This is a genomic window from Vibrio sp. B1ASS3 (assembly GCF_905175355.1).
GTDB classification, from domain to species: Bacteria; Pseudomonadota; Gammaproteobacteria; order Enterobacterales; family Vibrionaceae; genus Vibrio; species Vibrio owensii.
Genome location: NZ_HG992742.1, coordinates 230,686 through 288,356 on the forward strand (window position 1 = coordinate 230,686; position 57,671 = coordinate 288,356).

The window sequence follows — 57,671 nt, forward strand, 5'->3', positions numbered from 1 at the left end:
TCACGACCACCTGAACCAATGATAAGAATATTCATAATATTTCCCTTGATTTCGCTCCTCCCCTTATTAAGGGGAGGTTGGGAGGGGTAAGTCGTGTACGTACAACAGACCCCCTCTAACTCCCCCTTGGTAAGGGGGAGGACCAAAACTAATTAGTGGCGGAAGTGACGCATACCTGTGAAGATCATCGCCATGCCGTGTTCGTCTGCTGCTGCAATAACTTCGTCATCACGCATCGAACCACCTGGTTGGATAACACACTTGATGCCCGCTTCTGCAGCCGCGTCGATACCGTCACGGAATGGGAAGAATGCATCTGATGCCATTACACAACCTTCAACCTGTAGACCTTCGTCTGCAGCTTTGATGCCTGCGATTTTCGCAGAGTAAACGCGGCTCATTTGGCCAGCGCCTACACCGATAGTCATGTCGCCTTTCGAGTAAACGATCGCGTTAGATTTCACGTATTTCGCTACTTTCCAGCAGAATAGGGCATCTTTCAGCTCTTCTTCTGTTGGCTGGCGCTTAGAAACCACTTTTAGATCGTCTAGGCTTACCATGCCTTGGTCACGGTCTTGAACTAGTAGACCGCCATTCACGCGTTTCACGTCAAAGCCAGTTGTCTTAGTTGTCCATTCGCCACACTCAAGTAGACGTACGTTCTTCTTCGCTGCAACCACTTCAATCGCTTCAGTAGAAACAGAAGGTGCGATGATCACTTCAACGAATTGACGCTCAACAATAGCGGCTGCTGTTTCAGCATCCAGCTCTTGGTTGAATGCAATGATACCGCCGAATGCAGATGTTGGGTCAGTTTGGTAAGCGCGGTTGTACGCTTCTAGGATGTCTTTACCTAGAGCTACACCACATGGGTTTGCGTGCTTTACGATCACACATGCTGGCTCGTTGAACTCTTTCACACACTCAAGTGCAGCGTCAGTGTCTGCGATGTTGTTGTAAGAAAGGGCTTTACCTTGGATTTGGCGAGCAGTAGAAACAGATGCTTCTTGTGGGTTTGCTTCTACGTAGAAAGCTGCGGCTTGGTGGCTGTTCTCACCGTAGCGCATGTCCTGCTTCTTCTCGAATTGCTGGTTGAACGTACGAGGGAATTTAGACTCTTCATCAGCCTTCTTTCCTTCTTCATCAAGTAGAGAGGCACCGTAAGATGGAACCATAGTGCCGAAGTAGTTAGCGATCATGCCGTCGTAAGAAGCCGTGTGTTCGAATGCTGCGATAGCAAGGTCGAAACGAGTCTCTAGTGTTAGAGACTTCTCGTTCGCGTCCATTTCAGCGATAACACGGTCGTAGTCGTGAGCGTTCACCACGATAGTTACGTCTTTGTGGTTTTTCGCTGCAGAGCGAACCATTGTTGGACCACCGATGTCGATGTTCTCAACCGCATCAGCAAGCGTACAGCCTTCTTTAGCAACGGTTTCTGCGAATGGGTATAGGTTAACGACAACCATATCGATAGGGTTGATGCCGTGCTTTTCCATCACGTCATCGTCTTGGCCACGACGACCCAGCACACCACCGTGAACTTTTGGGTGAAGCGTTTTAACGCGACCATCCATCATTTCTGGGAAACCAGTGTAGTCAGAGACTTCAGTTACTGCGATACCTTGCTCTGCAAGTAGACGAGCAGTACCACCAGTAGATAGGATATCGACACCGCGCTCAACAAGAGCTTGTGCAAACTCAACAATACCTGTTTTGTCTGATACGCTGATAAGCGCACGGCGAATAGGACGAGCGTTATTCATGCTTCCATTTTCCTCAAATTCACGGAGTTAAAGATGTTTGCCAAAAATGAACTTGTTTTCACCTCTTGGGGTAAAATATTGGCCAGTTTTGGTAAAGACCTTTGCGGGCGTTTTCATGCTTAGAAAACAGTCTCCACTATTTGATGGCGCGTATTCTAACCAATTTATTACAAAAAAGCTCGCGCAATCGTTTGGCATCTCAAAAATAATTGCAAAAAAGTCGATTTTTAGCTTTAAAGGTAACGAGATAGTTAATAAGGAAAGTTATGTTTCAGATTGGTGAACTGGCAAAACGTTGTGGTGTGACCGCCGATACACTCCGTTTCTATGAGAAAAATGCGTTAATAACACCCGCAGGGCGAAGTGAATCGGGCTATCGCTTATATAACGAAGAGAACCAGAAGCAGGTGCGCTTTATTCTAAAAGCGAAAGAGCTTGGCTTAAGTCTAGAAGAAATAAAAGAGCTGCTAGGGATCAAATTAGAGGCGACAGAACACAGTTGTGCAGAGGTAAAAGCCATCACTTCTGCAAAGTTAACTTTAATTGATGAGAAGATTACTGAACTGAGCAAAATCCGTACTGCTTTAAAGAAGATAAACGACGCGTGTTGTGGGCATAACAACGACGATGCCAGTCATTGTTCTATCCTAGCTGCCCTTGAATAGTCTCATTTTTGCGTCATTTAATTTAAGTTTGCATTTTTGGCGGCTTGCTTTTCTAGGTTCAAGCCGTTTTCCCCCCTATAATCTCGGCTTTAGTCGACTGTAAGAATGTGTAGTCCCCTCTATTCCTAAAGCGACGCTGTCTATCAGATACGAGAGTTTTCATACATGGTTGGAGTCTATTTTCAAATCAATGACTGGGTTTTGAGCGTTGATGAAAATAAGCTGTATCGACAAGACAGGGAAGTTACCGTTGAGCCACGCTTAATAAACCTACTGCATTTTCTTGCTGAGCACGCCAGTGAAGTGTTCAATCGCGAAGAGCTGATCCAATATGTTTGGGCTGGTGCGATTGTGACGGATCAAGTCGTAACACAGTCGATCTTCGAACTGCGCAAACTTCTGCGAGATGGTCGAGAAGAAAACATCAGCTACGTGATCACTGTGCCTAAGCGTGGTTACAAGCTGGTGGCGAATGTGACCCCAATGACACACGAGGAATTCCTTGCAAGCCGTCATTGCGATGCCGAAATTCTTCCTCCTGTTGTTGAAGAAACAGAAGAAGAATTGCCAGAAGCGCCAGCACCAACTATCGCATTCCCTGCAGGGCCTTTAACTCGCGCCGTTTGCGAGATGTCGAAAGAGAAAAAAGCGCCACGTAAACCAAACAAAATCAGCCCTTGGCGATTGGGCTTTATGAACTTCATTTGGATCAGTGTGTTGGTTGTGGTGATGGGGGTGTTTACCTATAAGCAGTCAGAAGTGCGCATCACGCAAGCCATTGATACCCACCTTATTGAGTTCAAGTTTCAAGATAACTTCAGCAAAGAAGGTCGAAGTTATGACTTAGCAGATGGCTTTGCGCAGAAGTTGATGGCTGATGTGGCTCAAGTGAGTGACTATCGTGTCATGCTCAAGAAAGCTTCCTTTACCACGGGTATCGTTCCGGGGAAATCTGTGGTCGTGCGCGTCAAAGAAAATGATGGTGGCAGCTTCCTTGAAGTGGAATACCGCAACAACTCTTCAGAGAAAGTGCTGTTTAGCCGTCAGTACGCATTAACTAACAGCCACTTAAAGTCCGTGATGCAACAAGCGTCTTTGGATTTGATGCGAGTATTGAAAGTACCAGATGCAAAACTGAAGTCCAAAGTGCTGGTGGCGGGTATGCCAATGAACCCAGACGCATTGGAGTTGTTTGTTGAAGCAAACCACTACTTGAACGTATCGGATGCGAATCAATTCCAGCATGGTATCGACTTGATGGAGAAAATCCTCGAGATTGAACCAGATAATGCTTATGTTCAATCGGAGCTGCTCATTGCTTACCATGTGCAAAAAGCACTCGCTCCTGCATTGGAACTAAGAAAGAGTAGGGTTCAACAGTTAAGTGATAAGCTGGAAGCCAACGCTAAGATGATGGTTGGGCCTATTCAGCCACGTATTTATGAAGCACTAGCCTTGCATGAGACGATCACCGGTGACATTGATTTAGCCAAGCGACATTTGAATCAAGCATTGGACGTTCGTGATTCGGTATTGTCTTACGTGATTCGAGGTAAGCACGCCGAGCTGGATGGTGATTTGGATTGGGCAAGTGAGTCCTACAGCGAAGCCTTCTATATTGATACATCCGTAGAGACTTACTTATTGTGCGAGAACTTGGTTTTTCCAAGTAACATGAAGGCGATTGATTACGCCATGTATCGCGCAGTACACCCTTCCGTGGTTCGTATGCTGTAAGCAGTCACAATCTAACAAGTAAAGATATCTTTAGCCCTTCATTTCGGTGAGGGGCTTTTTTGTATCTGCCTCTTGTGTGTGCTTCTTACCTCTATTTCTACTAATAATGCTTGCTATAGAAGAGGAGTGATATGACCCCAATAAAGTAGACACTCAATATTGGAATTTGAGTGCGATGAAAGTAAAAACTGTCCGAAAACATTCAGAAGGTTTCAAGAAACAAGCCGTACAGCAATCTTTAGTTTCTCCTGATACCGTAAAATCAGTGGCGAAATCGTTAGGTATTTCCCCGAGTTTACTGTCCAAATGGAGGGCTGAAATGACCTCTCAAAAACATACAACTCCGACTCTTCCCAACGTGGGACCAGAAAAATCAGTTGTTCAACTAGAAAAAGAAATTCGAAGGTTGAAAAAGCGTCTGGAAATGGCTGAGATGGAGAACGAATTCTTAAAGGAAGCGAAAGCTTACTTCGACAGCCTAAAAGAATAAGATTTGAATACATTTTAAAATATACGAATGTCCAGCGACCAGTAGTAAGGCTGTGCCAATGGCTAGGTGTTTCTCCTGCTGGCTACTATAAGTGGCTCCATCGAAAGCCAAGTGAACGCGAACTAAGAAACGAAAGTTTGCTCGACTTTTTGAAAAAGGAAAGTGATAGGCAGCATTGTATCCCCGGCTATCGAAAGTTGTGGGAAGCCGCGGTTGCTTTCGGTTTTATTTGCAATAAGAAGCGAGTTCAACGGCTATTACAGTTAGTAGGTTATCGTTCTAAAGCCAGTAAAAAGCGCCATGGTCGAGCTCCTAGACAGAAAACACTGATGCCTGCGTACAACCTTCTTAATCGCCAATTTGACGTGAGTAAACCAAATCAAGTTTGGGCTTCTGATATAACTCAAGTTCGATGTAAGGAAGGTTGGAACTACCTTTGTGTCATATTGGATTTGTATTCGAGGAAGGTGGTGGGATGGTCTACAAGTCGCATAAACAATGCTTATTTAGTGCTAAAAACCTTGAGTAAAGCATGGAAGAGTCGTCTACCGGATGGAAGGAAGTTAATGTTTCATTCGGATCAAGGTGTTCAATATCGAGCGATAGAAACCTTACGATGGCTCAGGAAAAAGGCGATTACCGTGAGCATGTCGCGTAAAGGAAACTGTTGGGATAACGCTTGTTCAGAAAGTTTCTTTGCTCAATACAAAAAAGAGTGGATTAGCAATTTAGGAGAGGTATCTCGTCAGGAAATGACAATGCAAAGTCGACTTTATATCGATACATATTACAATCCGGTAAGAAGACATGGGGCTCTAGGTGGAGTGAGCCCCATAGACTTTGAGCTAATGAATTAACCCCCGTGTCTACTTTTAAGGGGTCATTCCAATTCTCTATTCTCTATTCTCTATTCTCTATTCTCACCACGTTGGCATCCTACTTCTTACTTCCTGTCTTAGTGCCGCTTCATATCGAACTTTTGGGTTTCGGCCTTAGCCTTGCGTATTTAAAACCGGTCACGACAACGCAGTTGTTTATGCGTAATAACGCTTGTACTTATGCATCACTGAGTAAAAGAGGAGGGGAAGTTTGATGTAAGTCAATTGGTCAATAAGGGTAGGAAAAGTCTGCATCAACAGTTTGGGTAATCAGGATAGGGTTAGCTTGATGTTGATAGCGGTTGATAAGGTTGATGGAAAATTTGTTGAGGTTGATGTTTTTAGCTTTTCGACATGAGTGCTTTAGTTTTTCATCTTAAGTTGCTGTATATGCTGGCTTTATGTTTTTTAGTTTATCAGGTTTATCTCAACTTTATACCGATGGGCTAATTGTTTTATTGATAACCCCAAGTTTATTTTTTTCCCAGTTTTTGGGCGTAGTCTTCACTTCGAAATTTAGCGAGGTCGAGCAGGTTCTTCCTCATAGCATCTCGCTAATAACCATTCAGTTTGAGTCATGTTGACTCGAGTAGAATAGATTTGGAGATGTTATGTCATCGAATGCGAAAAAAATCGGCCTTATTGCCTGTACGGGTGTCGTAGCCGGTAACATGATGGGTAGTGGTATTGCACTATTACCTTCTAGTCTTGCCTCTGTAGGCTCTGTTTCAATCTTCAGTTGGCTGATCTGTTTGGTCGGTGCACTGAGTCTGGCGTTCGTTTACGCTCGTCTGGCAACCAAAAACCCACAAGAAGGTGGTCCTATCGCTTATGCTGGCGAAGTGTCTCCGGTATTTGGTTTCCAAACGGGCGTTCTTTATTACCACGCGAACTGGATCGGTAACCTGGCTATTGCCATTACAGGTGTTTCTTACCTTTCAGTATTCTTCCCTGTGCTTAATAACCCAATCCCAGCAGGTATTGCGACGATTGCATCGGTATGGATCTTCACTTTCGTCAACCTACTTGGTGGTAGCTGGGTAAGCCGTCTATGTACGCTTGGTCTAGTTCTTATCCTTATCCCAGTTGTTGGTACAGCCGCATTTGGTTGGACGCACTTCGATACTGCGCTTTACAGCCAAAACTGGAACGTATCAGCAGGCACTGACAGCCACGCGGTAGTAACAGCGGTTCTTATCTGTCTATGGTCATTCGTAGGTGTGGAATCAGCAGCGGTATCGACTGGTATGGTAGAAAACCCTAAACGTACCGTACCACTAGCAACTATGTTGGGTACTGGTATCGCAGGTGTGATTTACATCCTATCAACTCAAATGATCAGCGGCATGTTCCCTGCGTCAGAAGTTGCGGCATCAGGTGCGCCATTTGCACTAGCAACCACTGAGCTATTCGGTAGCTGGACAGCACCATTCGTATCAGCATTTACAGCACTAGCATGTTTCACTTCGCTAGGTTCATGGATGATGCTAGTAGGTGAAGCGGGTAAACGCGCAGCAAACGACGGCAACTTCCCTAAAATCTACGGTGAAACTGATAAAAACGGTGTGCCTAAGAAAGGTCTAATCCTTGCGTCAATCAAGATGACTGCGCTAATGGTTGTACTGATGTTCTTCAGCTCTAAAACAGCGCACGCATCAGACCTGTTCAACCAACTAACGACTGACGCAGTTCTACTAACGATGCTGCCTTACTTCTACTCAAGCATTAACTTGATTCGCTTCGAAGGTATGACAACACGCAACGGCTTCGTAATGCTGTTCTCTGGTGTGGCTTGTCTGTTCTGCTTCATCGCACTAGCAGGTGCAGAGGGCGGTACGCTAACAGCAACCTTCATCGTTTCTCTAGTTATCTTGATGTTCTACAGCAAAAAAGCAGGTCTTGCTCAGTACGTGAAAATGCACGCTGACGACATGCCTGCCCAAGCAAGCAACTAATCCCCAAAACGCTGGCACTACGGTGCCAGCCCATAAAACCCAAATTCACGCGGCGCTCACCTTACTCATTGCCTGTAAATGGCAAAGAGCGCCCTCATTCGCCTTGGAGATGTCCAAATGAATATATTCGCTATCTTGAACCACATGGGTGTGTTCTTTAAAGAAGAGCCAGTTCGTCAACTTCACGCTGCTCTTGAGAAAGCGGGCTACGAAGTGGTTTACCCAGTAGATGATAAAGACTTGATCAAAATGATTGAGATGAACCCACGCATTTGCGGTGTGCTGTTCGACTGGGATAAATACTCACTAGAGCTATGTGAACGTATCAGCCAAATCAACGAAAAACTGCCTGTTCACGCATTTGCTAACGAACAGTCTACTCTAGACATTTCACTAACAGACCTACGTCTAAACGTGAGCTTCTTCGAGTACGCTTTAGGTATGGCTGACGACATCGCTATCAAAATCAACCAAGCGACTGAGGCATATAAAGATGCCATCATGCCTCCATTCACTAAAGCGCTATTCAAATACGTAGAAGAAGGTAAATACACCTTCTGTACTCCAGGTCACATGGGTGGTACTGCATTCCAGAAAAGCCCTGCTGGTAGCATCTTCTACGATTTTTATGGTCCAAACACATTTAAAGCGGACGTATCAATCTCAATGCCTGAGCTAGGTTCTCTACTAGACCACTCAGGTCCACATAAAGATGCAGAAGAATACATCGCACGTACATTCAATGCAGACAGCTCGTACATCGTAACTAACGGTACGTCTACATCGAACAAAATCGTTGGTATGTACTCAGCACCTGCGGGCAGCACAGTACTGATTGACCGTAACTGTCACAAATCTCTGACTCACCTAATGATGATGAGCGACGTGACACCAATCTACTTCCGCCCAACTCGTAACGCATACGGCATCCTTGGTGGTATTCCACAAAGCGAATTCAGCCGCGATGTCATTGCAGAGAAAGTGGCGAAAACACCAGGTGCAACAGCACCAACTTACGCAGTAGTGACTAACTCAACTTACGATGGCTTGCTGTACAACACACAATTCATCAAAGAGTCGCTAGATTGTAAACACATTCACTTCGACAGTGCTTGGGTGCCTTACACTAACTTCAACCCAATTTACGAAGGTAAATGTGGTATGAGTGGTGAAGCGATGCCAGGCAAAGTGTTCTACGAAACACAATCAACACACAAACTGTTGGCAGCGTTCTCACAAGCTTCAATGATTCACGTGAAAGGTGACTTTGATAAAGAATCTTTCAACGAAGCATTCATGATGCACACTTCAACTTCACCTCAGTACGGCATTGTTGCTTCTACTGAAACTGCAGCGGCAATGATGCGCGGCAACACTGGTAAGAAGTTAATGCAAGACTCTATCGATCGCGCAATCCGCTTCCGTAAAGAGATCAAACGCCTAGAAGCAGAAAGTGACAGCTGGTTCTTCGATGTGTGGCAACCAGAAAACATCGATACCACAGAATGTTGGAAACTAGACCCTAGCGACACATGGCACGGCTTCAAGAACATGGATGACAACCACATGTATCTTGATCCAATCAAAGTAACGCTATTGACTCCTGGGATGAATAAAGAAGGCGAACTAGAAGAATCAGGTATTCCTGCTTCGCTGGTGGCTAAATTCCTAGACGAGCGCGGCATCGTGGTAGAGAAAACAGGTCCATACAACTTGTTGTTCCTATTCTCTATCGGTATCGACAAATCAAAAGCAATGCAATTGCTACGTGGTCTAACTGAATTTAAACGTGGCTACGACTTGAACCTAACCATCAAGAGCTTCCTACCTTCGCTATACAACGAAGACCCAAGCTTCTATGAAGGCATGCGCGTTCAAGAACTAGCACAAGCAATTCATGACCTAACTAAGAAATACAACCTACCAGAGCTAATGTACAAAGCGTTCGATGTACTTCCAGAAATGAAAGTAACACCACACGCAGCATGGCAAGAAGAGCTTCGTGGCAACATCGAAGAAATCAAACTGGAAGAAATGGTTGGCCGCGTAAGTGCGAACATGATCCTTCCTTACCCTCCAGGTGTGCCACTAGTACTTCCTGGTGAAATGGTGACTCAAGAGTCTCGCCCTGTGTTGGACTTCCTAGAGATGCTTTGTGAGATCGGTGCGCATTACCCAGGTTTCGAAACCGACATCCACGGTCTATACCAACAAAAAGATGGTAGCTACACCGTAAAAGTATTGAAGAACTAAGTTCCTCTCGAAGATGACGCCATTGGGAATGCAAGCATGCTCCACTCTTACGAGCTCAATGCGTCATCGAACAATAACGACATTTAGATATACCCCTAACTAATCTGTCGTAAAGAGAAGGGCAAGGATGCTCTGATCTTTTCTTCTATATAGAAGAAACACTTTTCCAAGACTTCACCTGAAGTACCCCAAATAAAAAGCAAAGACCAAAAGAGCAGTTCGTCATCGTTCTGCTCTTTTTTTCATCTTTATATCGATAGAAAGAGAAAAAAGAACCAAGAGAGATAAGATCAGCAACCGAAATTACAAAGAAATAGGCGATCTCTTAATGCGGAAGTCAGGTATTTCTTCATGAAAAGATCCTCTACAACCCGAAATATTAGCCAAGATCGTTGAGTATCTATGCAGAATGCTCGTTATTTGTGCGGTTGAAAGTTTTTTTGAAAAAAACGCTTGTGCTAATTTCTCAACCCCCTATACTGCGCATCCACCGACACGGAGTGAGACGAAAGTCACACAGCGAGTCGGGAAGAGAGAAAAAAGAATTTGAAAAAAATGCTTGACTCTCTCACGGTGTGAAGTAAGATACGCACCCCTAACGACGAGCAACTAAGTTGCTGAAAATGTTAGAAAAGCTCTTTAAAAATAAGAACCTATCAATCTGTGTGGGCACTCGTTGATGATAATCCAATTAGATACCTCGGTATCAAATTAGGTTTCAATGAAACGAAGTGACCATTGAGTCGAAAGACTCAGCACAGTCAATTCAAACATTACTTATGTAATGTTCAGTATTCATTGAGCCGACAAAATCTTAAATTGAAGAGTTTGATCATGGCTCAGATTGAACGCTGGCGGCAGGCCTAACACATGCAAGTCGAGCGGAAACGAGTTATCTGAACCTTCGGGGAACGATAACGGCGTCGAGCGGCGGACGGGTGAGTAATGCCTAGGAAATTGCCCTGATGTGGGGGATAACCATTGGAAACGATGGCTAATACCGCATAATGCCTACGGGCCAAAGAGGGGGACCTTCGGGCCTCTCGCGTCAGGATATGCCTAGGTGGGATTAGCTAGTTGGTGAGGTAATGGCTCACCAAGGCGACGATCCCTAGCTGGTCTGAGAGGATGATCAGCCACACTGGAACTGAGACACGGTCCAGACTCCTACGGGAGGCAGCAGTGGGGAATATTGCACAATGGGCGCAAGCCTGATGCAGCCATGCCGCGTGTGTGAAGAAGGCCTTCGGGTTGTAAAGCACTTTCAGTCGTGAGGAAGGTAGTGTAGTTAATAGCTGCATTATTTGACGTTAGCGACAGAAGAAGCACCGGCTAACTCCGTGCCAGCAGCCGCGGTAATACGGAGGGTGCGAGCGTTAATCGGAATTACTGGGCGTAAAGCGCATGCAGGTGGTTTGTTAAGTCAGATGTGAAAGCCCGGGGCTCAACCTCGGAATAGCATTTGAAACTGGCAGACTAGAGTACTGTAGAGGGGGGTAGAATTTCAGGTGTAGCGGTGAAATGCGTAGAGATCTGAAGGAATACCGGTGGCGAAGGCGGCCCCCTGGACAGATACTGACACTCAGATGCGAAAGCGTGGGGAGCAAACAGGATTAGATACCCTGGTAGTCCACGCCGTAAACGATGTCTACTTGGAGGTTGTGGCCTTGAGCCGTGGCTTTCGGAGCTAACGCGTTAAGTAGACCGCCTGGGGAGTACGGTCGCAAGATTAAAACTCAAATGAATTGACGGGGGCCCGCACAAGCGGTGGAGCATGTGGTTTAATTCGATGCAACGCGAAGAACCTTACCTACTCTTGACATCCAGAGAACTTTCCAGAGATGGATTGGTGCCTTCGGGAACTCTGAGACAGGTGCTGCATGGCTGTCGTCAGCTCGTGTTGTGAAATGTTGGGTTAAGTCCCGCAACGAGCGCAACCCTTATCCTTGTTTGCCAGCGAGTAATGTCGGGAACTCCAGGGAGACTGCCGGTGATAAACCGGAGGAAGGTGGGGACGACGTCAAGTCATCATGGCCCTTACGAGTAGGGCTACACACGTGCTACAATGGCGCATACAGAGGGCAGCAAGCTAGCGATAGTGAGCGAATCCCAAAAAGTGCGTCGTAGTCCGGATTGGAGTCTGCAACTCGACTCCATGAAGTCGGAATCGCTAGTAATCGTGGATCAGAATGCCACGGTGAATACGTTCCCGGGCCTTGTACACACCGCCCGTCACACCATGGGAGTGGGCTGCAAAAGAAGTAGGTAGTTTAACCTTCGGGAGGACGCTTACCACTTTGTGGTTCATGACTGGGGTGAAGTCGTAACAAGGTAGCGCTAGGGGAACCTGGCGCTGGATCACCTCCTTAAACGATGATTACTCACGATGAGTGTCCACACAGATTGATACGGTTTATAAGTAAAAGAGACGATACTGGGTCTGTAGCTCAGGTGGTTAGAGCGTTCGCCTGATAAGCGAGAGGTCGGTGGTTCGAGTCCACTCAGACCCACCAATTTCTTTTGAGATTGGTATGCAGTATCGACACCTTGATGGGGCTATAGCTCAGCTGGGAGAGCGCCTGCCTTGCACGCAGGAGGTCTGCGGTTCGATCCCGCATAGCTCCACCATCTTTAAGCATTCTTACGAGTGTGTTTAAAAATGGTTTCATCAGAAAATCTAGCTCTTTAACAATTTGGAAAGCTGACAAAACAATCTTTAAGATTGTTTGTAAAGTTCTCAATGTTTGTCTTTATGACAAACACCAAAAAACACATTCAAGTGTTCTTGGGAATATCACTTTTAAGTGATTATTCGAAATTGAGTCCGGCAAAATCGAAATGTCTCTCGCTCATTCAAATAATGAGAGACAACTTTGGTGATTTGAACATCAACTCGAAACTCCTTCGGGTTGTATGGTTAAGTGACTAAGCGTACACGGTGGATGCCTTGGCAGTCAGAGGCGATGAAGGACGTATTAACTTGCGATAAGCCCAGATTAGGTAGTAAAAACCATTTGAGTCTGGGATTTCCGAATGGGGAAACCCACTTACATAAGTAAGTATCGCTGCGTGAATACATAGCGCAGCGAGGCGAACCGGGGGAACTGAAACATCTAAGTACCCCGAGGAAAAGAAATCAACCGAGATTCCGAAAGTAGCGGCGAGCGAAATTGGACTAGCCCTTAAGCTTTTTATGCGTCAGGTGAAACTTCTGGAAAGTTGTGCGATACAGGGTGATAGCCCCGTAACCGGCAACGCATATAAAGTGAAATCGAGTAGGGCGGGACACGTGATATCCTGTCTGAATATGGGGGGACCATCCTCCAAGGCTAAATACTACTGACTGACCGATAGTGAACCAGTACCGTGAGGGAAAGGCGAAAAGAACCCCTGTGAGGGGAGTGAAATAGAACCTGAAACCGTGTACGTACAAGCAGTAGGAGCACCTTCGTGGTGTGACTGCGTACCTTTTGTATAATGGGTCAGCGACTTATATTCAGTGGCAAGGTTAACCATCTAGGGGAGCCGTAGCGAAAGCGAGTGTTAACTGCGCGACTCAGTCGCTGGATATAGACCCGAAACCAGGTGATCTAGCCATGGGCAGGTTGAAGATTGAGTAACATCAATTGGAGGACCGAACCGACTAATGTTGAAAAATTAGCGGATGACTTGTGGCTAGGGGTGAAAGGCCAATCAAACCTGGAGATAGCTGGTTCTCCCCGAAAGCTATTTAGGTAGCGCCTCGGACGAATACTACTGGGGGTAGAGCACTGTTAAGGCTAGGGGGTCATCCCGACTTACCAACCCTTTGCAAACTCCGAATACCAGTAAGTACTATCCGGGAGACACACGGCGGGTGCTAACGTCCGTCGTGGAGAGGGAAACAACCCAGACCGCCAGCTAAGGTCCCAAATTACTACTAAGTGGGAAACGATGTGGGAAGGCTCAGACAGCCAGGATGTTGGCTTAGAAGCAGCCATCATTTAAAGAAAGCGTAATAGCTCACTGGTCGAGTCGGCCTGCGCGGAAGATGTAACGGGGCTAAGTAGTAAACCGAAGCTGCGGCAATGCACTTTAGTGCATTGGGTAGGGGAGCGTTCTGTAAGCGGTTGAAGGTGTGTGGTAACGCATGCTGGACGTATCAGAAGTGCGAATGCTGACATGAGTAACGATAAAGGGGGTGAAAAACCTCCTCGCCGGAAGACCAAGGGTTCCTGTCCAACGTTAATCGGGGCAGGGTAAGTCGACCCCTAAGGCGAGGCCGAAAGGCGTAGTCGATGGGAAACGGGTTAATATTCCCGTACTTCTTACAATTGCGATGGGGGGACGGAGAAGGCTAGGTGGGCCTGGCGACGGTTGTCCAGGTTCAAGTGCGTAGGCTGAGAAATTAGGTAAATCCGGTTTCTCTTAAGGCTGAGACACGACGTCGAGCTACTACGGTAGTGAAGTCATTGATGCCATGCTTCCAGGAAAAGCCTCTAAGCTTCAGATTGTAAGGAATCGTACCCCAAACCGACACAGGTGGTCGGGTAGAGAATACCAAGGCGCTTGAGAGAACTCGGGTGAAGGAACTAGGCAAAATGGTACCGTAACTTCGGGAGAAGGTACGCTCTTGATGGTGAAGTCCCTTGCGGATGGAGCTGACGAGAGTCGCAGATACCAGGTGGCTGCAACTGTTTATTAAAAACACAGCACTGTGCAAAATCGTAAGATGACGTATACGGTGTGACGCCTGCCCGGTGCCGGAAGGTTAATTGATGGGGTTAGACTTCGGTCGAAGCTCTTGATCGAAGCCCCGGTAAACGGCGGCCGTAACTATAACGGTCCTAAGGTAGCGAAATTCCTTGTCGGGTAAGTTCCGACCTGCACGAATGGCGTAATGATGGCCACGCTGTCTCCACCCGAGACTCAGTGAAATTGAAATCGCTGTGAAGATGCAGTGTACCCGCGGCTAGACGGAAAGACCCCGTGAACCTTTACTACAGCTTGGCACTGAACATTGACCCTACATGTGTAGGATAGGTGGGAGGCTTTGAAGCAAGTACGCCAGTATTTGTGGAGCCGTCCTTGAAATACCACCCTTGTAGTGTTGATGTTCTAACGTCGACCCCTTATCGGGGTTGCGGACAGTGCCTGGTGGGTAGTTTGACTGGGGCGGTCTCCTCCCAAAGAGTAACGGAGGAGCACGAAGGTGGGCTAATCACGGTTGGACATCGTGAGGTTAGTGCAATGGCATAAGCCCGCTTGACTGCGAGAATGACAATTCGAGCAGGTGCGAAAGCAGGTCATAGTGATCCGGTGGTTCTGAATGGAAGGGCCATCGCTCAACGGATAAAAGGTACTCCGGGGATAACAGGCTGATACCGCCCAAGAGTTCATATCGACGGCGGTGTTTGGCACCTCGATGTCGGCTCATCACATCCTGGGGCTGAAGTCGGTCCCAAGGGTATGGCTGTTCGCCATTTAAAGTGGTACGCGAGCTGGGTTTAGAACGTCGTGAGACAGTTCGGTCCCTATCTGCCGTGGGCGTTGGAAGATTGAAGGGGGCTGCTCCTAGTACGAGAGGACCGGAGTGGACGAACCTCTGGTGTTCGGGTTGTGTCGCCAGACGCATTGCCCGGTAGCTAAGTTCGGAATCGATAACCGCTGAAAGCATCTAAGCGGGAAGCGAGCCCTGAGATGAGTCTTCCCTGATACTTTAAGTATCCTAAAGGGTTGTTCGAGACTAGAACGTTGATAGGCAGGGTGTGTAAGCGTTGTGAGGCGTTGAGCTAACCTGTACTAATTGCCCGTGAGGCTTAACCATACAACACCCAAGGGGTTTTGATGGACTCAATGTAAGAACATTGAATGTGTATAAATAGAACTTAACATCAGTTTTCCGAATTAAAGAATTTGCTTGGCGACCATAGCGATTTGGACCCACCTGACTTCCATTCCGAACTCAGAAGTGAAACGAATTAGCGTCGATGGTAGTGTGGGGCTTCCCCATGTGAGAGTAGAACATCGCCAGGCTTTATTTCGCACTTGCTTAAGATTTAAGCAAGTCACCATAAAGTTCTAAATTATTTTAGAGTTTTATGTTGACTTTCAAAGTGGAAAGCGTATTATACGCACCTCGCTTAAGTGCTAAGGCACTGAAAGCCAAGCTCTTTAACAATATAGACCTATCAATCTGTGTGGGCACTCGTTGATGATAATCCAATTAGATACCTCGGTATCAAATTAGGTTTCAATGAAACGAAGTGACCATTGAATCGAAAGATTCAGCACAGTCAATTCAAACATTACTTATGTAATGTTCAGTATTCATTGAGCCGAACAAAATCTTAAATTGAAGAGTTTGATCATGGCTCAGATTGAACGCTGGCGGCAGGCCTAACACATGCAAGTCGAGCGGAAACGAGTTATCTGAACCTTCGGGGAACGATAACGGCGTCGAGCGGCGGACGGGTGAGTAATGCCTAGGAAATTGCCCTGATGTGGGGGATAACCATTGGAAACGATGGCTAATACCGCATAATGCCTACGGGCCAAAGAGGGGGACCTTCGGGCCTCTCGCGTCAGGATATGCCTAGGTGGGATTAGCTAGTTGGTGAGGTAATGGCTCACCAAGGCGACGATCCCTAGCTGGTCTGAGAGGATGATCAGCCACACTGGAACTGAGACACGGTCCAGACTCCTACGGGAGGCAGCAGTGGGGAATATTGCACAATGGGCGCAAGCCTGATGCAGCCATGCCGCGTGTGTGAAGAAGGCCTTCGGGTTGTAAAGCACTTTCAGTCGTGAGGAAGGTAGTGTAGTTAATAGCTGCATTATTTGACGTTAGCGACAGAAGAAGCACCGGCTAACTCCGTGCCAGCAGCCGCGGTAATACGGAGGGTGCGAGCGTTAATCGGAATTACTGGGCGTAAAGCGCATGCAGGTGGTTTGTTAAGTCAGATGTGAAAGCCCGGGGCTCAACCTCGGAATAGCATTTGAAACTGGCAGACTAGAGTACTGTAGAGGGGGGTAGAATTTCAGGTGTAGCGGTGAAATGCGTAGAGATCTGAAGGAATACCGGTGGCGAAGGCGGCCCCCTGGACAGATACTGACACTCAGATGCGAAAGCGTGGGGAGCAAACAGGATTAGATACCCTGGTAGTCCACGCCGTAAACGATGTCTACTTGGAGGTTGTGGCCTTGAGCCGTGGCTTTCGGAGCTAACGCGTTAAGTAGACCGCCTGGGGAGTACGGTCGCAAGATTAAAACTCAAATGAATTGACGGGGGCCCGCACAAGCGGTGGAGCATGTGGTTTAATTCGATGCAACGCGAAGAACCTTACCTACTCTTGACATCCAGAGAACTTTCCAGAGATGGATTGGTGCCTTCGGGAACTCTGAGACAGGTGCTGCATGGCTGTCGTCAGCTCGTGTTGTGAAATGTTGGGTTAAGTCCCGCAACGAGCGCAACCCTTATCCTTGTTTGCCAGCGAGTAATGTCGGGAACTCCAGGGAGACTGCCGGTGATAAACCGGAGGAAGGTGGGGACGACGTCAAGTCATCATGGCCCTTACGAGTAGGGCTACACACGTGCTACAATGGCGCATACAGAGGGCAGCAAGCTAGCGATAGTGAGCGAATCCCAAAAAGTGCGTCGTAGTCCGGATTGGAGTCTGCAACTCGACTCCATGAAGTCGGAATCGCTAGTAATCGTGGATCAGAATGCCACGGTGAATACGTTCCCGGGCCTTGTACACACCGCCCGTCACACCATGGGAGTGGGCTGCAAAAGAAGTAGGTAGTTTAACCTTCGGGAGGACGCTTACCACTTTGTGGTTCATGACTGGGGTGAAGTCGTAACAAGGTAGCGCTAGGGGAACCTGGCGCTGGATCACCTCCTTAAACGATGATTACTCACGATGAGTGTCCACACAGATTGATACGGTTTATAAGTAAAAGAGACGATACTGGGTCTGTAGCTCAGGTGGTTAGAGCGTTCGCCTGATAAGCGAGAGGTCGGTGGTTCGAGTCCACTCAGACCCACCAATTTCTTTTGAGATTGGTATGCAGTATCGACACCTTGATGGGGCTATAGCTCAGCTGGGAGAGCGCCTGCCTTGCACGCAGGAGGTCTGCGGTTCGATCCCGCATAGCTCCACCATCTTTAAGCATTCTTACGAGTGTGTTTAAAAATGGTTTCATCAGAAAATCTAGCTCTTTAACAATTTGGAAAGCTGACAAAACAATCTTTAAGATTGTTTGTAAAGTTCTCAATGTTTGTCTTTATGACAAACACCAAAAAACACATTCAAGTGTTCTTGGGAATATCACTTTTAAGTGATTATTCGAAATTGAGTCCGGCAAAATCGAAATGTCTCTCGCTCATTCAAATAATGAGAGACAACTTTGGTGATTTGAACATCAACTCGAAACTCCTTCGGGTTGTATGGTTAAGTGACTAAGCGTACACGGTGGATGCCTTGGCAGTCAGAGGCGATGAAGGACGTATTAACTTGCGATAAGCCCAGATTAGGTAGTAAAAACCATTTGAGTCTGGGATTTCCGAATGGGGAAACCCACTTACATAAGTAAGTATCGCTGCGTGAATACATAGCGCAGCGAGGCGAACCGGGGGAACTGAAACATCTAAGTACCCCGAGGAAAAGAAATCAACCGAGATTCCGAAAGTAGCGGCGAGCGAAATTGGACTAGCCCTTAAGCTTTTTATGCGTCAGGTGAAACTTCTGGAAAGTTGTGCGATACAGGGTGATAGCCCCGTAACCGGCAACGCATATAAAGTGAAATCGAGTAGGGCGGGACACGTGATATCCTGTCTGAATATGGGGGGACCATCCTCCAAGGCTAAATACTACTGACTGACCGATAGTGAACCAGTACCGTGAGGGAAAGGCGAAAAGAACCCCTGTGAGGGGAGTGAAATAGAACCTGAAACCGTGTACGTACAAGCAGTAGGAGCACCTTCGTGGTGTGACTGCGTACCTTTTGTATAATGGGTCAGCGACTTATATTCAGTGGCAAGGTTAACCATCTAGGGGAGCCGTAGCGAAAGCGAGTGTTAACTGCGCGACTCAGTCGCTGGATATAGACCCGAAACCAGGTGATCTAGCCATGGGCAGGTTGAAGATTGAGTAACATCAATTGGAGGACCGAACCGACTAATGTTGAAAAATTAGCGGATGACTTGTGGCTAGGGGTGAAAGGCCAATCAAACCTGGAGATAGCTGGTTCTCCCCGAAAGCTATTTAGGTAGCGCCTCGGACGAATACTACTGGGGGTAGAGCACTGTTAAGGCTAGGGGGTCATCCCGACTTACCAACCCTTTGCAAACTCCGAATACCAGTAAGTACTATCCGGGAGACACACGGCGGGTGCTAACGTCCGTCGTGGAGAGGGAAACAACCCAGACCGCCAGCTAAGGTCCCAAATTACTACTAAGTGGGAAACGATGTGGGAAGGCTCAGACAGCCAGGATGTTGGCTTAGAAGCAGCCATCATTTAAAGAAAGCGTAATAGCTCACTGGTCGAGTCGGCCTGCGCGGAAGATGTAACGGGGCTAAGTAGTAAACCGAAGCTGCGGCAATGCACTTTAGTGCATTGGGTAGGGGAGCGTTCTGTAAGCGGTTGAAGGTGTGTGGTAACGCATGCTGGACGTATCAGAAGTGCGAATGCTGACATGAGTAACGATAAAGGGGGTGAAAAACCTCCTCGCCGGAAGACCAAGGGTTCCTGTCCAACGTTAATCGGGGCAGGGTAAGTCGACCCCTAAGGCGAGGCCGAAAGGCGTAGTCGATGGGAAACGGGTTAATATTCCCGTACTTCTTACAATTGCGATGGGGGGACGGAGAAGGCTAGGTGGGCCTGGCGACGGTTGTCCAGGTTCAAGTGCGTAGGCTGAGAAATTAGGTAAATCCGGTTTCTCTTAAGGCTGAGACACGACGTCGAGCTACTACGGTAGTGAAGTCATTGATGCCATGCTTCCAGGAAAAGCCTCTAAGCTTCAGATTGTAAGGAATCGTACCCCAAACCGACACAGGTGGTCGGGTAGAGAATACCAAGGCGCTTGAGAGAACTCGGGTGAAGGAACTAGGCAAAATGGTACCGTAACTTCGGGAGAAGGTACGCTCTTGATGGTGAAGTCCCTTGCGGATGGAGCTGACGAGAGTCGCAGATACCAGGTGGCTGCAACTGTTTATTAAAAACACAGCACTGTGCAAAATCGTAAGATGACGTATACGGTGTGACGCCTGCCCGGTGCCGGAAGGTTAATTGATGGGGTTAGACTTCGGTCGAAGCTCTTGATCGAAGCCCCGGTAAACGGCGGCCGTAACTATAACGGTCCTAAGGTAGCGAAATTCCTTGTCGGGTAAGTTCCGACCTGCACGAATGGCGTAATGATGGCCACGCTGTCTCCACCCGAGACTCAGTGAAATTGAAATCGCTGTGAAGATGCAGTGTACCCGCGGCTAGACGGAAAGACCCCGTGAACCTTTACTACAGCTTGGCACTGAACATTGACCCTACATGTGTAGGATAGGTGGGAGGCTTTGAAGCAAGTACGCCAGTATTTGTGGAGCCGTCCTTGAAATACCACCCTTGTAGTGTTGATGTTCTAACGTCGACCCCTAATCGGGGTTGCGGACAGTGCCTGGTGGGTAGTTTGACTGGGGCGGTCTCCTCCCAAAGAGTAACGGAGGAGCACGAAGGTGGGCTAATCACGGTTGGACATCGTGAGGTTAGTGCAATGGCATAAGCCCGCTTGACTGCGAGAATGACAATTCGAGCAGGTGCGAAAGCAGGTCATAGTGATCCGGTGGTTCTGAATGGAAGGGCCATCGCTCAACGGATAAAAGGTACTCCGGGGATAACAGGCTGATACCGCCCAAGAGTTCATATCGACGGCGGTGTTTGGCACCTCGATGTCGGCTCATCACATCCTGGGGCTGAAGTCGGTCCCAAGGGTATGGCTGTTCGCCATTTAAAGTGGTACGCGAGCTGGGTTTAGAACGTCGTGAGACAGTTCGGTCCCTATCTGCCGTGGGCGTTGGAAGATTGAAGGGGGCTGCTCCTAGTACGAGAGGACCGGAGTGGACGAACCTCTGGTGTTCGGGTTGTGTCGCCAGACGCATTGCCCGGTAGCTAAGTTCGGAATCGATAACCGCTGAAAGCATCTAAGCGGGAAGCGAGCCCTGAGATGAGTCTTCCCTGATACTTTAAGTATCCTAAAGGGTTGTTCGAGACTAGAACGTTGATAGGCAGGGTGTGTAAGCGTTGTGAGGCGTTGAGCTAACCTGTACTAATTGCCCGTGAGGCTTAACCATACAACACCCAAGGGGTTTTGATGGACTCAATGCAAGAACATTGAATGTGTAAATAGAACCTAAAACAGCTTTCCGAATTAAAGAATTTGCTTGGCGACCATAGCGATTTGGACCCACCTGACTTCCATTCCGAACTCAGAAGTGAAACGAATTAGCGCCGATGGTAGTGTGGGGCTTCCCCATGTGAGAGTAGGACATCGCCAGGCTTTAAATTTGAAGAAGCCCACTCGAAAGAGTGGGCTTTTTTGCATTTGGAGCAAAGTAAATTTGATTACCAAGAACTCTCCTATAAAGGCACATCATTTTCTAAAGCCTGTATATCTTTCCTGTTTACTAAATTGATCATGAGATAGTGCTAACGCACTACCTAGTCTCTCAAAATGTCACTACCTCTCACGCCTCTAGAACAGCCTTAAGCTTGTTGTTAAAACATATCAAGCTTGTCTAGCCTAATGCCAGATTTAGGCATAAGAGCTACGTCTGAGCGTTATAAGGGAGATGTGGATAGTATGGATGATAAAGCGGAGGGGTTAAGAAACCTTTTGGATTCTTAAGTTGGTAGAGTGCTGCAGTTTCACGTCAGGAATATTGCCATGATACAGAGTGACTTGATTACGTCCGGAGTGTTTTGAGTAATACATGGCTTTATCTGCGTTAACCATTAACTCTTTTGCGCTCAATACCTGCCCGTCATATTCCGCGACACCAATGCTAACCGTTGTACTGATTTCGATACCATCAACTTGACATGGTGCGTTTTGGATCGCTTGTCTGATCCTTTCTGCTACCTCGTAGGCTTGTATTGCGCTGGTATTGGCTAGGATCACGGCAAATTCTTCCCCTCCTAAACGACCAATAAAGTCAGTTCCACGGATTGCACGTTGGCAAATCTTGGCCACATGATTGATCACTTGATCGCCGGAGAAGTGTCCAACCTGGTCGTTGATCTCTTTGAAGTGATCAATATCAATCATGACACAAGTTAGGGGGTGAGATGGGTGCGAATGCGAGCTCAGAGACCTATCTAGGCTTGTTAGGAATGCTCGGCGATTCATGACACCTGTTAATTCATCTGTCTCTGAGAGTTCTTTGAGGCGTCTTTCTAGCAGATGCGTTTTGGTGACATCACGCACGGACCAAATCACCAAGTTTTCACCACCTTGGAAGCATTCTACGGGTTTGATGATTGCTTCAAACCAAGTTTCTTCCGGGTTCTCTAATGCTTCTAGTTCTTCTATTGGCATTAAAAGGTGGTCTTGTAGGGCGATACTGTATTTGACGACCTTGGGCTCGTTAGAGCGAAGCACATCGTTAATATAACCGATCAACTCAGCGGCTTTGCTCGGTGATAAAACATCGTTTAACGTGAGGTTGGTGTAGCTTTGTGCATTGAAATGTTTTGAATGGTAAGTACCACCGAAACTTTCGATATAGTGGCCTTGCTCATTGAGGATAAAGACATGATCAGGGAGGGTATTCAAAATGGCATGAAGCCAATCGTCCCTTTCTTTGTAAATCATGAGGTTAGTTCCTTTATCCAATGTAAGTCGTTGATTATATCTGTTTGTATTGAGTTCACAATCAATACTGATCACAGTTCAAAGTATCAGACTTGACTAATGTTTGTACAAAGGTGAAGGAGAAGCGTTTGGAAGAGCTGGAGTGTCAGGAGCTTGAAGCTAATAAAAAAGGCTTAGCCATTGCTGACTAAGCCTTTTTTACAAAATTACTGTATGAACTGATATTAGTTCATGCCGTACTTTTTAAGTTTTTTGCGAAGAGTACCGCGGTTGATGCCCATCATAGTTGCTGCGCGAGTTTGGTTGCCGCGAGTGTACTGCATGATGGTATCTAATAGTGGCTGTTCAACTTCAGCTAGAACTAATTCGTATAGTTCAGTTACTTCCTGGCCGTTTAGTTGAGCTAGGTAGTTTTTAAGAGACGCTTTAACAGAGTCACGTAAAGGCTTCTGAGTAATCTGGTCTTGTGACGTTACTGTAGTTACTGTTAATGCTTCTGAAGTCAGATTTTGTTCGAACATATTCGGTCTAGCTCTTCTCTTAATTATGATGCAACGTTATCAAAATAACCCTCTAATGCCTCAAGCTGCAGCTCAGCTGCATCGATAGCATTGAAGGTACGGCGAAACTCACTCGCTTGTTCATGCTCTTTTAGGTACCAACCAACGTGCTTACGCGCGATGCGTGGACCTAAGAACTCTCCATAAAAATCATGCAGAGCGTTAACATGACCAAGCATAATGGTTTTCACTTCCTCACTTGGAAGCTCATCCATTGTGGTGCCGTTTTCCAAATAGTGATGGATTTCCTGGAAAATCCAAGGACGACCTTGGGCAGGGCGTCCAATCATTAAAGCGTCTGCACCGGTGTACTCCAGTACAAACTTCGCTTTCTCCGGGCTATCGATATCACCGTTTGCGATAACCGGAATGGATATAGCGTGTTTAACCGCTTTAATGCTGTCGTATTCGGCCTCACCTTTGTACATACACGCTTTTGTTCTGCCATGCAGTGCAAGAGCCTGTATGCCGCAGTCTTCGGCTAATTTAGCGATGTGAACACAGTTTTTATTTTCTGTGTTCCAGCCAGTACGGGTTTTTAACGTTACAGGAACGTCTACCGCGTCCACTACCGCAGTCAAAATCTCTTTGATGATGTCTGGGTACTGAAGCAGGGCAGAACCCGCCAGCTTCTTATTCACTTTCTTTGCTGGGCAGCCCATGTTGATGTCGATGATTTGCGCACCGTTTTCAACACTGAATTGAGCCGCATCGGCCATAAGCTGTGGATCGGAACCGGCAATCTGTACAGAGCGAATGCCCGATTCGCCCTCATGTACCATGCGCTGTTTCGACTTTGACGTTCCCCATAGTTTCGGGTTAGCAGACATCATTTCACTGACGGCCATTCCCGCACCATAGCGAAGACACAACTCGCGAAACGGTCTATCCGTTACACCAGCCATAGGGGCTACGATTAGATTGTTCTTAAGTTGATAGTTTCCGATTTTCAAAACGTCATCACAGTTCTGTACCAGCAAGGGCGCGCATTTTACGCATTTTTTTACTGCGTGAAAAGACTAATATTTGAGCATTTACAAATTGTTTTTGTAATTTGTATGAAATTCAAACAATTAGCCCTGAAAACCTTGTCTAGCCTTGCTTACGACCGGAGATACGACACCATTCGCTTTGCTCTGCGATTGGATCAATGTGAAGCTCATCACGGTAATAGTTCGCCACGTCTTCTGCTTGAGTGTCTAAAACACCAGACATAGCTAGGTCACCATTTGGTTTAACCAAGCCTTTGATGATAGGTGCAAGTTCACGTAATGGACCAGCAAGAATGTTAGCAACAACCACGTCAGCGATTAGGCCTTCAGGTTGGTTTTGAGGAAGGTACACTTCTAATTGGTCAGCAACACCATTGCGCTCTGCGTTATCGCGAGAAGCTTGAAGAGCTTGAGGATCAATGTCGATCCCGATAACTTTGCCTGCGCCTAGTTTGATCGCTGCGATCGCAAGGATGCCTGAGCCACAACCAAAATCGATAACCGTTTTACCAGACAGATCTAAACTCTCTAGCCATTCAAGACAAAGTGCTGTCGTAGGGTGGGTGCCCGTACCGAAAGCCAGACCAGGATCAAGCATAACGTTAACTGCGTCTGGTTCAGGAACATCACGCCAACTTGGACAAATCCATAGACGTTCGCCGAACTTCATTGGGTGGAAGTTTTCCATCCACTCGCGTTCCCAGTCTTTGTCTTCTAGCTGTTCTACTTTGTAAGCAAAATCGTCCGCTAGCATGCCGCTTGCTTTGATTTGAGTGATGATGAAGTTTGTATCTGCTTCTGCATCGTACAGTGCCAGAATGTCAGTATCGCCCCATAAGCGAGTCTCGCCTGGTAGAGGTTCGAATACGGGCGTATCCTGCGCGTCTAGGAATGTTACAGACAGCGCACCAGTCTCTTCCATTAGCATGTCGCCGATTTGCTCAGCGTTTTCATTGGTCGCGTTGAGTTTGATTTGAATCCAAGGCATTTGTTTTTGCTCTTAAAGTGAATGAAGTGGCGCAGAGTTTACCAGAACTCTACGATTTGTTTGAGTATAGACTTTATACAAAACAAAAATGCCCACAGATGTGGGCATTTATTATGAGGTTAGCAAAGGCTTATTGTAGGCCTAGCTTCTTCTCTAGGTAGTGAATGTTTGCACCACCGTGTTGGAAGTTCTCATCATTCATGATTGACTCTTGTAGAGTAACGTTAGTCTTGATGCCTTCAATGATCATCTCGCCTAGTGCGTTCTTCATACGTGCAATCGCTACATCACGGTTCTCACCGTAAGTGATCAGTTTACCAATCATTGAATCGTAATGAGGTGGTACTGTGTAGCCTGTGTAAATGTGAGATTCCCAACGAACACCCATGCCGCCTGGCGCGTGGAAGCGTTCAATCTTACCTGGTGAAGGTAGGAAGCGCTCTGGGTCTTCTGCGTTGATACGACACTCAATCGCATGGCCGCGGATCTTGATGTCATCCTGAGTGAATGACAGTGGCTGACCTGCTGCTACGCGTAGCTGTTCTTTAATTAGGTCAACACCAGTAACCATTTCTGTTACTGGGTGCTCAACCTGAATACGAGTGTTCATTTCGATGAAGTAGAACTCACCGTTCTCGTATAGGAATTCGAACGTGCCTGCGCCGCGGTAACCGATTTCTAGACATGCACGAGTACAACGTTCACCGATGTACTTACGCATTTCTTCTGTGATACCTGGTGCTGGAGCTTCTTCAACAACCTTTTGGTGACGACGCTGCATAGAACAGTCACGTTCACCTAGGTGGATAGCGCCGCCTTGGCCATCAGCAATTACCTGAACTTCAACGTGACGAGGGTTCTCTAGGAATTTCTCCATGTAAACCATGTCGTTGTTGAATGCCGCTTTTGCTTCTGCACGCGTCATAGCGATAGCTTGAACAAGTTCCGCTTCAGAACGTACAACACGCATACCACGACCACCGCCGCCACCAGAGGCTTTGATGATTACTGGGTAGCCGATACGCTTAGCGTGAGCTTTGTTTTTGTCTTCGTCGTTATCTAGTGGACCGTCAGAGCCTGGTACACAAGGAACACCTGCTTTTTTCATTGCGTTGATTGCTGACACTTTGTCACCCATCATGCGGATGGTGTCTGCTTTAGGACCAACGAAGATGAAACCGCTGCGCTCTACTTGTTCAGCAAAGTCTGCGTTCTCAGATAGGAAGCCGTAACCCGGGTGAATCGCAATTGCACCCGTCACTTCTGCTGCAGAAATGATACGAGGGATGTTTAGGTAGCTGTCGATACCACGAGCAGGGCCGATACATACTGTTTCGTCTGCAAGCAGTACGTGCTTAAGATCGCGGTCAGCTGTTGAGTGCACTGCCACAGTCTTAATGCCTAATTCTTTACAAGCGCGAAGGATACGAAGTGCAATTTCACCTCGGTTCGCGATGACTACTTTATCTAGCATAAGGCGAGCCCCGCTTATTCGATTACAACTAGTGGTTGGTCGAATTCAACTGGCTGGCCGTCTTCAACTAGGATTGCAGTTACAACACCTGATTTGTCCGCTTCGATTTGGTTCATCATTTTCATTGCTTCAACGATACATAGAGTGTCGCCAGCGTTTACGCTCTGACCAACTTCAACGAATGACTTTGAATCTGGGCTTGGAGAGCGGTAGAAAGTACCAACCATTGGAGAAAGAACTTGGTGACCTGCAGGAACTGCTGCTGGTGCTTCTGCTGCCATTGCTGGTGCGTCTGCTACTGGAGCTGCTACTGGCGCAGGTGCTGCTACTGGAGCCGCTGCGTAATGAACTGGTGCTGGAGCAGATGCAGGGCCATTACGGCTGATGCGTACTGACTCTTCACCTTCAGAGATTTCTAGCTCAGCAATGCCAGATTCTTCAACTAACTCGATTAGCTTCTTGATTTTACGAATATCCATCTTTTCTTTCTCTTTTATCTTGTGATTAAGACAACCCCAAAGGGCTGCAGAGTGTTTGGTTTACTTTGCCTGCACTTTCGCGATTGCTGCAGACAGAGCGAATTCATAACCTTGTGCGCCTAAGCCACAAATCACCCCTTCTGCTTTATCAGACAGATAAGAGTGATGACGGAACGGCTCACGTGCGTGAACGTTCGATAGGTGCACTTCGATAAATGGGATGGCTACGCCAAGTAATGCATCACGCAGCGCAACACTGGTATGAGTGAAAGCTGCTGGGTTGATGATGATGAAGTCCACTTTGCCGTACGCAGCGTGGATAGCTTCAATCAGTTCGTACTCACGATTCGATTGCAGGTGTTCAAGTTCCACCCCAGAGTTGTGAGCTTGTTCAGTCAATGCATCAACAATCTGTGCTAGGGTGTTGTTACCGTAATGTGTCGGTTCACGCAGACCTAATAGGTTAAGATTTGGTCCGTTTAGAACTAGAATCCGTGACTTTGCAGACATTATGTTGCTATCTTCCTTTATCGTGAGTGGAACGTTTATATTCCCAAATATACGATAATTCAGCACGATTTTTTTGTTAAAACCGAGCAAATTTTAAAAAATCGACCAAGATTATAGCTAATTCACAGCAATTAGCAGCAATTTACTGGTCTAATCTCCCAATAGCCCCCGCCGTTTCTGTAACCAAGTTAACAAAAACAACATAATTGCCACGTGCTTTCTGTGGTTTATTTTGCGTCCACGCACAAAAAAGCCACCATATGCAATGGTGGCTTTTAAGGCTAGCGTTTAAAACAGGGGCTGGGTGTTATGCCAGTTCTGCTTTCTCTGCAATTAGCTTGTCTACAACACTTGGATCGGCCAGTGTTGAAGTATCACCTAGGTTGCTGGTATCACCCGTTGCAATCTTACGTAGGATGCGGCGCATGATCTTACCAGAGCGAGTTTTCGGTAGAGAGTCTGTCCAGTGCAGCACGTCTGGCGTCGCGATTGGACCAATCTCTTTACGTACCCAGTCTTTCACCTCTTTGTGAAGCTCGGCTGATGGGAACTCGCCATCATTAAGTGTGACGTATGCGTAAATTGCCTGACCTTTGATGTCATGAGGAATACCGACAATCGCTGCTTCCGCAATCTTATCGTGTGCAACCAGTGCTGACTCAATCTCTGCGGTACCCATACGGTGACCTGAAACGTTCAGCACGTCATCTACACGACCTGTAATCCAGTAGTAGCCGTCTTCGTCACGACGAGCGCCATCACTGGTGAAGTACATGCCTTTGAAGGTAGAGAAGTAGGTTTGCTCAAAGCGCTCATGGTCGCCGTAAACAGTACGCATCTGACCTGGCCATGAATCAAGGATCACCAAGTTACCTTCTGCTGCGGTCTCTTCAATGATGTTACCCATGTTGTCCACTAGCGCTGGTTGTACGCCGAAGAATGGGCGAGTGGCTGAGCCTGGTTTCAGGTCCGTTGCCCCCGGTAGCGGTGCAATCAAGATACCGCCTGTCTCTGTTTGCCACCAAGTATCAACGATAGGTGAGTTTTCATTACCGATGGTCTTGTAGTACCACTCCCATGCTTCTGGGTTGATAGGTTCACCTACAGAGCCCATTACACGCAGGCTTGAACGAGATGTTCCTGCTACCGCTTCGTTACCTTTTGCCATTAGTGCACGAATCGCTGTTGGTGCAGTGTAGAGAATGTTTACTTGATGCTTATCAACCACTTCACTCATGCGAGCTGTGCTTGGGTAGTTTGGTACACCTTCGAACAGAATGGTTTTCGCACCGTTCGCCAGTGGACCGTAAATTAAGTAAGTGTGACCTGTAATCCAACCCACATCCGCCGTACACCAGAACGTTTCACCTTCTTGGTAATCGAACACGTACTTGAAGGTCATGGTCGCGTACACTAGGTAACCACCTGTGGTGTGCAGCACGCCTTTTGGCTTACCTGTTGAGCCTGAAGTGTAAAGAATGAATAGAGGGTCTTCCGCTTTCATCTCTTCTGGTGGGCATACGTCAGAAACGACAGCCGTTGCTTCGTGCCACCAAACGTCACGGTGCTCGTGCCAATCAATGTCGCCGTCCGTGCGTTTTAGAACGACAACTTTGTCGATGGTTTTTACTTCTGGGTTTGTCAGTGCTTCATCAACGTTTTTCTTCAGTGGTACTGCGCGACCACCACGAACGCCTTCGTCAGCGGTGATAACGATTTTTGCATCTGAGTCGATGATACGACCGGACAGGGCTTCTGGTGAGAAACCACCAAATACCACGGTATGAACCGCACCAATACGCGTACATGCCAGCATTGCGATAGCCGCTTCTGGCACCATTGGCATGTAAAGACAAACCACGTCGCCTTTGTGTACGCCTTGCTCTTTTAGTGCGTTAGAGAACTTACACACTTCTTTGTGCAATTCATTGAATGTGAGGGTTTTGTCGTCGGCAGGATCATCGCCTTCCCAGATGATCGCGACTTCATCGCCACGCTCGGCAAGGTGACGGTCAATACAGTTTGCAGATACGTTCAGCGTGCCGTCTTCGAACCAACGAATGTCGACGTGACCAGTATCGAAAGAGGTGTTTTTAACTTGAGTGAATGGCTTAATCCAATCGACAACTTTACCGTGTTCGCTCCAGAAGCCTTCAGGGTCGCTTACCGACTGCTGATACATGGCTAGGTAAGTGTCATTATCCGCATGCGTATGGTTTTTAATATTTTCTTTTACCGGATAAACGTGGGCTTCGCTCATGGCTTCTCTCCTTGTGCCTTTAATTCTCGACCTTCGTCTTTTGTAGGGCTGTTTCCGTTCTTTAGTCTGTGATTCATCAAGAACGTTGCTGTGCATATAACTGTCAGTCACAGCGCGTATTTCCACAATTAGACTTTAGGATGAGAGTGAGGAATGCGCCGCGATATTGCTGAATTTAAAGCGAATGTGGGAGGTGGATCGAAAGCTGCGTATTGAACCTATTGGGTATAAGGCACGCTCAGGTTTGGTAAATCGCCTTTGGTTAGGCGCACATACACCAAAGCCGCGGATTTTGCGTCTTGCAGGGCGTCGTGTTTGTCTTGAATCGGCAGTTCGAGGTGCTTACAAATCGCATCAAGACTTAAGTCGAAGTAGGCGTTAGGTAAATGACGTTCGAGCTTGTCGTGATAAATCTGGCTCACTTCGATGAGCGGGTTAGGCAGTGGAAAGCCTAAATGCCTCAGACAAGCGAGGTCGAGGATCTTTTTGTCGTAGCGAATGTGGTAGCCGACTAAAGGACGATTGCCGATAAAGTCGAGCAGCTTGATGAGCGCTTCTTTTTCGCTGATGCCATCCACCAAATCTTGATGGCGGATATGGTGAATTTTTACTGAGCCTGAATCGAGTGATTGCGGGGCGCGAAGTCGAACTTCGAACGGTTTGCTGGTGATGATGCGATTGTCGATGATTTTGGTCGCAGCGATGGTGACCAGCTCGGCTCGATTTGGGTCCAAGCTGGTGGTTTCGCAATCGAGAGAGACAAATTCGCCTTTTTGCGGCGAACAAAACAGTGGCTGATAAGGTGAGCCTTTCAGCTTGTAATGCCAGTATTTCCTTTGTAGCCAATTCATCCCTGTTACCTCTCGTCTTATTTGCCTAAAAGACTCTAATCACGGATTTGATAATGGAAGCCTAAGAACTGCTTAAACTTCTTCACCACGTGTAAGCTGTGGCGCAGCAGATCTCGTTCTGTCCTGTCTAACTGTTTGATGTCGATATTGTTCAATGTTTCTTGGTTACTCAATTGCTGATTCAAACGGATCTTGAAGAACAGCTTCAGCGCCTCATTGAGGTTGTCTGCGGTTTCTGGTTCTAAGATACGTTTGCTTCTCAGTGCTTCGATACGTTCGAAGGTGTTCTTCTCTTCAATCGCGTATTCCAATGCCAAGGTGCGAATACCATGCACGATTGGGAAAATGCCACCACGCTTAATATCCAGACCGTCCTTGGCACTTTTTACGTTACCAAACAGAGTAAGAGGCACGGAAAATTGCAGCGCAGGTCGAGTGAAATCGGACAGAATCAACATACGATCTTTCATGCTATCTCTGAGGTGCTCGGCGACAGGCGTGAGCAACTCTCGATTGCCTGCGACCGCATGAGCATCACTGAAGATGGCTAAATCCATGATTTGTTCAGGCTGCGCTTTAGCAATCCAACCATCGAGCGTTTTAATCCAGTCTTGCTGCGTTCGGACCCACTTCGGATTGTTAACCATGACTTTGCCTGGGCAGAGTGGATAGCCCAGTTGCTGTAAGGTGTGGGTGAGGGTTTGCATGACTTCGGAGCAATGTTCCCATTCCAGCCCATCTTGGATGATCAGTGCGTTATCTTGATCGGTTTTGAGGATTTGCTCTCCACGACCTTCCGAGCCAAGCACAATCAGACAACAGTGATCGTGCAGTGCTGGTGGCACCACAAGCTCAAACGCTTTTTCGATGATTTGTTCATTTACAGCAGATATCAGCTCCATGATGAAGCGAGTACGGATGCCATTGGTTAGCAAGCTGTCTACCAACTGACGCTGTCGATTGGAAGCAAGGGCTAACTCTTCCACGCTGGTTGCTCGCGCAATGCTGAGTGTTAGTACGTGTGAGTGAGTGGAAAACGCACTGAGGATTTGCGTCATGTCCAACATACCGACCGCTTGATTGCCTTCGCACACCATTAGACGCTTCATGCGATTGCGCGTCATGGTGATCATGGCGTTAAACAAGAAGTCACCATCATCGACGTGATAAACAGGGAAGGTCGCAATCTTACTCACTGGTGTATCGAGTGGATGGTCGTCAAGCATTACGGCATGGAGCATATTGGTTCGCGTCACTATCGCGTAGGGATGCGCCGATGGATATTGCTCTAGGCGTGGGTCATCTTGGTTTAGCTGAACCAAAGCGGCATCAATGCCATTGTCTTTAAGTGTTTTAGTGACCTGATTAATTGGCATATCGGGCGCCAATAGCATCGGTGGATGATAGATGCTGCTATCGACTTTAGTCAGAATGAATTCCGCGAGGTTTTGCTGCTGTTGAGCCGCTTCAATGAGGGCTTGGCGTTTGGATAAGTTGTTATCGAAGTAGGCAGCGAACTGTCCGTTCTCGTTATACAGCTCAACAAACACTTCTTTAGGCAGCAAGTACGAGAGGGTATCTTCCAGTGCCACATACTGATGGCGCACGCTTTCTTCAAACAAAGAGCGCACATCAAACATGTCGTCGTTAGCGTAGTGAGCAAACACTTCGTCTTGATCTTTTGAACGCTCTTCCACGGCGCCTTTAATCAGTATGTGCAGATGAGGGTTGTCTTGCCCACAAGCTAAAATGACATCTCGCGTTCGGTAGTACGCCACATCAAGAGACGAGCGCAGTCGATTTTGCTGTGCGTCAGTCAGGCGATCGAACGGTGGAGATTGCATATTAAATTTGTCAGGCATGAGAGCACCTAAATTTGGTGGGAACACATTCTAAGTCTGACAAATTTCCCTGCTGAAGCCAGACGACTTTGGTCTAAATCGTCACAATCTAATTTTGCATTTCGAGACCCTGTGCCATTGAGGAAACGGTAAGTTGCCGATTCTTCCCTTTTTCTATTACGCATTGCGATCCATAATTCCGCGTCCCAAACGTTTACGTGGCGGAAGTCGTTAGTTTTTGTCGTTTTTTAGGATGTCAGTGATGTTGAAACCCTCTCCGTATGGCTGGATTTCCCAGTACTTTCTCGGATTCTTTTTTGCGTATGGCGTGTATCTGCCATTTTGGTCGTTGTGGTTTAAAGAGCAGGACGTTTCTCCAACAGATATTGGTCTGTTAGTGGGTCTAGGTTTAGCGACGCGCTGTGTGGCGAACATGATACTTACCCCACGTTTGCATAAAGTCGAACACCTTATGCCTGCATTGCGCTGGTTGAGTTTTGCTGCGCTTATATTTGTTGGTTTCCACTTTTTCACTGGCGGCAACTTCTGGTTAATGGCGCTTGCCACTGTTTTATTCAACTTGTGTTGTGGTCCTGTAGTGCCTCTGTCTGATGCGATGGCGAACTACTACGCGCGTTTGAAAATGCTCGATTACGGTCGTACCCGTTTGTGGGGCTCGGTTGCCTTTATTGCAGGCTCGACTGTGGTGGGTTACTTGGTGGCAGAGTTTGGCTCTGACATGATTTTGTACACGGCAATGGTCGGTGTGTTTATCTCGCTCTTGTTTGCAATGCGTAACACCAATCCAATGCCAGTGACACGCGAAGGTCAACATTCTGAGCGTCCAAAACTCTCAGCGTTGCTGACGGATAAACCAGTCGTGAAGTTCCTTGTATTAATGGCGTTAATCCAAGGTAGTCATGCGGCGTACTACGGTTTTAGCGCAATTCACTGGAAAGCCGCTGGTCATTCAGAAGATGTGATTGGCTACTTGTGGAGCTTGGGCGTGGCCGCTGAAGTTGCTGTGTTTGCTCTGAGTAAGCGTCTATTCGCTGGCTGGTCTTTGCGCACTCTGTTTGTGGTTGCGGCTGGTGGTGTGATGCTACGTTGGGGCATGACTGCGTCTACGACATCTATTTTGGCGTTGGTGGTAGTGCAAATGCTTCACGGCGTGACGTTTGCAATGGCGCACATTGCTGCGATTCAATACATCCAAAACTCAGCCGAGAACAAGATGGTGGCATTGCAGGCACTGTATAACGCAATTCCACTGGGTGCGTTTATCGCGTTGATGACAGTGATCAGTGGTTGGGGCTACGAGCACTGGGGTGCGAATATCTTCTGGTTGATGGCGGCGATGGGCTTCATTGCACTGTTTATCAAAGTTGAGCCTCAAAATGATGAAAGTCATGTGGTTGATCTCTCAGCCAATGCACCCGAAGCACAGAATTAAGCTTCTGTGACAGAGATTAAAAACTAACCTTTGTCTCTGTTGTGAAAGCAGTGTTAAATGAAACCTCTCCCTTATGGAGAGGTTTTTTTATTCCTTGCTTTAAAAACAGCAAGAAAGGCAAGAAAAGTAAGAAAGGATATCGGATGCAAGGATGGCTAGTGATTCCCGTTTCTTTGGCGTATTTGGGAATCCTGTTTTTAATCGCTTGGTACGGTGACAAACAAAAGAGATGGTTAGCGCGTTGGCGACCATGGATCTACAGTTTGTCGATTGCGGTGTACTGTACGTCGTGGACCTTCTACGGCACGGTCGGACAGGCGAGCAACAATCCTTGGTCCTTTCTGCCCATCTATATCGCGCCGATCATCGTGTTTACCATCGGCTGGCGCGTCCTCGCTCGGCTTATCTTGATTGCCAAGCGCGAGCACATCACCTCCATTGCCGATTTCATTGCTGCCCGCTATGGCAAATCACAAGGCTTGGCGGTAGTTGTCACTTTAATCGCCGTGGCAGGCATTCTTCCGTATATCGCTTTGCAATTGCGCGGCATCACCATGGGATTGGAGATCATCGCGCCGGACTTGGCATCTGATCTCAGTTATCAAAACTACAGCGTATCTTGGTTTGTGGTCGGGGCGATGGCGATCTTCACCATGCTGTTTGGCACCCGTCATATCGATAACACGGAACATCACCGCGGCATGATGATGGCGATTGCGTTTGAATCAGTGCTCAAGTTGGTGGCGTTTTTAGTGGTGGGTGTGTTTATTGTTTGGCTCGCGATGGATACCGAGAGCTTCCATCTTGCCGATATTGCCGCTGAAACCTATGAATCACCCAACATTCCGACCTTGCTGATTCATACCATTCTGACCATGCTGGCGATTGTCTGTTTACCACGTCAGTTCCATACCATGGTGGTTGAGAATGAACGCGCACAAGACTTACACGTCGCGCGTTGGTTGTTCCCGTTGTATCTGATTCTGATGGGCATTTTCGTTCTGCCAATCGCATGGGTAGGGCAAAGCCTGTTGAGTGGCAGCCCTGCCGATACGTACGTGATCAGCGTGCCGATGGCGGTGGGCGCGAATGACATTGCGTTGCTGGCATTTTTGGGTGGTACTTCGGCGGCAAGCGGCATGGTTATCGTCTCGACCATTGCCTTAGCGATCATGGTATCTAACGATTTGGTGATGCCGTTGATTCTGCGCCGGATGAAGTTATCAAAGCGTAATCATCACCATTTCTCTACGCTGTTATTACGTATACGTCGCGGGCTTATTCTGCTTCTTTTGATTGGAGCATGGGGCTTTTATCAGGCTTTAGATAGTATCCACTCACTCTCTGCGATAGGTTTTCTCTCGTTTGCAGCAATTACCCAGTTCGCTCCGTCTCTGCTTGGCGGTATGTACTGGCGTCAGGGCAACAAGAAAGGCGTGTATGTCGGTCTGCTGGTGGGTTTCACCATTTGGTTGATTACTTTAATGAGCCAAACCGACATGCTGGCGGGTGATGCAAGCAACAACTTGCTGATTTGGTTGATCACTCCGCCTGATTTATTGGCAGGCTTTGGTATTGCTGTTTCTGACTGGGGCATGATCCTCAGCGTGGTGGCAAATACCGCGTGTTTTGTCGCGGTATCACTAGCTACGCGTCCAAGCATAAGTGAACGCTTACAATCGGCGTCATTCGTTGGTACGCCGTTGCCTGAGAGTGAAAACATCAGCTTGTATCAGAGCCGTGTAACGGTCAGTGAACTGGAGATGTTAGCGTCACGATTTGTGGGACGAACGCGAGTGAAATCCGCCTTCCAAACCTATTGGAGTCAGCAACGCGAAGAGCTGCTTCCCAATCAACAAGCCCCCTCAACCTTAATTCGACACACCGAACGTGTACTCGCAGGTGTGTTTGGTGCCTCTTCAGCTAAGTTAGTACTTACTTCTGCCTTGCAGGGCAGAAACATGCAGCTTGAGGAAGTAGCGACCATCGTTGATGAAGCATCAGAGCTGTACGATTTCAGCCGTGGTTTACTGCAAGGTGCGATTGAACACATTGGTCAAGGCATCGCCGTAGTCGACAAGCAACTAAGGCTGGTGGCGTGGAACCAACGTTATCTGGAGTTGTTTGTTTTCCCGCCGGGTTTGATTCAGGTCGGGCGTCCGATTGCGGATGTGATTCGTCATAATGCTGAGCAAGGTTTATGTGGTCCGGGTGACCCTGAAGATCACGTTCGTCGCCGTGTTTATCACCTTGAACAAGGTACGCGACATACCTCTTCCCGTGTGCGCCCTGATGGTCGTGTAATTGAAGTCCAAGGTAACCCAATGCCCGGTGGTGGTTTCGTTATGAGCTTTACCGATATCACCGTGTTCCGCGATGCAGAGCAAGCTCTGAAAGACGCCAATGAGACACTAGAAGAGCGCGTTCGTGCTCGTACTCGTGAGTTGGAACAACTGAACAAACAGCTGGTGGCAGCGACCCAACGTTCTGAACATGAGTCACAGTCCAAGTCGCGCTTCTTAGCCGCGGTAAGCCATGACTTGATGCAGCCGCTGAATGCCGCTCGTCTGTTTGCTTCTTCGTTGTCGGAAGTTGCCAAAGACAGTGAAACCCAAAAGCTGTCGACCCACATTGAGAGTGCATTAGGGGCGGCGGAAGATTTGATTGGCGACTTGCTGGATATTTCGCGTTTGGAATCGGGCAAGCTGGACGTCAATGTGCATGGCTTTGCGGTCAATGATGTATTAGCTAACTTGAATGCGGAATTCAGCGCACTAGCGAAACAACAAGGCATTGAGTTCACCATGATCCCATCGTCTTTGATGGTGAAATCTGACCCGAAATTGCTACGCCGCGTGGTACAGAACTTCCTAACCAATGCGTTCCGATATAGCCCGAATGGCAAAGTGGCGCTCGGTGTGCGTCGCGTACAAGGGCGAGTGCGTATTGATGTATGGGACAACGGCATGGGCATCGAAGAAGAGAAGCAACAAGAGATCTTCGAAGAGTTTAATCGCGGTACTCAAGTTCGTTCTGACCAAGGTTTAGGGTTAGGTTTGGCTATTTCGAAAGGTATTGCTCAAGTGCTGGGGCATGAAATCTCGATGCGTTCTTGGTTTGGTCAAGGCAGCGTGTTCTCGATTACCTTAGATAAAGCAGAGAAGGTGCATATTCCGGCAGTCAAAGCAGTGAAGAGTGCACAATCTGACTTGAGCCATATTCGTGTGCTGTGTGTTGATAATGAGCCGGATATTCTGGTCGGAATGGAAAATCTACTCTCGCGTTGGGGCTGTGATATTCGCATTGCGACCGACATCGTTGAGAGTCTGAAAGCGATCGAAGACGATTGGCTGCCGGATGTGATTTTCTCCGATTATCGTTTAGACAATGGTCGAACTGGATTAGAAGTGTTGCAGCAATGTCGCTTGCGTCTGGGTAACCGCTTTGAAGGGGTGATCATCAGTGCCGACCGAACCGATGACATGATGGAAGGCATTAAAGCCAATGGGTTTAGTTTTATCGCCAAACCGGTGAAACCTTTGAAATTGCGTTCGGTGCTCAATCGAGTCGCCTAGAAAAAAGACCTCCGATTGGAGGTCTTTTGCTTTAAGGGGGTGATCGGTCGGTGGCTTACTCTGCAACGCCGCCTTGGGTTAGTTTGGCTGGATCGAGCAATCTTTCTAATGTGGAGCGATCTAAGTCCGTTTCTTCTTCCGCAACATCAATGATAGCGCGACCTTGTTTGTAGGCTTTCTTCGCTACTTCGGCTGCTTTTAGGTAGCCAATCACAGGGTTAAGTGCGGTGACCAGAATCGGGTTCTTCGCCAGTGCGACATCAAGGTTGTCTTGGCGCACTTCAAACGTCGCGATGGCTTTGTCTGCTAAAGCAACTGAGCTGTTCGACAGTAGTTCAATGCTTTCTAGTACATTGTGAGCAATCACTGGCAGCATCACGTTAAGTTGGAAGTTACCCGATTGACCGGCAACGGTAATGGTCGCGTCGTTACCAATCACTTGTGCCGACGCCATGGCCGCTGCTTCTGGAATCACAGGGTTCACTTTGCCCGGCATGATAGAAGAGCCCGGTTGTAAGCCTTGCAGTTCGATTTCACCTAAGCCGGCTAGTGGACCTGAGTTCATCCAGCGAAGATCGTTTGCGATCTTCATGATCGCAACTGCTGCTGTTTTGAGCTGTCCTGATAGGGCAACGATCGCATCCTGACTGCTGAGATTGAAGAAGAAGTTTTTGCTTGAAGCAAACTCGATGCGCGTTGATTGCGTTAGGTTATCGGCAAAAAGATCGGCGAAGCGTGGATCGGCGTTGATCCCTGTCCCCACCGCTGTTCCGCCTTGGGCTAACGCTTTCACAACTGGCAGTGTTTGCTCAATGGCTTGTTTAGCGTGTTCGATTTGGAACTGCCAACCACCAAGCTCTTGGGCGAAGGTAATTGGCATTGCATCCATGAGGTGCGTGCGACCTGTTTTCACTACATCTTTCAGAGCTTGCTGCTTAGTTTCTAGTGTTTCACTTAGGTGGGACAGTGCAGGCAGTAGCTGTTTTTCAATCGCAATTGCAGAGCTAACTTGAATCGCAGTAGGCACTACGTCGTTACTGCTTTGACCCATGTTGACGTGATCATTTGGATTGACTGTTCCGCCTAAGTGCTCAGACGCCAATGTTGCAATTACTTCATTGGCATTCATGTTGGAGCTGGTGCCCGAGCCGGTTTGGAATACATCGATAGGGAATTGGTCGAGGTGTTTACCATCAATGATGGCTTGCGCGGCATCGGCGATGGCATTGGCAATATCACCTTCTAGCAAGCCAAGTTGAGCATTGGTAAGCGCTGCGGTTTGTTTGATGTGAGCGAGTGCTTGAATAAACCCTGTCGGCATGGTGTGTTTGCTGAAAGCAAAGTTATCGACAGCGCGTTGAGTTTGGGCTTGATACAAAGCGTTCGCAGGGACTTTGACTTCGCCCATGCTGTCCGCTTCGATACGGAATTCCGTGGTCATGGTAGGTTCCTTTTGTTTAATCGAGTGGCGTCTGTATCAGACGTAATTGTTGTTGTAATGAGAGAAATTTCACATCGCCATCCTCAAATTGGTAGTAGTAACGTTTGAGACAAAGTAGCGGAGTGTGAATAGAATCGAGGCAGACTCGGCGGAAGATGCGGCTGCGCGCAGGGTCCTGAATGGCATCAAGTAGATGGAAGTAGACTTGGCGCAAATACAGCTCGCACAGCAACAGGTTTTCGTGCTCTGCATCGTGATCGTAGATGGACGATAGCACCATACCCCAATGGATGTAATCATGAATCACATCGGGTTCGAATCCGCTTGGCGCATACACATGAAGGAATCGGTCTTGCGCTTTAAAAAAGGCGTTGTAGATGGCTTGGCTGCTGTCCATAGTTACCTCGATACTTAAGATAATGATAATTATTATCAATTAATTGTCGATTAGCAACCACAGCTTTTTTGAGGAAATAACACAACAAAAAAAGCCGATACTCGGACTCAGTATCGGCTGAAGTGGGAGAGCTCAATCCCTACAATTAAGCTTGGTATTCTTTCGCGAGATAAGCTCGGCTCAAATGCGTCTTCAAGCCTTATGGAGCAAGTAAGTTATTTATCCGTAAACAAGGTTTCGTATTTCACAAACGCCGTTTGCGTTTCTCCGTAGTAGAGCGTGCCTTCAGATTGAATCGCAACACGTAGCCAACTCTCGGCTGATGCAGGCTTAGGCAAAGTGATGGTCCAGTTTTGTCCGGATTGATCCGCTGGCGTCATGTCAATTGGCTGTGCGTTTTGCTCTTGGCTATCCACGACTGAAAGCTTCACCCCTTCCAGTGGATAAGCCGCATGTAAAGATAGTTCTAGGCTATCTTGAGTCAGCTTTTCTGAGCGAAACTTCACTTTAAAGTCGCCATTCTCCATATCACACAACCCACTGGTATAACGGCAATTCGACTTGCTGGCCAGTTTGTAGCTTTCCCCTTCTTTAGCGGCATGAGGTTTCTCACTCAGAGCCATGTCTGTACCGAAATAAGCGATTAAAGACAGAATTGGGGCGATCAACAGAGCGATAATAAAGTGCTTGTTTTTGAACATGTTGGCTTCCTTGCTACAACTTCATAAGGTTAAATTAACCTAATCTAGCGAATAAAAAAGCCCCAAGCGGGGCTTTTGTGGTTTGCGTTATATTTTAGTGGTCTACCGCACCGCCAGCGCCTGCTGGTACACGTACGTGCTCGACTAGGTCTTTTACTTCTTGTGGTGTTTCAGCCGTTACTTTCGATACTGCAAATGCCACGACGAAGTTGAACACGGCACCAATTGCACCAAATGCGTTTGGCTCGATGCCTAGGAACCAGTTCTGACCCCAGCTTTGTAGATATGTCCAGTCAGCAACAAATAGGATGCCTTTGTGCTGGAATACGTAGAATAGCGTGATACTGATACCTGCAATCATACCTGCGATTGCGCCTTCTTTGTTGATGCTCTTACTGAAGATACCCATCATCAACGCAGGGAAGATGGAGGATGCCGCCAGACCGAAGGCGAGCGCTACCGTACCGGCAGCAAATCCTGGTGGATTCAAGCCTAAGTAACCGGCGACTGCGATGGCGACTGCCATGGAGATTCGACTCGCGAGCAGCTCTTTCTTCTCGGATATGTTCGGATTTATCACGCCTTTGATTAAGTCATGGGATATTGCGGACGAAATCGCCAGTAGTAGACCTGCAGCCGTCGATAGTGCTGCCGCCAGACCACCTGCTGCGACAAGTGCGATAACCCAGTTAGGTAGCTTAGCAATCTCTGGGTTTGCTAGTACCATGATGTCACGGTCAACTTTCAGCTCGTTGGTTGCTGGGTTTGACGTGTACTCAATCAGACCGTCGCCGTTCTTATCATCAAAGCCTAGTAGACCTGTTTTCTCCCAGTTCTTGAACCAATCAGGACGCTCATCATAAGCAAGGTGCTGACCCGGAGCTGGGTTAACGGTATCCATTAGGTTTAGACGCGCCATTGCTGATACTGCAGGTGCTGTTGTGTAAAGGATAGCGATGAAAACTAGCGCCCAACCTGCTGATGTACGAGCATCACGAACCTTAGGTACGGTAAAGAAACGGATGATTACGTGTGGCAGACCCGCAGTACCGATCATCAATGACATGGTGTACACGAACATGTTTAGCGTGTCGCCACGGACTTGGGTGGTGTATTCACTAAAGCCGAGCTCGGTGACCACTTGGTCGAGCCTATCGAGTAGATAGACATCGGTGCCTTGGATGGTACTGCCTAGACCGATCTGTGGTAGTGGGTTACCCGTAAGTTGCAGAGAGATAAAGATTGCAGGAATAGTGTAAGCAAGAATGAGTACGCAATATTGAGCAATCTGCGTGTAGGTAATGCCTTTCATGCCACCCATTACGGCGTACATGAATACGATACACATACCGATCAGTAGACCTGTTGAGTAATCCACTTCTAGGAAACGACCGAACGCCACGCCCACGCCTTTCATCTGACCGATAACGTAAGTTACTGATGCGATGATAAGACACACAACCGCTACGATACGTGCTGCGTTAGAGTAGAAACGCTCACCTACGAATTCTGGCACAGTAAACTTGCCGAACTTACGTAGGTATGGTGCAAGCAGAAGTGCCAGTAGTACGTAACCGCCTGTCCAACCCATCAGGAATACCGAGCCGCCGTAGCCCATGAAGGCAATCAAGCCTGCCATTGAGATGAACGATGCTGCTGACATCCAGTCTGCTGCGGTTGCCATGCCGTTAGCGATAGGGTTTACACCGCCGCCTGCTACATAGAATTCTTTAGTTGAGCCCGCACGAGCCCAAATCGCAATACCGATGTAGAGGACGAACGTCGCGCCAACCACCAGATAGGTAATAGTTTTCAAATCCATCTGAGTTACTCCTTACTCATCTACGCCGAATTCACGGTCGATTTGGCGCATTTTCCACGCGTAGTAGAAAATAATACCTAGGAAGGCATAGATGGAGCCTTGTTGAGCAAACCAGAACCCGAGTTTGTATCCACCTAATTGAAATTGATTAAGTACGTCGACAAATAAAATGCCGCAGCCGAAAGACACTACGAACCAGATGACCATCAGGGTAATCATGAGCTTCACGTTCTTGTCCCAGTAGGCTTTGGCTCTTTCTTCGCTTTCAAATGCCATTGCCGTCTCCTTACGATTGGTATTGTTGTTAAAAAAATATTTCAACATGTACATTAGCAAGGCACTGGCAAGAACTCTTTTCAACTTTAGTCGGGACGTTAAAAAGCAAAACGCCCATTTTTAGGGCGTTTGAGAGGAGGTGGGAATAAAAGTGTGATGTTAATTTGATGTTAAATTAGCCAAAGGTCTAAGAGTTTTATCAATTAACATAGAAATCTTTTATACCAAGCAGCAAATTATTCAGTGCAACAGCAGCAAGGATAAGCCCCATTACGCGGCTGATGATGGCTGCGCCTACGTTACCAATCACTTTTTGAATCGTGTTTGCACCCAGTAACAAGAATAGGGTAACCAGAAGTACCGCAATCATGACGCCTGCGGTCATAGCTTGGTCGATGAAAGAGTAGCGGTTGTTATCGGTGAGCATCACGATGGCCATCATTGCACCCGGCGATGCAATCGAAGGGATCGCAAGAGGGTAAACGGCTAAGTCAGCGAGATCGGAGTGGCTGACTTCTTCGCCCAGTTTTTGTTCTTGTTCTGGCTTGCTCTCACCAAAAATCATCGACAATGCAAACAACAATAACACTAAGCCTCCAGCGGCTTGGAACGCGGGTAATGGGATTTGCATTGCTTCCAGCAACAACTGACCGGCAATAAGAAAGAACAGCAACACACCCATTGAAATGGCGATGGCTTTTAATGCGACGAGCCGACGCTGTTTTGCCGTGAGGTGCTGAGTTTGTGATAGATAAACGGGTACTGAACCAATCGGGTCGATGACGGCCCAGAGTACGACGAATTGAGTGACGAGAATACTTAGCAAAGTATGACCTCCCAGAGTTAGCGGTTTAACAGAGGGATGAAAAGGCTGTGTGTGACAGCCTGTTTATTTTAACGTCTGTTGTTCTTTTTGCGTCATATAAATGTGAATTAGATATATTTACTAACACATTACTGCTCGGGTTCCATTTGCTGCAGTAGGATGACGGCTTGAGTTCGGTTCTTCACGCCCAGTTTGCGGAAAATTGCGGTCATGTGGGCTTTGATGGTGGCCTCTGAGACATTGAGCTCGTAAGCGATTTGTTTGTTGAGTAAGCCATCGGAAAGCATACCCAGCACTTTGTATTGCTGAGGGGTAAGTGCGGCAATTTTCTCTGCCAAGTCATTACAGGCTGCGTTATTGGTGATTAAGCCTTCTGGGAAGTATGGGTCGCCGTTGAGGACTTGGTTAAGGGCATTGACGAGCTCGCGCATGTCGCTCGATTTTGGAATAAAGCCGAACGCACCGTGACTCTTCACTTGTGTGACCACACTAGGCTCTTCGCTGGCAGATACCACCACCACAGGAAGATCTGGGTATTCAGCACGAAGGTGAATCAAGCCCGACATGCCATTGGCGCCCGGCATCTTGAGATCTAACAACACCAAATCTGGCTCTTCTTCTTTTTCCAGCAACGCGAGTAGAGCGTCCAGCGTATCCGCTTCGAGAAGGTTGGCACCACTCACAGCCATGTGTACCGATTGGAACAAGGCATTGCGGAACAGCGGATGATCATCAGCGATGATAATGGTGTAGGTCGAATCCATGACGTTAAACACTTTTGACTATTTCGTTAATGGAATTATTGTCCACCTTTAAGAAGGTGGACAATATTTATCCGCTAAAAGTCTGAACTAAATCGACTTTTATTAGAAAAATTGCATATAAACGCAACTTTCTTGGTTTTATTAAGACAACAAAAAACGCCAGTGAAAAATCACTGGCGTTTGAAAGATTCATCATCAGAATCGGTTGATATGCTCTAAGAAAGGCTCGGCTTGCATAAAGCCCGTCAAACGAGCGTTTGAAACATGTTCGCCATTGCCATCCCAGAACTCAATCGTTGGTAAACCAAGGACATTCATATGCTTAAGCAGCTCGATGTCTTGCACTTGGTTCTTAGTTACGTCCGCTTGCAGAAGAACGAAGTCTTGCAGTTTGGCTTCGACGCTTGGGTCATGGAAGGTGTACTTCTCGAACTCTTTACATGCTACGCACCAGTCGGCGTAGAAATCAAGCATCACTGGTTTGCCGGCTTGTTTCGCCTGAGCAAGTGCAGCCTCAAGCTCAGCCACGTTAGCGATACGGGTAAAGCTCACGGTTGCTTGCTGAGTTTGTGTAGTGGTATTACCGCCAAACCAGTAGTTCAGTGCTGGTTGAGCAGAAGCAAACAACCCAAGCACGGCAATGATGCCTACTGCACTTTGCTTCCAACCGCCAAATTCTAGGCTGTTTTTGATGTGGTATAGCCAACCAAAAGCCGCGATACCCAGTGCTGACCACAATGCCGTTGCCCACATTTCTGGCATGATACGCTCAAGTAAGAAGATAGGCGCGGCCAAAAGAATGAAGCCGAACAGCGTCTTAACGCGATCCATCCAACCGCCTGCTTTCGGCAGAAGTTTGTTGCCGAATACAGCAACAAGAATGAGTGGAATACCCATACCCATCGCCAGTGCATAAAGCGCGATACCACCCGTCAGTAAGTCACCGCTTTGTGCAACGTAAAGTAGCGCACCAGACAGAGGCGCAGTGGTACATGGTGAGCACACCAGACCAGAAATCGCACCCATCGCGAATACGCCTGCGCTGCTTCCGCCTTGTTGTTTGTTGCTGAGGTTGTTTAACCACGTTTGCACGCCACTTGGCAGTTGCAGGTTATAAACGCCAAACATAGACAGTGCGAGCGTCACGAACAGAACACTCAAACCAATCAACACATAAGGATGTTGCATCGCTGCTTGGAATTGCATGCCCGCAGACGCCACCACAAGGCCGAGTAAGGTATAAGTCAGTGCCATGCCTTGTACGTAGACAAACGACAAACCTAGTGCGCGGCGTTGGCTCAGTTTGCCACTGCCAAGCACGATGCTGGTCAAAATTGGGTACATAGGTAGCACACAAGGCGTAAACGCCAAGCCCACACCAAGCGCCAAGAACAGAAGTGGCGTCCACCAGTTATCAGCTAGGTTTGCGGCAAGGCTATCTTGCTGTGTTACTGGAGCCGATGATGTGTCGCCAGACGTAGATGATTGCGCCGCTGGTGGCGTTACCGTTGGTGCTTGCTCTGCTTTTGGTGCAGTCGTCGCCGCTGTTGAAGCTGAGTTCGATGAAGTAAACGCGCTGATAGGAATCACGCGAGTTTCTGGTGGGTAACAGAAGCCTGCTTTCGCACAACCTTGGTATTGCACTACCACGCGTGCTCCATCTTGCCAATCATGCATTGGGACGTTAACGAACAGAGGCTGAGTGTAGATATGTACGTCACCAAAGAATTCATCTTTATGCGGCGTTCCGTCTTCCATTTGCAGTTCGCCTAGCGATACTTTCTCACCCGCTACCGATAGGCGTTCTTGATACAGGTAATAACCATCGCGTACTTGCCAGTCCAGCATCAGTTTGCCGTCTTGTTGGTAGTAGTTGAATGGGAAAGCCTGATCGACAGACACAAAGGTATCGTTGCTGCTGCCAAAGGTGTTTTGGGTATTGCCTAACTGGTCATTGCCAAACAGCGCAAAAGAAGGCGCAGAAAAGGTAATAAGCCCTAAGAGTAAGACGGAAAATAATGCACGCATAAAAGGATCAATTCATCTTAGATAGTTGCCGTTAGTGTAACTCAATCAGACCTGCTGGCTAGCCAATAAGTTTCATGGAAGTGAAGATTTGTTAAGCGCTATCCAATGCGACAGGCAATAAAAAAGGGAGCCGAAGCTCCCCGAGTAAGACTCTGTTTCTACTAGATCAGTAGACCACCGAATGCGAAGCCAAGTGCTACTGCAGAAGCGATGGTAGCCACACCTGGTACGAAGAATGGGTGGTTGAATACGTACTTACCGATACGAGTTGAACCCGTGTCGTCCATCTCAACCGCTGCTAGAAGCGTTGGGTAAGTTGGAAGTACGAATAGCGCACTTACTGCTGCGAAAGACGCAACCGCAGTAAGAGGTGCCACACCGATTGCTAGTGCTGCTGGCATAAGCGCAACGGTAGTTGCACCTTGCGAGTAAAGCAGCATTGAAGCGAAGAATAGAACAAGTGCTAGCATCCATGGGTAGTCTGCTAGTAACGCACCAGCCACTTCTTTGATGCCGTCAACGTGCGCGTTAACGAACGTAGAACCTAGCCATGCCACACCAAGAACACACACACACGCTGTCATACCAGAGCGGAATGTTGCTGCTGCTGGGATTTTGCCAGCGTCGATTTTACAGCTCATTACGATAGCTGCCGCAGCTGCTAGCATTACCGTCATGATAGCTTCGTTACGACCTAGCGCAGGGTTCTCGATAAGGCCAACAGAGCCAGAGATTGCAGCTGCGTAACACACTACGAATGCGATAGCGCCTAGGAAGATGAAGGTTGCTTTCTTCGCTGTTGGCAGGATTTCGCGCTTAGATTCTGTGTTTAGCTTGATCAGGCCTTTTGCTAGACGGTCTTGGTATTCAGGATCGTCTTTAAGCTCGCTACCCATGAAGTTCGCTACGAATGCACCGATCATACAAGCGATGAACGTTGTTGGGATACAGATTGCTAGTAGCGTTAGGTAATCAACACCAAATGGGTGAAGCATTGCTGCGAACGCTACAACAGCCGCAGAGATTGGCGACGCTGTGATAGCGATTTGCGATGCTACTACCGCGATAGACAGTGGACGAGAAGGACGAACACCTTGGCCTTTCGCTACTTCTGCAATAACAGGAAGTGTTGAGAATGCCGTGTGACCAGTACCCGCAAGTAGTGTCATTAGGAATGTCACGATAGGTGCGTAAAAGGTGATGCGTTCGGGATGTTTACGCAAAAAGTCTTCCGCAACCTGAACCATCCAGTCCAAACCACCCGCTACCTGCATTGCAGCGATAGCAGTAATTACAGACATGATGATCAGTATTACATCGACAGGGATGAAAGACTGGCTTGTCGGGACACCTAGGATTAAAGACAATGCAATTACCCCAGCACCACCGGCAAAACCAATGCCGATACCACCGATTCTTGCCCCCAAATAAATGAAGAGCAGAACCACGAAGAGTTCGACCATTACCATATTGATACCTCTTTTAGTTTTTAATGATTCTGATTTTTTGAGCACTCAGGAACAGGAGTAAGTGTTCAGAAAATCAGAACCCGAGCGGCTTACGGCAATAAAAAGCGCATAAAAATTGTGGTTAACCGTATTCGAGCCTAAAAAAGGGCCCCATTAGGGACCCCTTTCACATGCGATTACTCGTAGCGTTTCGCTTTATAAGTCGGATGCATGAAGTTTTCAACCGATAAGATGTCATCTAGCTCTTCTTCAGTTAATAAACCGCGTTCTAGAACTACATCACGTACACTCTTACCTGTTTCTGCACAGATCTTACCAACGATATCGCCTTCGTGGTGGCCGATGTATGGGTTTAGGTAAGTTACGATACCGATAGAGTTGTAAACGTAGTTTTCGCAAACTTCTTTGTTCACAGTGATGCCATCGATACATTTATCGCGTAGGTTCACACACGCGTTGTGTAGTAGAGAGATAGACTCAAATACGCTTTGTGCGATAACTGGTTCCATTACGTTTAGCTGTAGCTGACCGCCTTCTGCTGCGAAAGAAACCGTGTTGTCGTTACCTAGAACTTTGAAGCAAACTTGGTTTACTACTTCTGGGATAACTGGGTTTACTTTAGCTGGCATGATTGAAGAGCCTGCTTGCATTTCTGGTAGGTTCAGTTCGTTAAGACCTGCACGTGGACCAGAAGAAAGTAGACGAAGGTCGTTACAGATCTTCGACAGTTTCACTGCGAGACGTTTCAGCGCACCGTGCGTCATTACGTAAGCACCACAGTCAGAAGTTGCTTCGATTAGGTCTTCTGCTGCAACCACTTCAACGCCAGTTACTTCTGCTAGGTGTTTTACTGCTAGCGCTTGGTAACCTGTTGGTGCGTTTAGACCAGTACCGATTGCTGTTGCACCTAGGTTGATTTCTAGTAGTAGCTTAGACGTGTAATCTAGAGCACGAATTTCTTCGTTTAGTGTTACTGCCCATGCGTGGAACTCTTGACCCACAGTCATAGGAACCGCATCTTGTAGCTGAGTACGACCCATCTTCAAGATGTCTTTGAATTCTTGTGCTTTAAGCTCGAATGCGCCTTTAAGGTATTCGATCGCTTCCATCAACTGATGAACACTGTTGTAAACCGCGATACGGAAACCTGTTGGGTACGCACAGTTTGTTGATTGGCTCTTGTTTACGTGATCGTTCGGGTTGATGAACTCATATTGGCCTTTTTCCTTGCCCATCAGTTCAAGTGCAACGTTCGCGATAACTTCGTTAGTGTTCATGTTCACTGACGTGCCTGCACCGCCTTGGAATACGTCTGAAGGGAACTGATCCATGCACTTACCTGTTTCAAGGATCAAATCACACGCTTCTAGGATGTAGTTAGCAACGTCTTTTGGAATTGCGCCTAGCTCTTTGTTTGCTAGTGCAGCGGCTTTCTTAGTCATTACCATGCCACGTACAAATTCAGGTACGTCAGAGATGGTAGTGCTTGAAATGTTGAAGTTTTCGATAGCGCGAAGTGTGTGGATGCCGTAGTAAGCATCGGCAGGGACATGACGTTGGCCTAATAGATCTTCTTCAATACGAGTGGCTTGGTTTGCTGTCTTTGGAGCATCAGATAGTGTAGCCATAACAGGATCCTTAGATAATAATTCTGATATTTAAGTTATTTATTAGCCATTTCTGCAATCTAGAATCCATTCATCAGAGTTTTTGGCTGGAAAAACCGTCCTGACTTATGTGGCACATCATACTGCACCTAGCGCATAAAAATAGTAAGTGGATCACCTTTTTCGCTTTTGATGCGTCAATATTTTGCAAAGTATGAACGGGATATTAATAACCCTTTATGGGTAGGCGGTTTTCCTCGACAAACATGGATATTAAGAGTCCGAAAATAGCACTTTTCAACGACCAATTTTTGTATATGCACCTTTATTCAAAGGGCGTTTTTTGCACAACGCATTCTCCCTAGTATGAACACGCTTTTTTACAACGATTCGTTTGAGCTTAGTAGGCTTTTGCCATTACACTGAAATCAACAAAGGAGGGCGTGTGTTTCCTATCTTATTATTGGCGTTTATTTTCGTCCCGATCATCGAAATCGGCTTATTTATTCAGGTGGGAGGCTTCTTAGGTCTCTGGCCTACGATTGCTTTAGTATTGATTACTGCATTTGTTGGTGCGTCTTTGGTGCGTAGCCAAGGCATCCAGACATTGATGTCAGTGCAAGGTCGCTTAGAGCAAGGTGAGCTTCCGGCTCAACAGATTTTTGAAGGTGTGATGCTGGCAGTTGCAGGTGTATTGCTGTTAACACCAGGTTTCATGACCGACGCATTGGGTATGTTGGTGTTGTTGCCAGCACCGCGAGCGGCGATTGCGAAATACCTAATGAGCAAGATGGTGGTGAAGACCATGAACGGTGGCGGCTTCCAAGGTGGCTTCTCAAATCAAGGTCCATTTGAGCAAGACCCATTCCGTCGTGACCCATTTGATTCTCAATCGGATAACGGCAACACCTTCGAAGGTGAATATGAGCGTAAAGACGACAATGATCGTAACAAGCTCAACTGATTCAATCGGTAAGTAAGAAAAGCAAAAGGGCGCATTCAGCGCCCTTTTTAGTATCTGTCATTTGCAGTGCTTACAACGCGCCTTCAAAGCCCATTTGACGCCATGCTTCAAATGCAATAATCGCAACGGCGTTAGAAAGGTTCAGGCTGCGCGCATCCGGCATCATCGGAATGCGAATACGTTGTTCCATTGGCAGGCTATCAATTACGTCTGCTGGTAGGCCGCGTGTTTCTGGACCAAACATCAATACATCGCCTTCTTGGTACTTTGCATCGACGTGATGACCTGTGGTCTTTGTCGTACATGCAAACAGGCGGTAGTTGCCTTGTTTCTCTTTCTCTAAGTATTCCAAGAATGCTTGATAATCTTTATGACGCGTCACGCGAGCCAAATCGTGGTAATCCAAACCTGCGCGGCGGACTTTCTTCTCTTCTAGATCGAAACCCAGTGGCTCAATCAGGTGGAGATTCGCACCACAGTTAGCACACAGGCGAATGATGTTGCCGGTGTTCGGCGCGATTTCTGGTTCGTATAGAGCGATATCAAACATGGTATTGAATTAGATTGGTCAAAACAGGCGAGCAGTATATACCCAAGTCACCATGAGAAGCGAGATTCAACACAATGACGGGTTATAGAAGAGGACAACCACTTCAGTGTGTTGCCCTCATTTCGATAAATTAACTTAGAGCGCGAGCGTAGTTCTCTTCCACTGCGCGCCAGTTGACGACATTCCACCAGGCGTCGATGTACTCAGGGCGACGGTTTTGGTAGCTGATGTAGTAGGCGTGCTCCCAAACATCCAATGCTAGAACGGGTTCGCCTTGTACTGCGGCAACGTCCATAAGAGGGTTGTCTTGGTTGCTGGTGGAGGTAATGTGAATCTCACCATCTTTTACGACTAGCCAAGCAAAGCCTGAGCCGAAGGTATTGATAGCCGCTTGGGCAAATTCGTCTTTGAATTTATCGAAGTCACCAAACTTGTCGTTGATGGCTTGAGCTAGTGCTCCTTGAGGCTCACCGCCACCATCTGGTGACATGCAGTTCCAGTAAATGATGTGATTGTAGTAACCGCCACCATTGTTACGGATAGCTGGGCTGTGTTGAGAAATGCTAGCGAAGATGTCATCGAGGCTCTGGGTCTCGAGAGCGCTGCCTTTGGCGGCAGCCATGAATTTATCGTAATAGGTTTTGTGGTGTTTGCTGTAGTGAACTTCCATGGTTTTCGCATCGATGTAAGGCTCTAACGCATCGTAGCTGTACGGAAGCTCTGGGAAAATGTGCGACATTGTAAATCCTCCTTAATGGAGGATTTACTTTAATGTTAATGAAAATCATTATCAACTTTGATCTTTGTGGGGTTATTTCGCCTCACTGATCAACGGCAGGGTGATGGTGACGCGTAAACCACCCAATGGGCTGCGACTTGCGATAATCGAACCACTGTGCTGACGAATCGCACTTTCGGTGATGGTTAAGCCCAACCCTGTACCACCAGAATGGCGATCGCGCGCGGTCGACACACGATAGAACGGACGGAAAATCGCTTCCAACTCTTCCTCTGGTACGCCTTCTCCGTTGTCATCCACCACAATGCGTAGCGTATCGAATGAATCCTGAATGTTGATTTTCACTTCGTCTTTGCCGTAGTAAATTGCGTTGCGGATGATGTTCTCTACCGCACTCATCAACAGTTTTGGGTTACCCGAGATACTGCGCTCTGGCACAGCAGAGTAGCTAAGCGTTTTACCCATCTGCTCGGCTTCGAACTGTGCGTCTTTAATGATCTCTTCCCATAAGCTGGCAATCGGCTGGGTTTCACGCGTCATGTGACTGTTCACTTGCATGCGTGATAGCTCAAGCAGCTCGGCAATCATCTGTTCTAAGCGCTGGGCTTCGGTATCAATACGAGTCAGCTCTGGGCTTTCACCTTGCTTACGAGTCGCCAACGCACTTGCCATACGCAGGCGAGTGAGTGGAGAGCGCAGCTCGTGAGAAATATCCGAGAGTAAACGCTGCTGACCAGAAATCATTTGATTCACCGCCTCAACCATTTGGTTAAAGCTGGTACCTGCTTGGCGAAACTCGGTGGTGCCTTTTTCCAGATTCGGGTCGATGACAAACTCACCTTTGGCCACACGCTGTGCCGCGGTTTCCAGTCGACGGGCCGGTTGGCTCAATGCCCATGCGAGCCACAGCAGTAGCGGTGTACTCACCAACATAACGGCGAGCAGCAATTGCAATGGGTGATCAAACAGGCGTAACATGATCGGCGGCGGCTCATTCCATTTAAAACCCACATACATTAGTAAGTCAGAGTTGGCGATCTTGATCGGCACTGGGCCTGCGATCATGTAGCGGCCGTAGAGTTTTTGTTTAGGCTGCGACTGATCTTCAATGCTGGTGACAAAGTTTTGCAGCGCACGCAGTTTGAAGTCTTTGTGGCTCGATGTGGTTAAGACATTGCCTTCGTGATCAGAAAAGAAGATACGCGGACGCGGATCATGCTTGCTGCGTCGCTGACCTTCGATGCTGAACAAAATCTTGCCGAGGTTATCTTGCTTGCGATACTTCTTCTCAATGCCGTCACGTATGTCAATCATACGCTGATAGTGGTCTTGTGGGATGTCACGTGCTTTCCGGGGGTCAAGGTGTGGCAATGACAGCACTGCCATCAGAACCAAGAACATGGTGAACCAAAAGATGGCAAAGATGCGTCCATACAAGCTGTTTATCTTCGGCAGTTTGAAGCGTGGTGCTCGCATTAATCCTCCTCAATCAACATGTAGCCGCGCCCTCGTAGGGTTTTAATACGTGGCTTACCGTTGCTTTGGTCTGGTAATTTTTTACGTAGGTTGGATACGTGCATATCGATCGCACGGTCAAAGGCTGCAAGGCGCTTACCAAGCACATCAAGGCTGAGGGTTTCTTTCGTCAGTACTTGGCCTGGGTTCTGCACAAAGTGCGTTAACAGCGCAAACTCGGTCGTGGTTAAATCCAGTAAGGCTTCTTCACAGTACGCTTCTTGTTTGCCTGGGTAGAGTTTGATTTCTCGATACTCAATGCAATCGCTGTTCTTGGTGTTCTTTTGGGTACTGCTGGTGCGGCGTAAGATGGCTCGAATACGCGCTAACAGTTCACGGTCGCTAAAAGGCTTCGGTAGGTAATCATCCGCGCCAAGCTCTAGGCCAATCACGCGATCGATCTCCTCACCTTTAGCGGTGAGCATCAATACTGGTGTCTCCCAGTTTTCACGCAGGCGTTTTAGGGTCTCCATTCCATTGAGTTTTGGCATCATGACGTCAAGCAGTACAAGATCGATCTCACTGTTAATAGCCAATAAGCCTGCTTCACCATCATTGGCTTCACTGACTTCGTACCCTTCAAAGCTCAGCACTTCTTTAAGTAGGCTGGTTAGCTCTGTGTCGTCATCAATCAAAAGAATGTTCGCCATTTGAATACCTATTTATCATCGTGGTTGCTTTAATATTACATGGTAATGACGAGGAGGAATGAGTGTAAAAATCACTCTTTACGATTCTTTACGGTCTCTATACGTCGCTTTACCTAGTAGGTCGTATTCTACACTCAAGCGCTGTGAGAACAGCTCAGAAGAATCACTAACCTGTGTAAGGAATCTCATTATGAAAACTGCAAAGAAATTAGTACTAGCGGCTGTTGTTCTACCTCTAACTCTAGGTACAGCGAGTGCATTCGCATTCGGCGGTAAAGACCACAAAGGTCATCGCGGTGAGTGTGGTATGGGTATGGACCGCGGCATCATGCGTCAACTAGACCTAACTGATGCACAAAAAGACCAGCTAAAAGAAATGCGTGAAGCGAATAAAGCAGAAATGAAAGCAAAATTCGCCGACGGTCACGAAGCTCGTATGGCTGAGCGTCAAACACACCACGACAAAGTACAAGCGCTACTATTGGCGGATAACTTCGACGAAGCAGCAGCAAACGACCTAGCGAAAGAAATGGTTGAGAAGCAGACTGAACGTCGCGTTAAGATGATGGAGAAAAAACACCAAATGCTGAGTGTTCTGACTCCTGAGCAAAAAACAAAATTTGTTGAGCTACAAAAAGAGCGTCAACAGAAGTGTGGCGAAAAAATGCAAAAACGCATGGAAAAGCACCACAACAGCTAATCGCTGAAAGATAAAGTGAAAGAGGTAGCCAGAGTGCTGCCTCTTTTTGATCTTGGCGATTTCATACTCATTACATCATTCTCAAGGTATACTCAAAGCACGGTTTGAGTTAACTATTTGATTATGAAACAGCAATACGCACGTTTAGTGACGATGGCTGCTTGGACGGCAACCATCGTGGCTACGCTTCTTTTGATTGTCAAAGTCATCACTTGGTGGGTGACGGGCTCTGTCAGCTTACTTGCCTCTTTAATTGACTCCATGTTGGATATTGCCGCATCGGTAGTGAACCTTATTGTGGTGCGCTACTCCCTGCAACCGGCTGACAGAGAACACACTTTTGGGCACGGCAAAGCCGAATCTTTGGCCGCGTTGGCACAAGCGATGTTTATCTCCGGTTCTGCGGTATTTTTGATCCTAAACGGTATCGACCGTTTCTTCCGTCCACATGAATTGAATGCTCCTGAACTGGGTGTATACGTCTCTCTATTTGCTATGGTCTTGACCTTTGGACTTGTGGTGTTCCAAAAACATGTCGTGCGAGTGACAGGCAGTCAGGCGATTGCCGCTGACTCATTGCATTACCAAACTGACCTTTATATGAACGGTGCCATTATGGTGGCGCTAGGCTTGAGTTATTTTGGTGTCACCCAAGCCGATGCGGTGTTTGCGATTGGTATTGGTATCTTTATTTTGTACAGCGCGTTCAAGATGGTCAGCGAAGCGATTCAGACATTGCTTGATAGAAAGCTACCTGATGAAGAGCTAGAGCAAATTCGCCAAGAGTGTTTGAAGGTCGAAGGCGTCTTAGGTGTACATCAGCTTCGTACTCGCATGTCTGGCCCTACGCGTTTTATCCAATTGCATTTAGAATTGGATGATAACTTGCGTTTGATCGAAGCTCACCACATTGCTGACAAAGTGGAAGATAATCTACTTGAGTTGTTCCCAGAAGCGGATGTATTGATCCATCAGGATCCGTTGTCGGTGATGTTCGGCCCAGAGAAAGAGCAAAAAGCACAAGATTGGTAGCGGTCGAAAAATCAGACCAAGCGTGACGACAAATAGACGCTTATTGACTATCTTTCCATCACTACTTGCTAAGAATCGTGATCCTGATGTGAATCAACGAAGTTGCAAAGAGAAACTGTAATACTCTTACATAAGTAGAAAAGTTACATAAAAAAGTGTGTTTTCATTGGTATTCCTGTAGAGGAAATGTAACATAACGCACAGTTCTGGATTATGCAGGTTGCTTGGTAACAAGGGGCCTAAAAGAAAATTAAATAAATTGATTGCCAAAGATCGAGGGTGAGCATGATTAAGAAGATCGGTGTTTTAACAAGTGGCGGTGACGCACCTGGTATGAACGCTGCAGTACGCGGCGTAGTTCGTACAGCACTATCTGAGGGATTGGAAGTTTACGGTGTTTACGATGGCTACCTAGGTCTTTACGAAGACCGCATCGCAAAGCTAGATCGTTCTAGCGTTTCTGATGTGATCAACAAGGGTGGTACATTCCTAGGCTCTGCACGTTTCCCTGAATTCAAGGAAGTGGCAGTACGCGAACAAGCGATTGAGAACCTTAAAAAGCACGGTATCGATGCACTAGTTGTTATCGGTGGTGACGGTTCTTACATGGGTGCTAAGAAACTGACTGAAATGGGTTACCCATGTATCGGTCTACCAGGCACAATCGATAACGACATCGCGGGTACGGATTACACAATCGGTTACCTAACTGCACTAAACACAGTTATCGATGCAATCGACCGTCTACGTGACACGTCTTCTTCTCACCAGCGTATTTCTATCGTAGAAATCATGGGTCGTCACTGTGGTGACCTAACTCTGATGTCTGCAATCGCAGGTGGTTGTGAGTACATCATCACTCCAGAAACTGGTCTAGATAAAGAGAAGCTAATCAGCAACATCCAAGATGGCATCTCTAAAGGTAAGAAACACGCAATCATCGCGCTAACTGAGCTGATGATGGATGCAAACGAACTAGCGAAAGAGATCGAAGCGGCAACAGGTCGTGAAACTCGCGCAACGGTTCTTGGTCACATCCAACGTGGTGGTCGTCCAACAGCATTCGACCGTGTTCTAGCATCTCGCATGGGTAACTACGCTGTTCACCTACTAATGGAAGGCCACGGCGGCCGTTGTGTTGGTATCGTGAAAGAGCAACTGGTTCACCACGACATCATCGATGCAATCGAGAACATGAAGCGTCCAGTACGCAACGACCTATACCAAGTTGCTGAAGAGCTATTCTAAGCCAGCTTGATAAAGTCAAAATCAAAAAAACCGCGGCTATCCGCGGTTTTTTATTATCTGAAATTTGTCTGAGCTGAAGTTTGCTTGAGACAGGGTTTGTGCCGAGTTAAGAACTTGCGTGCTCTGCTAACGTTAGGCGACGCTCGCGCAGGGCAAAGAGATAGCCTAACAAGCCGCCCAATGTGTTACCCAGAGCAATACCAATAAACAAACCTTCGATGCTATAAAGCTGACTGCCAATCCATGCAGCAGGCAACGTAAAGACGAACAAGCGCATAAAGCTCCACTGGAAGGCGCGCAGCGGTTTGTGCATCGCGTTATAGCCACTCACCAACATCATCACAATCCCTTGGAAGCCGTAGCTAAATGGCACGACTAAAAGGTAATGCCACAACAGATCTTTTACCGTTGCTTCTTGAGAGAAAAGCGCAGCAAGAGGAATGCTGAGAGGCACCATCATCAAAAAGATAAAGCCTTGGAAGACCACCGCAAAGCGCATGCTCAGGAACCAGCCAGAGAATGCACGAGCAGGGTTATTAGCCCCAAAGTTTTGCGCCATAAACGGGGTGAGTGCAGAGGTTAGCGACATCAGCACCAAAATCAAGATTGATTCAATACGTTGCGCAGCGCCATAAGCCGCGACCGCTGCGGTGCCGTGGCTAGACAAAATCATCATCAAAATCGCGCCCGATAATGGGTTCATGGCGTTCGATAGTGCTGCCGGTGTGCCTATTTTTAAGGTTTGTTGCCAGTCTTGTTTGATGAGCGACCAGTGTGGTGCGGCAAGTAATTTTTCACGTTTCACCAATACATAGAAAGACCCGCAGAGCGCGCCAAACCAACTGAAGGCACTGGCGATAGCTGCGCCCTGAATACCGAGTTCAGGGAAAGGGCCGTAACCAAAGATCAGCAGCGGATCGAGAATGCCGTTGATAAGCCCTGCGAGCATCATGATCTTGGCTGAGGTTTTGGTGTCGCCAGTCGCCCTAATAGCGCTATTGCCTGCCATTGGGATCACCAGCAGGGGAATGGTCAGATACCAGACCTGCATGTATTGCTCAATCAGTGGAATCGAGTCTTCTTTTGCTCCGAGTAAGCTGAACAGTGGCTCAATAGTAAAGAAACCTAGCGTCGAGGCGATGGTGACCAAAACAACGGCGAGCAATAAACCATGGCTGGTAAAGCGAGCTGCTTGAGAAGCATGTCCTTGACCAAGCAGGCGGCCGATATTGGTCGACAGTCCCATGCCAATACCCATGGTGATGCAGTTCACCGCAAAGGTTACAGGGAAGGTATAACTGATCGCCGCGAGCGCTTCGGTACCCAATAACGAGATGAAGAAAGTATCGACCAAGTTAAACATCAAAATCGCGATCA

General features: G+C 47.5%; 38 protein-coding genes, 4 tRNA genes and 6 rRNA genes (2 of these 48 only partly in view). 21 read left to right on the forward strand and 27 right to left on the reverse strand.

Translation table 11 applies throughout. From position 1 onward, the window contains the following. Positions 1 to 35, reverse strand: partial view of a phosphoribosylamine--glycine ligase gene (gene purD, locus KJB05_RS01095; RefSeq protein ID WP_208445604.1) — the beginning only. Its footprint begins 1,255 nt before the window's first position; the window shows 35 of its 1,290 coding nt (coding positions 1-35); it begins with the start codon at positions 33 to 35; its stop codon lies off the left edge, out of view. A gap of 117 nt (positions 36 to 152) precedes the next feature. Further along, positions 153 to 1,763 (reverse strand): bifunctional phosphoribosylaminoimidazolecarboxamide formyltransferase/IMP cyclohydrolase, encoded by a 1,611-nt coding sequence (purH, locus tag KJB05_RS01100; RefSeq protein ID WP_208445603.1) that lies wholly within the window; start codon positions 1,761 to 1,763, stop codon positions 153 to 155. A 266-nt stretch (positions 1,764 to 2,029) separates the two neighbouring features. On the opposite strand from purH, the gene zntR reads away from it, so the two are divergent. The 15 genes from zntR (at position 2,030) to rrf (KJB05_RS01175) (ending at position 21,268) form a co-directional block, all read left to right on the forward strand. After that, positions 2,030 to 2,428 carry a Zn(2+)-responsive transcriptional regulator gene (zntR, locus tag KJB05_RS01105; RefSeq protein ID WP_208445602.1) on the forward strand — a complete coding sequence of 133 codons (399 nt, stop codon included), beginning with the start codon at positions 2,030 to 2,032 and terminating at the stop codon, positions 2,426 to 2,428. Positions 2,429 to 2,593: 165 nt separating this feature from the next. Further along, entirely contained in the window at positions 2,594 to 4,165 is a 1,572-nt protein-coding gene (gene cadC, locus KJB05_RS01110) for a lysine decarboxylation/transport transcriptional activator CadC (RefSeq protein ID WP_208445601.1), read from the forward strand. Positions 4,166 to 4,340: 175 nt separating this feature from the next. Beyond that, positions 4,341 to 5,512, forward strand: a protein-coding gene (locus tag KJB05_RS01115; protein WP_208445600.1) for an IS3 family transposase whose coding sequence is annotated in 2 segments (ribosomal slippage) — positions 4,341 to 4,623 and positions 4,623 to 5,512 — 1,173 coding nt in all. Because the reading frame shifts where the segments join, the coding sequence is not laid out codon by codon here. A gap of 632 nt (positions 5,513 to 6,144) precedes the next feature. Then, positions 6,145 to 7,488, forward strand: a complete 1,344-nt coding sequence (cadB, locus tag KJB05_RS01120; protein WP_005434864.1) for a cadaverine/lysine antiporter — start codon at positions 6,145 to 6,147, stop codon at positions 7,486 to 7,488. 117 nt (positions 7,489 to 7,605) lie between these two features. Continuing rightward, positions 7,606 to 9,741: a lysine decarboxylase CadA gene (locus KJB05_RS01125; RefSeq protein ID WP_017635553.1), complete on the forward strand. Its 2,136-nt coding sequence runs from the start codon at positions 7,606 to 7,608 to the stop codon at positions 9,739 to 9,741. Positions 9,742 to 10,557: 816 nt separating this feature from the next. Further along, positions 10,558 to 12,110: ribosomal RNA gene (locus KJB05_RS01130) — 16S ribosomal RNA — on the forward strand. Between the two features lie 67 nt (positions 12,111 to 12,177). Further along, positions 12,178 to 12,254 (forward strand) — tRNA-Ile (locus tag KJB05_RS01135). Between the two features lie 39 nt (positions 12,255 to 12,293). Further along, positions 12,294 to 12,369, forward strand: a tRNA-Ala gene (locus KJB05_RS01140). Between the two features lie 287 nt (positions 12,370 to 12,656). Then, a 23S ribosomal RNA gene (locus tag KJB05_RS01145) occupies positions 12,657 to 15,547 on the forward strand. 92 nt (positions 15,548 to 15,639) lie between these two features. Then, positions 15,640 to 15,756, forward strand: a 5S ribosomal RNA gene (gene rrf / locus KJB05_RS01150). 316 nt (positions 15,757 to 16,072) lie between these two features. Beyond that, positions 16,073 to 17,625, forward strand: a 16S ribosomal RNA gene (locus KJB05_RS01155). A 67-nt stretch (positions 17,626 to 17,692) separates the two neighbouring features. Next, a tRNA-Ile gene (locus tag KJB05_RS01160) sits at positions 17,693 to 17,769 on the forward strand. 39 nt (positions 17,770 to 17,808) lie between these two features. After that, positions 17,809 to 17,884 (forward strand) — tRNA-Ala (locus tag KJB05_RS01165). A 287-nt stretch (positions 17,885 to 18,171) separates the two neighbouring features. Continuing rightward, positions 18,172 to 21,062 (forward strand): 23S ribosomal RNA (locus KJB05_RS01170). Between the two features lie 89 nt (positions 21,063 to 21,151). Next, positions 21,152 to 21,268: ribosomal RNA gene (rrf, locus tag KJB05_RS01175) — 5S ribosomal RNA — on the forward strand. Together the 16S, 23S and 5S rRNA genes with 4 tRNA genes alongside form the textbook arrangement of a ribosomal RNA operon. A gap of 324 nt (positions 21,269 to 21,592) precedes the next feature. Here rrf (KJB05_RS01175) and KJB05_RS01180 read toward each other — a convergent pair. The 10 genes from KJB05_RS01180 to KJB05_RS01225 all read right to left on the reverse strand — a co-directional run bounded on the left by KJB05_RS01180 (position 21,593) and on the right by KJB05_RS01225 (position 32,558). Then, positions 21,593 to 22,582, reverse strand: a complete 990-nt coding sequence (locus KJB05_RS01180; RefSeq protein WP_208444899.1) for a sensor domain-containing diguanylate cyclase — start codon at positions 22,580 to 22,582, stop codon at positions 21,593 to 21,595. A gap of 224 nt (positions 22,583 to 22,806) precedes the next feature. Further along, positions 22,807 to 23,103, reverse strand: coding sequence for a DNA-binding transcriptional regulator Fis (gene fis, locus KJB05_RS01185; protein WP_000462885.1), 297 nt, complete (start codon positions 23,101 to 23,103; stop codon positions 22,807 to 22,809). A gap of 23 nt (positions 23,104 to 23,126) precedes the next feature. Beyond that, positions 23,127 to 24,095: a tRNA dihydrouridine synthase DusB gene (gene dusB / locus KJB05_RS01190; RefSeq protein WP_032803127.1), complete on the reverse strand. Its 969-nt coding sequence runs from the start codon at positions 24,093 to 24,095 to the stop codon at positions 23,127 to 23,129. Between the two features lie 139 nt (positions 24,096 to 24,234). Beyond that, entirely contained in the window at positions 24,235 to 25,122 is an 888-nt protein-coding gene (gene prmA / locus KJB05_RS01195; protein ID WP_005440399.1) for a 50S ribosomal protein L11 methyltransferase, read from the reverse strand. A gap of 130 nt (positions 25,123 to 25,252) precedes the next feature. Then, positions 25,253 to 26,596: an acetyl-CoA carboxylase biotin carboxylase subunit gene (gene accC, locus KJB05_RS01200; RefSeq protein WP_005440401.1), complete on the reverse strand. Its 1,344-nt coding sequence runs from the start codon at positions 26,594 to 26,596 to the stop codon at positions 25,253 to 25,255. A 14-nt stretch (positions 26,597 to 26,610) separates the two neighbouring features. Beyond that, a complete protein-coding gene (gene accB, locus KJB05_RS01205) occupies positions 26,611 to 27,075 on the reverse strand; it encodes an acetyl-CoA carboxylase biotin carboxyl carrier protein (RefSeq protein WP_038896819.1) in 465 nt (154 codons plus the stop codon). Between the two features lie 60 nt (positions 27,076 to 27,135). Beyond that, positions 27,136 to 27,585 carry a type II 3-dehydroquinate dehydratase gene (gene aroQ, locus KJB05_RS01210; RefSeq protein WP_208444900.1) on the reverse strand — a complete coding sequence of 150 codons (450 nt, stop codon included), beginning with the start codon at positions 27,583 to 27,585 and terminating at the stop codon, positions 27,136 to 27,138. A 307-nt stretch (positions 27,586 to 27,892) separates the two neighbouring features. After that, the gene (acs, locus tag KJB05_RS01215; RefSeq protein WP_208444901.1) at positions 27,893 to 29,845 is read right to left on the reverse strand and encodes an acetate--CoA ligase; all 1,953 of its coding nucleotides are present in this window, start codon (positions 29,843 to 29,845) and stop codon (positions 27,893 to 27,895) included. Between the two features lie 218 nt (positions 29,846 to 30,063). Continuing rightward, positions 30,064 to 30,696, reverse strand: coding sequence for a 3'-5' exonuclease (locus KJB05_RS01220; RefSeq protein WP_005440406.1), 633 nt, complete (start codon positions 30,694 to 30,696; stop codon positions 30,064 to 30,066). Between the two features lie 35 nt (positions 30,697 to 30,731). After that, complete coding sequence (locus KJB05_RS01225) at positions 30,732 to 32,558, reverse strand: DUF294 nucleotidyltransferase-like domain-containing protein (protein ID WP_208444902.1); 1,827 nt, start codon at positions 32,556 to 32,558, stop codon at positions 30,732 to 30,734. 241 nt (positions 32,559 to 32,799) lie between these two features. Here KJB05_RS01225 and KJB05_RS01230 point away from each other — a divergent pair, with 241 nt between their 5' ends. Continuing rightward, on the forward strand, positions 32,800 to 33,990 hold the full coding sequence (locus tag KJB05_RS01230; protein WP_208444903.1) for a 3-phenylpropionate MFS transporter: 1,191 nt from the start codon (positions 32,800 to 32,802) through the stop codon (positions 33,988 to 33,990). Between the two features lie 143 nt (positions 33,991 to 34,133). Further along, positions 34,134 to 37,565, forward strand: coding sequence for a PAS domain-containing hybrid sensor histidine kinase/response regulator (locus KJB05_RS01235; protein WP_009698905.1), 3,432 nt, complete (start codon positions 34,134 to 34,136; stop codon positions 37,563 to 37,565). Between the two features lie 55 nt (positions 37,566 to 37,620). Here KJB05_RS01235 and KJB05_RS01240 read toward each other — a convergent pair whose 3' ends face one another. The 10 genes from KJB05_RS01240 to aspA form a co-directional block, all read right to left on the reverse strand. Next, positions 37,621 to 39,006, reverse strand: a complete 1,386-nt coding sequence (locus KJB05_RS01240; RefSeq protein WP_208444904.1) for a class II fumarate hydratase — start codon at positions 39,004 to 39,006, stop codon at positions 37,621 to 37,623. 16 nt (positions 39,007 to 39,022) lie between these two features. Further along, positions 39,023 to 39,403, reverse strand: coding sequence for a hypothetical protein (locus tag KJB05_RS01245; protein ID WP_017190957.1), 381 nt, complete (start codon positions 39,401 to 39,403; stop codon positions 39,023 to 39,025). A 215-nt stretch (positions 39,404 to 39,618) separates the two neighbouring features. Beyond that, positions 39,619 to 40,104 carry a hypothetical protein gene (locus KJB05_RS01250; RefSeq protein WP_101904422.1) on the reverse strand — a complete coding sequence of 162 codons (486 nt, stop codon included), beginning with the start codon at positions 40,102 to 40,104 and terminating at the stop codon, positions 39,619 to 39,621. Positions 40,105 to 40,198: 94 nt separating this feature from the next. Then, positions 40,199 to 41,926, reverse strand: a complete 1,728-nt coding sequence (locus KJB05_RS01255; RefSeq protein WP_005440419.1) for a sodium:solute symporter family protein — start codon at positions 41,924 to 41,926, stop codon at positions 40,199 to 40,201. 12 nt (positions 41,927 to 41,938) lie between these two features. Next, complete coding sequence (locus KJB05_RS01260) at positions 41,939 to 42,202, reverse strand: DUF4212 domain-containing protein (RefSeq protein ID WP_005448273.1); 264 nt, start codon at positions 42,200 to 42,202, stop codon at positions 41,939 to 41,941. Between the two features lie 199 nt (positions 42,203 to 42,401). Further along, positions 42,402 to 43,028 (reverse strand): MarC family protein, encoded by a 627-nt coding sequence (locus tag KJB05_RS01265; RefSeq protein WP_005440423.1) that lies wholly within the window; start codon positions 43,026 to 43,028, stop codon positions 42,402 to 42,404. Between the two features lie 128 nt (positions 43,029 to 43,156). Further along, positions 43,157 to 43,792, reverse strand: coding sequence for a response regulator transcription factor (locus KJB05_RS01270; protein WP_005440424.1), 636 nt, complete (start codon positions 43,790 to 43,792; stop codon positions 43,157 to 43,159). A 195-nt stretch (positions 43,793 to 43,987) separates the two neighbouring features. After that, positions 43,988 to 45,820 carry a protein-disulfide reductase DsbD gene (locus tag KJB05_RS01275; RefSeq protein WP_208444905.1) on the reverse strand — a complete coding sequence of 611 codons (1,833 nt, stop codon included), beginning with the start codon at positions 45,818 to 45,820 and terminating at the stop codon, positions 43,988 to 43,990. Positions 45,821 to 45,981: 161 nt separating this feature from the next. After that, positions 45,982 to 47,289: an anaerobic C4-dicarboxylate transporter gene (locus KJB05_RS01280; protein ID WP_005440434.1), complete on the reverse strand. Its 1,308-nt coding sequence runs from the start codon at positions 47,287 to 47,289 to the stop codon at positions 45,982 to 45,984. A 176-nt stretch (positions 47,290 to 47,465) separates the two neighbouring features. Next, positions 47,466 to 48,917 (reverse strand): aspartate ammonia-lyase, encoded by a 1,452-nt coding sequence (aspA, locus tag KJB05_RS01285; RefSeq protein WP_005440436.1) that lies wholly within the window; start codon positions 48,915 to 48,917, stop codon positions 47,466 to 47,468. Positions 48,918 to 49,341: 424 nt separating this feature from the next. Between aspA and KJB05_RS01290 the strand changes: the two genes are divergently transcribed. Continuing rightward, complete coding sequence (locus KJB05_RS01290; RefSeq protein ID WP_005448278.1) at positions 49,342 to 49,860, forward strand: FxsA family protein; 519 nt, start codon at positions 49,342 to 49,344, stop codon at positions 49,858 to 49,860. Positions 49,861 to 49,930: 70 nt separating this feature from the next. On the opposite strand, the gene trmL is transcribed toward KJB05_RS01290, so the two are convergent. From trmL to KJB05_RS01310, 4 genes are all read right to left on the reverse strand, one after another. Next, positions 49,931 to 50,410, reverse strand: coding sequence for a tRNA (uridine(34)/cytosine(34)/5-carboxymethylaminomethyluridine(34)-2'-O)-methyltransferase TrmL (gene trmL, locus KJB05_RS01295; RefSeq protein WP_005440442.1), 480 nt, complete (start codon positions 50,408 to 50,410; stop codon positions 49,931 to 49,933). Between the two features lie 130 nt (positions 50,411 to 50,540). Next, positions 50,541 to 51,149, reverse strand: coding sequence for a superoxide dismutase (locus KJB05_RS01300; protein WP_208444906.1), 609 nt, complete (start codon positions 51,147 to 51,149; stop codon positions 50,541 to 50,543). Between the two features lie 72 nt (positions 51,150 to 51,221). Beyond that, a complete protein-coding gene (gene cpxA / locus KJB05_RS01305; RefSeq protein WP_005440446.1) occupies positions 51,222 to 52,625 on the reverse strand; it encodes an envelope stress sensor histidine kinase CpxA in 1,404 nt (467 codons plus the stop codon). Continuing rightward, entirely contained in the window at positions 52,625 to 53,314 is a 690-nt protein-coding gene (locus tag KJB05_RS01310) for a response regulator (RefSeq protein WP_005440448.1), read from the reverse strand. Before KJB05_RS01310 ends, cpxA begins: the two co-directional genes overlap by 1 nt. Positions 53,315 to 53,504: 190 nt before the next feature. Here KJB05_RS01310 and KJB05_RS01315 point away from each other — a divergent pair, with 190 nt between their 5' ends. From KJB05_RS01315 to pfkA, 3 genes are all read left to right on the forward strand, one after another. Beyond that, positions 53,505 to 54,014, forward strand: a complete 510-nt coding sequence (locus tag KJB05_RS01315; RefSeq protein WP_208444907.1) for a CpxP family protein — start codon at positions 53,505 to 53,507, stop codon at positions 54,012 to 54,014. Positions 54,015 to 54,137: 123 nt separating this feature from the next. Then, on the forward strand, positions 54,138 to 55,046 hold the full coding sequence (gene fieF / locus KJB05_RS01320) for a CDF family cation-efflux transporter FieF (protein ID WP_208444908.1): 909 nt from the start codon (positions 54,138 to 54,140) through the stop codon (positions 55,044 to 55,046). Between the two features lie 285 nt (positions 55,047 to 55,331). Next, positions 55,332 to 56,294 (forward strand): 6-phosphofructokinase, encoded by a 963-nt coding sequence (gene pfkA, locus KJB05_RS01325; RefSeq protein ID WP_005440457.1) that lies wholly within the window; start codon positions 55,332 to 55,334, stop codon positions 56,292 to 56,294. A 106-nt stretch (positions 56,295 to 56,400) separates the two neighbouring features. Here pfkA and KJB05_RS01330 read toward each other — a convergent pair whose 3' ends face one another. Then, on the reverse strand, positions 56,401 to 57,671 hold the 3' portion of the coding sequence (locus tag KJB05_RS01330) for an MATE family efflux transporter (RefSeq protein WP_208444909.1). 109 nt of this gene lie beyond the right edge of the window; the window shows 1,271 of its 1,380 coding nt (coding positions 110-1,380); the start codon falls outside the window, past its right edge; it ends in the stop codon at positions 56,401 to 56,403.

Bases quoted from the DNA above. Each gene is read 5' to 3' on its own strand.
- aroQ (WP_208444900.1), bottom strand. From the start codon at position 27,585: ATGTCTGCAAAGTCACGGATTCTAGTTCTAAACGGACCAAATCTTAAC.
- KJB05_RS01180 (WP_208444899.1), bottom strand. From the start codon at position 22,582: ATGATTTACAAAGAAAGGGACGATTGGCTTCATGCCATTTTGAATACC.
- accC (WP_005440401.1), bottom strand. From the start codon at position 26,596: ATGCTAGATAAAGTAGTCATCGCGAACCGAGGTGAAATTGCACTTCGT.
- KJB05_RS01260 (WP_005448273.1), bottom strand. From the start codon at position 42,202: ATGGCATTTGAAAGCGAAGAAAGAGCCAAAGCCTACTGGGACAAGAAC.
- cadB (WP_005434864.1), top strand. From the start codon at position 6,145: ATGTCATCGAATGCGAAAAAAATCGGCCTTATTGCCTGTACGGGTGTC.
- KJB05_RS01255 (WP_005440419.1), bottom strand. From the start codon at position 41,926: ATGGATTTGAAAACTATTACCTATCTGGTGGTTGGCGCGACGTTCGTC.
- KJB05_RS01275 (WP_208444905.1), bottom strand. From the start codon at position 45,820: ATGCGTGCATTATTTTCCGTCTTACTCTTAGGGCTTATTACCTTTTCT.
- KJB05_RS01310 (WP_005440448.1), bottom strand. From the start codon at position 53,314: ATGGCGAACATTCTTTTGATTGATGACGACACAGAGCTAACCAGCCTA.
- fieF (WP_208444908.1), top strand. From the start codon at position 54,138: ATGAAACAGCAATACGCACGTTTAGTGACGATGGCTGCTTGGACGGCA.
- accB (WP_038896819.1), bottom strand. From the start codon at position 27,075: ATGGATATTCGTAAAATCAAGAAGCTAATCGAGTTAGTTGAAGAATCT.
- purH (WP_208445603.1), bottom strand. From the start codon at position 1,763: ATGAATAACGCTCGTCCTATTCGCCGTGCGCTTATCAGCGTATCAGAC.
- KJB05_RS01245 (WP_017190957.1), bottom strand. From the start codon at position 39,403: ATGGACAGCAGCCAAGCCATCTACAACGCCTTTTTTAAAGCGCAAGAC.
- KJB05_RS01280 (WP_005440434.1), bottom strand. From the start codon at position 47,289: ATGGTAATGGTCGAACTCTTCGTGGTTCTGCTCTTCATTTATTTGGGG.
- KJB05_RS01240 (WP_208444904.1), bottom strand. From the start codon at position 39,006: ATGACCACGGAATTCCGTATCGAAGCGGACAGCATGGGCGAAGTCAAA.
- prmA (WP_005440399.1), bottom strand. From the start codon at position 25,122: ATGCCTTGGATTCAAATCAAACTCAACGCGACCAATGAAAACGCTGAG.
- KJB05_RS01220 (WP_005440406.1), bottom strand. From the start codon at position 30,696: ATGAATTGGCTACAAAGGAAATACTGGCATTACAAGCTGAAAGGCTCA.
- KJB05_RS01235 (WP_009698905.1), top strand. From the start codon at position 34,134: ATGCAAGGATGGCTAGTGATTCCCGTTTCTTTGGCGTATTTGGGAATC.
- KJB05_RS01300 (WP_208444906.1), bottom strand. From the start codon at position 51,149: ATGTCGCACATTTTCCCAGAGCTTCCGTACAGCTACGATGCGTTAGAG.
- KJB05_RS01225 (WP_208444902.1), bottom strand. From the start codon at position 32,558: ATGCCTGACAAATTTAATATGCAATCTCCACCGTTCGATCGCCTGACT.
- trmL (WP_005440442.1), bottom strand. From the start codon at position 50,410: ATGTTTGATATCGCTCTATACGAACCAGAAATCGCGCCGAACACCGGC.
- pfkA (WP_005440457.1), top strand. From the start codon at position 55,332: ATGATTAAGAAGATCGGTGTTTTAACAAGTGGCGGTGACGCACCTGGT.
- cpxA (WP_005440446.1), bottom strand. From the start codon at position 52,625: ATGCGAGCACCACGCTTCAAACTGCCGAAGATAAACAGCTTGTATGGA.
- acs (WP_208444901.1), bottom strand. From the start codon at position 29,845: ATGAGCGAAGCCCACGTTTATCCGGTAAAAGAAAATATTAAAAACCAT.
- KJB05_RS01315 (WP_208444907.1), top strand. From the start codon at position 53,505: ATGAAAACTGCAAAGAAATTAGTACTAGCGGCTGTTGTTCTACCTCTA.
- zntR (WP_208445602.1), top strand. From the start codon at position 2,030: ATGTTTCAGATTGGTGAACTGGCAAAACGTTGTGGTGTGACCGCCGAT.
- cadC (WP_208445601.1), top strand. From the start codon at position 2,594: ATGGTTGGAGTCTATTTTCAAATCAATGACTGGGTTTTGAGCGTTGAT.
- KJB05_RS01250 (WP_101904422.1), bottom strand. From the start codon at position 40,104: ATGTTCAAAAACAAGCACTTTATTATCGCTCTGTTGATCGCCCCAATT.
- fis (WP_000462885.1), bottom strand. From the start codon at position 23,103: ATGTTCGAACAAAATCTGACTTCAGAAGCATTAACAGTAACTACAGTA.
- aspA (WP_005440436.1), bottom strand. From the start codon at position 48,917: ATGGCTACACTATCTGATGCTCCAAAGACAGCAAACCAAGCCACTCGT.
- KJB05_RS01230 (WP_208444903.1), top strand. From the start codon at position 32,800: ATGTTGAAACCCTCTCCGTATGGCTGGATTTCCCAGTACTTTCTCGGA.
- KJB05_RS01270 (WP_005440424.1), bottom strand. From the start codon at position 43,792: ATGGATTCGACCTACACCATTATCATCGCTGATGATCATCCGCTGTTC.
- KJB05_RS01125 (WP_017635553.1), top strand. From the start codon at position 7,606: ATGAATATATTCGCTATCTTGAACCACATGGGTGTGTTCTTTAAAGAA.